General features: G+C 46.6%; 60 protein-coding genes, 2 pseudogenes and 1 other annotated feature (2 of these 63 only partly in view). Of the genes and pseudogenes, 36 read left to right on the forward strand and 26 right to left on the reverse strand.

Going from position 1 to position 57,671, the window contains the following annotated elements; genetic code table 11:
* The 12 genes from pheS to icd all read right to left on the reverse strand — a co-directional run.
* Window positions 1-399: the 5' portion of a phenylalanine--tRNA ligase subunit alpha gene (gene pheS / locus CWC46_RS14655; RefSeq protein WP_021015814.1), read on the reverse strand. Its footprint begins 585 nt before the window's first position; the window shows 399 of its 984 coding nt (coding positions 1-399); its start codon is at window positions 397-399; its stop codon lies off the left edge, out of view.
* Window positions 400-509: 110 nt separating this feature from the next.
* Window positions 510-633, reverse strand: a sequence feature (Phe leader region).
* Window positions 584-628, reverse strand: a complete 45-nt coding sequence (gene pheM, locus CWC46_RS23680; protein ID WP_157831396.1) for a pheST operon leader peptide PheM — start codon at window positions 626-628, stop codon at window positions 584-586. (Overlaps the previous feature by 45 nt.)
* A 141-nt stretch (window positions 634-774) precedes the next feature.
* Window positions 775-1,131 carry a 50S ribosomal protein L20 gene (gene rplT, locus CWC46_RS14660; RefSeq protein WP_021015813.1) on the reverse strand — a complete coding sequence of 119 codons (357 nt, stop codon included), beginning with the start codon at window positions 1,129-1,131 and terminating at the stop codon, window positions 775-777.
* Window positions 1,132-1,173: 42 nt separating this feature from the next.
* The gene (gene rpmI, locus CWC46_RS14665; RefSeq protein WP_021015812.1) at window positions 1,174-1,371 is read right to left on the reverse strand and encodes a 50S ribosomal protein L35; all 198 of its coding nucleotides are present in this window, start codon (window positions 1,369-1,371) and stop codon (window positions 1,174-1,176) included.
* A 96-nt stretch (window positions 1,372-1,467) separates the two neighbouring features.
* Entirely contained in the window at window positions 1,468-2,010 is a 543-nt protein-coding gene (gene infC / locus CWC46_RS14670; protein WP_071790861.1) for a translation initiation factor IF-3, read from the reverse strand.
* A gap of 3 nt (window positions 2,011-2,013) precedes the next feature.
* Entirely contained in the window at window positions 2,014-3,942 is a 1,929-nt protein-coding gene (thrS, locus tag CWC46_RS14675) for a threonine--tRNA ligase (RefSeq protein ID WP_021015810.1), read from the reverse strand.
* A gap of 486 nt (window positions 3,943-4,428) precedes the next feature.
* On the reverse strand, window positions 4,429-4,704 hold the full coding sequence (locus CWC46_RS14680; RefSeq protein WP_021015809.1) for a YebO family protein: 276 nt from the start codon (window positions 4,702-4,704) through the stop codon (window positions 4,429-4,431).
* Window positions 4,705-4,885: 181 nt separating this feature from the next.
* Window positions 4,886-5,677, reverse strand: coding sequence for a DNA-binding transcriptional regulator KdgR (kdgR, locus tag CWC46_RS14685; protein WP_021015808.1), 792 nt, complete (start codon window positions 5,675-5,677; stop codon window positions 4,886-4,888).
* Between the two features lie 209 nt (window positions 5,678-5,886).
* Complete coding sequence (gene ogl / locus CWC46_RS14690) at window positions 5,887-7,053, reverse strand: oligogalacturonate lyase (protein ID WP_021015807.1); 1,167 nt, start codon at window positions 7,051-7,053, stop codon at window positions 5,887-5,889.
* 287 nt (window positions 7,054-7,340) lie between these two features.
* Complete coding sequence (gene htpX / locus CWC46_RS14695; protein ID WP_021015806.1) at window positions 7,341-8,225, reverse strand: protease HtpX; 885 nt, start codon at window positions 8,223-8,225, stop codon at window positions 7,341-7,343.
* 450 nt (window positions 8,226-8,675) lie between these two features.
* Window positions 8,676-10,847 (reverse strand): sensor domain-containing phosphodiesterase, encoded by a 2,172-nt coding sequence (locus CWC46_RS14700; RefSeq protein ID WP_021015805.1) that lies wholly within the window; start codon window positions 10,845-10,847, stop codon window positions 8,676-8,678.
* Window positions 10,848-11,583: 736 nt separating this feature from the next.
* The gene (gene icd, locus CWC46_RS14705) at window positions 11,584-12,837 is read right to left on the reverse strand and encodes an NADP-dependent isocitrate dehydrogenase (protein ID WP_021015803.1); all 1,254 of its coding nucleotides are present in this window, start codon (window positions 12,835-12,837) and stop codon (window positions 11,584-11,586) included.
* A gap of 101 nt (window positions 12,838-12,938) precedes the next feature.
* Between icd and rluE the strand changes: the two genes are divergently transcribed.
* The 3 genes from rluE (at window position 12,939) to mnmA (ending at window position 15,249) form a co-directional block, all read left to right on the forward strand.
* The gene (gene rluE / locus CWC46_RS14710; RefSeq protein WP_021015802.1) at window positions 12,939-13,595 is read left to right on the forward strand and encodes a 23S rRNA pseudouridine(2457) synthase RluE; all 657 of its coding nucleotides are present in this window, start codon (window positions 12,939-12,941) and stop codon (window positions 13,593-13,595) included.
* The gene (locus CWC46_RS14715) at window positions 13,588-14,034 is read left to right on the forward strand and encodes an NUDIX domain-containing protein (RefSeq protein ID WP_021015801.1); all 447 of its coding nucleotides are present in this window, start codon (window positions 13,588-13,590) and stop codon (window positions 14,032-14,034) included. Before rluE ends, CWC46_RS14715 begins: the two co-directional genes overlap by 8 nt.
* Before the next feature lie 102 nt (window positions 14,035-14,136).
* A complete protein-coding gene (gene mnmA / locus CWC46_RS14720; protein ID WP_021015800.1) occupies window positions 14,137-15,249 on the forward strand; it encodes a tRNA 2-thiouridine(34) synthase MnmA in 1,113 nt (370 codons plus the stop codon).
* A gap of 262 nt (window positions 15,250-15,511) precedes the next feature.
* Here mnmA and CWC46_RS14725 read toward each other — a convergent pair whose 3' ends face one another.
* Window positions 15,512-17,179 carry a methyl-accepting chemotaxis protein gene (locus CWC46_RS14725; RefSeq protein ID WP_021015799.1) on the reverse strand — a complete coding sequence of 556 codons (1,668 nt, stop codon included), beginning with the start codon at window positions 17,177-17,179 and terminating at the stop codon, window positions 15,512-15,514.
* Window positions 17,180-17,950: 771 nt separating this feature from the next.
* On the opposite strand from CWC46_RS14725, the gene hflD reads away from it, so the two are divergent.
* The 5 genes from hflD to CWC46_RS14750 all read left to right on the forward strand — a co-directional run bounded on the left by hflD (window position 17,951) and on the right by CWC46_RS14750 (window position 23,582).
* The gene (gene hflD, locus CWC46_RS14730) at window positions 17,951-18,583 is read left to right on the forward strand and encodes a high frequency lysogenization protein HflD (RefSeq protein ID WP_021015798.1); all 633 of its coding nucleotides are present in this window, start codon (window positions 17,951-17,953) and stop codon (window positions 18,581-18,583) included.
* A gap of 133 nt (window positions 18,584-18,716) precedes the next feature.
* Window positions 18,717-20,087 carry an adenylosuccinate lyase gene (gene purB / locus CWC46_RS14735; protein ID WP_021015797.1) on the forward strand — a complete coding sequence of 457 codons (1,371 nt, stop codon included), beginning with the start codon at window positions 18,717-18,719 and terminating at the stop codon, window positions 20,085-20,087.
* 176 nt (window positions 20,088-20,263) lie between these two features.
* Window positions 20,264-20,947, forward strand: a complete 684-nt coding sequence (phoP, locus tag CWC46_RS14740) for a two-component system response regulator PhoP (protein ID WP_021015796.1) — start codon at window positions 20,264-20,266, stop codon at window positions 20,945-20,947.
* A gap of 1 nt (window position 20,948) precedes the next feature.
* On the forward strand, window positions 20,949-22,400 hold the full coding sequence (gene phoQ, locus CWC46_RS14745) for a two-component system sensor histidine kinase PhoQ (protein WP_021015795.1): 1,452 nt from the start codon (window positions 20,949-20,951) through the stop codon (window positions 22,398-22,400).
* A gap of 60 nt (window positions 22,401-22,460) precedes the next feature.
* Window positions 22,461-23,582 carry a ribosomal protein uL16 3-hydroxylase gene (locus tag CWC46_RS14750; protein WP_021015794.1) on the forward strand — a complete coding sequence of 374 codons (1,122 nt, stop codon included), beginning with the start codon at window positions 22,461-22,463 and terminating at the stop codon, window positions 23,580-23,582.
* Between the two features lie 159 nt (window positions 23,583-23,741).
* Here CWC46_RS14750 and pepT read toward each other — a convergent pair whose 3' ends face one another.
* The 8 genes from pepT to CWC46_RS14790 all read right to left on the reverse strand — a co-directional run bounded on the left by pepT (window position 23,742) and on the right by CWC46_RS14790 (window position 32,096).
* Window positions 23,742-25,010, reverse strand: a complete 1,269-nt coding sequence (pepT, locus tag CWC46_RS14755; RefSeq protein WP_021015793.1) for a peptidase T — start codon at window positions 25,008-25,010, stop codon at window positions 23,742-23,744.
* A 274-nt stretch (window positions 25,011-25,284) separates the two neighbouring features.
* The gene (locus tag CWC46_RS14760; RefSeq protein ID WP_021015792.1) at window positions 25,285-25,515 is read right to left on the reverse strand and encodes a FeoC-like transcriptional regulator; all 231 of its coding nucleotides are present in this window, start codon (window positions 25,513-25,515) and stop codon (window positions 25,285-25,287) included.
* Window positions 25,516-25,570: 55 nt separating this feature from the next.
* Window positions 25,571-27,895 (reverse strand): Fe(2+) transporter permease subunit FeoB, encoded by a 2,325-nt coding sequence (gene feoB / locus CWC46_RS14765; protein WP_021015791.1) that lies wholly within the window; start codon window positions 27,893-27,895, stop codon window positions 25,571-25,573.
* A 27-nt stretch (window positions 27,896-27,922) separates the two neighbouring features.
* Window positions 27,923-28,150, reverse strand: a complete 228-nt coding sequence (locus CWC46_RS14770; RefSeq protein ID WP_021015790.1) for a FeoA family protein — start codon at window positions 28,148-28,150, stop codon at window positions 27,923-27,925.
* A gap of 11 nt (window positions 28,151-28,161) precedes the next feature.
* Complete coding sequence (locus tag CWC46_RS14775) at window positions 28,162-28,410, reverse strand: FeoA family protein (protein ID WP_021015789.1); 249 nt, start codon at window positions 28,408-28,410, stop codon at window positions 28,162-28,164.
* 331 nt (window positions 28,411-28,741) lie between these two features.
* Window positions 28,742-30,757 carry a carboxy terminal-processing peptidase gene (gene prc, locus CWC46_RS14780; RefSeq protein ID WP_021015788.1) on the reverse strand — a complete coding sequence of 672 codons (2,016 nt, stop codon included), beginning with the start codon at window positions 30,755-30,757 and terminating at the stop codon, window positions 28,742-28,744.
* A gap of 19 nt (window positions 30,758-30,776) precedes the next feature.
* The gene (proQ, locus tag CWC46_RS14785) at window positions 30,777-31,505 is read right to left on the reverse strand and encodes an RNA chaperone ProQ (RefSeq protein ID WP_021015787.1); all 729 of its coding nucleotides are present in this window, start codon (window positions 31,503-31,505) and stop codon (window positions 30,777-30,779) included.
* Between the two features lie 84 nt (window positions 31,506-31,589).
* Entirely contained in the window at window positions 31,590-32,096 is a 507-nt protein-coding gene (locus CWC46_RS14790; RefSeq protein ID WP_037381569.1) for a GAF domain-containing protein, read from the reverse strand.
* 964 nt (window positions 32,097-33,060) lie between these two features.
* On the opposite strand from CWC46_RS14790, the gene CWC46_RS14795 reads away from it, so the two are divergent.
* Entirely contained in the window at window positions 33,061-33,252 is a 192-nt protein-coding gene (locus tag CWC46_RS14795) for a YdfD/YebW family protein (RefSeq protein ID WP_021015785.1), read from the forward strand.
* A 411-nt stretch (window positions 33,253-33,663) separates the two neighbouring features.
* Here CWC46_RS14795 and CWC46_RS14800 read toward each other — a convergent pair whose 3' ends face one another.
* A complete protein-coding gene (locus tag CWC46_RS14800) occupies window positions 33,664-34,476 on the reverse strand; it encodes a phage repressor protein CI (RefSeq protein ID WP_037380923.1) in 813 nt (270 codons plus the stop codon).
* Window positions 34,477-35,114: 638 nt separating this feature from the next.
* Here CWC46_RS14800 and CWC46_RS14805 point away from each other — a divergent pair.
* The 17 genes from CWC46_RS14805 (at window position 35,115) to CWC46_RS14880 (ending at window position 46,115) form a co-directional block, all read left to right on the forward strand.
* Window positions 35,115-35,624 (forward strand): hypothetical protein, encoded by a 510-nt coding sequence (locus CWC46_RS14805; protein WP_021015783.1) that lies wholly within the window; start codon window positions 35,115-35,117, stop codon window positions 35,622-35,624.
* A gap of 79 nt (window positions 35,625-35,703) precedes the next feature.
* Window positions 35,704-35,931 (forward strand): DUF2732 family protein, encoded by a 228-nt coding sequence (locus CWC46_RS14810; RefSeq protein WP_021015782.1) that lies wholly within the window; start codon window positions 35,704-35,706, stop codon window positions 35,929-35,931.
* Window positions 35,931-36,155, forward strand: coding sequence for a TraR/DksA family transcriptional regulator (locus tag CWC46_RS14815; RefSeq protein ID WP_021015781.1), 225 nt, complete (start codon window positions 35,931-35,933; stop codon window positions 36,153-36,155). Before CWC46_RS14810 ends, CWC46_RS14815 begins: the two co-directional genes overlap by 1 nt.
* 96 nt (window positions 36,156-36,251) lie before the next feature.
* Window positions 36,252-38,516 (forward strand): replication endonuclease, encoded by a 2,265-nt coding sequence (locus CWC46_RS14820; protein WP_021015780.1) that lies wholly within the window; start codon window positions 36,252-36,254, stop codon window positions 38,514-38,516.
* 105 nt (window positions 38,517-38,621) lie between these two features.
* Window positions 38,622-38,843 carry a hypothetical protein gene (locus CWC46_RS14825; protein ID WP_021015779.1) on the forward strand — a complete coding sequence of 74 codons (222 nt, stop codon included), beginning with the start codon at window positions 38,622-38,624 and terminating at the stop codon, window positions 38,841-38,843.
* A gap of 738 nt (window positions 38,844-39,581) precedes the next feature.
* Window positions 39,582-39,785 carry a tail protein X gene (locus CWC46_RS14830; RefSeq protein ID WP_021015776.1) on the forward strand — a complete coding sequence of 68 codons (204 nt, stop codon included), beginning with the start codon at window positions 39,582-39,584 and terminating at the stop codon, window positions 39,783-39,785.
* 2 nt (window positions 39,786-39,787) lie between these two features.
* Window positions 39,788-39,997, forward strand: a complete 210-nt coding sequence (locus CWC46_RS14835; protein WP_021015775.1) for an HP1 family phage holin — start codon at window positions 39,788-39,790, stop codon at window positions 39,995-39,997.
* Window positions 39,981-40,490, forward strand: a complete 510-nt coding sequence (locus CWC46_RS14840; RefSeq protein ID WP_021015774.1) for a lysozyme — start codon at window positions 39,981-39,983, stop codon at window positions 40,488-40,490. Before CWC46_RS14835 ends, CWC46_RS14840 begins: the two co-directional genes overlap by 17 nt.
* A complete protein-coding gene (gene lysB, locus CWC46_RS14845; protein WP_021015773.1) occupies window positions 40,487-40,918 on the forward strand; it encodes an Rz-like lysis system protein LysB in 432 nt (143 codons plus the stop codon). The genes CWC46_RS14840 and lysB overlap by 4 nt, the downstream gene beginning before the upstream one ends.
* Window positions 40,806-41,042, forward strand: a complete 237-nt coding sequence (lysC, locus tag CWC46_RS23305; protein WP_237160186.1) for an Rz1-like lysis system protein LysC — start codon at window positions 40,806-40,808, stop codon at window positions 41,040-41,042. The genes lysB and lysC overlap by 113 nt, the downstream gene beginning before the upstream one ends.
* Window positions 41,008-41,475 (forward strand): phage tail protein, encoded by a 468-nt coding sequence (locus tag CWC46_RS14850; RefSeq protein WP_021015772.1) that lies wholly within the window; start codon window positions 41,008-41,010, stop codon window positions 41,473-41,475. The genes lysC and CWC46_RS14850 overlap by 35 nt, the downstream gene beginning before the upstream one ends.
* 277 nt (window positions 41,476-41,752) lie before the next feature.
* Entirely contained in the window at window positions 41,753-42,394 is a 642-nt protein-coding gene (locus CWC46_RS14855; protein WP_021015771.1) for a phage baseplate assembly protein V, read from the forward strand.
* Window positions 42,391-42,738 (forward strand): GPW/gp25 family protein, encoded by a 348-nt coding sequence (locus tag CWC46_RS14860; RefSeq protein WP_021015770.1) that lies wholly within the window; start codon window positions 42,391-42,393, stop codon window positions 42,736-42,738. The genes CWC46_RS14855 and CWC46_RS14860 overlap by 4 nt, the downstream gene beginning before the upstream one ends.
* Before the next feature lie 4 nt (window positions 42,739-42,742).
* A complete protein-coding gene (locus CWC46_RS14865) occupies window positions 42,743-43,651 on the forward strand; it encodes a baseplate assembly protein (protein ID WP_021015769.1) in 909 nt (302 codons plus the stop codon).
* Complete coding sequence (locus CWC46_RS14870) at window positions 43,644-44,255, forward strand: phage tail protein I (RefSeq protein ID WP_021015768.1); 612 nt, start codon at window positions 43,644-43,646, stop codon at window positions 44,253-44,255. The genes CWC46_RS14865 and CWC46_RS14870 overlap by 8 nt, the downstream gene beginning before the upstream one ends.
* A gap of 226 nt (window positions 44,256-44,481) precedes the next feature.
* Window positions 44,482-45,501: a phage tail-collar fiber domain-containing protein gene (locus tag CWC46_RS14875; protein ID WP_021015767.1), complete on the forward strand. Its 1,020-nt coding sequence runs from the start codon at window positions 44,482-44,484 to the stop codon at window positions 45,499-45,501.
* Entirely contained in the window at window positions 45,501-46,115 is a 615-nt protein-coding gene (locus tag CWC46_RS14880) for a tail fiber assembly protein (RefSeq protein WP_021015766.1), read from the forward strand. Before CWC46_RS14875 ends, CWC46_RS14880 begins: the two co-directional genes overlap by 1 nt.
* A 137-nt stretch (window positions 46,116-46,252) precedes the next feature.
* On the opposite strand, the gene CWC46_RS14885 is transcribed toward CWC46_RS14880, so the two are convergent.
* The 3 genes and pseudogenes from CWC46_RS14885 to CWC46_RS14900 form a co-directional block, all read right to left on the reverse strand.
* Window positions 46,253-46,684: an FkbM family methyltransferase gene (locus CWC46_RS14885; protein ID WP_021015765.1), complete on the reverse strand. Its 432-nt coding sequence runs from the start codon at window positions 46,682-46,684 to the stop codon at window positions 46,253-46,255.
* 8 nt (window positions 46,685-46,692) lie between these two features.
* A complete protein-coding gene (locus tag CWC46_RS14890; RefSeq protein WP_021015764.1) occupies window positions 46,693-47,772 on the reverse strand; it encodes an acyltransferase family protein in 1,080 nt (359 codons plus the stop codon).
* 438 nt (window positions 47,773-48,210) lie between these two features.
* Window positions 48,211-48,450 (reverse strand): annotated as a pseudogene (locus tag CWC46_RS14900) (IS5 family transposase); the annotation flags it as partial.
* 29 nt (window positions 48,451-48,479) lie between these two features.
* Here CWC46_RS14900 and CWC46_RS23555 point away from each other — a divergent pair.
* The 7 genes and pseudogenes from CWC46_RS23555 (at window position 48,480) to CWC46_RS14930 (ending at window position 54,767) form a co-directional block, all read left to right on the forward strand.
* Window positions 48,480-48,797 carry a hypothetical protein gene (locus tag CWC46_RS23555; RefSeq protein ID WP_021015762.1) on the forward strand — a complete coding sequence of 106 codons (318 nt, stop codon included), beginning with the start codon at window positions 48,480-48,482 and terminating at the stop codon, window positions 48,795-48,797.
* Window positions 48,707-49,047, forward strand: a pseudogene (locus tag CWC46_RS23560) (tail fiber assembly protein). Before CWC46_RS23555 ends, CWC46_RS23560 begins: the two are co-directional and overlap by 91 nt.
* A 258-nt stretch (window positions 49,048-49,305) precedes the next feature.
* On the forward strand, window positions 49,306-50,463 hold the full coding sequence (locus tag CWC46_RS14910; RefSeq protein ID WP_021015760.1) for a phage tail-collar fiber domain-containing protein: 1,158 nt from the start codon (window positions 49,306-49,308) through the stop codon (window positions 50,461-50,463).
* The gene (locus tag CWC46_RS14915) at window positions 50,463-51,077 is read left to right on the forward strand and encodes a tail fiber assembly protein (protein ID WP_021015759.1); all 615 of its coding nucleotides are present in this window, start codon (window positions 50,463-50,465) and stop codon (window positions 51,075-51,077) included. Before CWC46_RS14910 ends, CWC46_RS14915 begins: the two co-directional genes overlap by 1 nt.
* Window positions 51,078-51,406: 329 nt before the next feature.
* Window positions 51,407-52,675 (forward strand): phage tail protein, encoded by a 1,269-nt coding sequence (locus CWC46_RS14920; RefSeq protein ID WP_021015758.1) that lies wholly within the window; start codon window positions 51,407-51,409, stop codon window positions 52,673-52,675.
* Window positions 52,675-53,256: a tail fiber assembly protein gene (locus tag CWC46_RS14925; RefSeq protein WP_021015757.1), complete on the forward strand. Its 582-nt coding sequence runs from the start codon at window positions 52,675-52,677 to the stop codon at window positions 53,254-53,256. Before CWC46_RS14920 ends, CWC46_RS14925 begins: the two co-directional genes overlap by 1 nt.
* 158 nt (window positions 53,257-53,414) lie before the next feature.
* The gene (locus CWC46_RS14930) at window positions 53,415-54,767 is read left to right on the forward strand and encodes an esterase-like activity of phytase family protein (protein ID WP_021015756.1); all 1,353 of its coding nucleotides are present in this window, start codon (window positions 53,415-53,417) and stop codon (window positions 54,765-54,767) included.
* A 168-nt stretch (window positions 54,768-54,935) separates the two neighbouring features.
* On the opposite strand, the gene smrA is transcribed toward CWC46_RS14930, so the two are convergent.
* Window positions 54,936-55,499, reverse strand: coding sequence for a DNA endonuclease SmrA (gene smrA / locus CWC46_RS14935; protein WP_021015755.1), 564 nt, complete (start codon window positions 55,497-55,499; stop codon window positions 54,936-54,938).
* A 364-nt stretch (window positions 55,500-55,863) separates the two neighbouring features.
* On the opposite strand from smrA, the gene CWC46_RS14940 reads away from it, so the two are divergent.
* The 3 genes from CWC46_RS14940 to CWC46_RS14950 form a co-directional block, all read left to right on the forward strand.
* Window positions 55,864-57,033 (forward strand): phage tail sheath protein, encoded by a 1,170-nt coding sequence (locus CWC46_RS14940; RefSeq protein WP_021015754.1) that lies wholly within the window; start codon window positions 55,864-55,866, stop codon window positions 57,031-57,033.
* Window positions 57,034-57,047: 14 nt separating this feature from the next.
* Window positions 57,048-57,569, forward strand: coding sequence for a phage major tail tube protein (locus CWC46_RS14945; protein ID WP_021015753.1), 522 nt, complete (start codon window positions 57,048-57,050; stop codon window positions 57,567-57,569).
* A gap of 64 nt (window positions 57,570-57,633) precedes the next feature.
* Window positions 57,634-57,671 carry the start of a phage tail assembly protein gene (locus CWC46_RS14950; RefSeq protein WP_021015752.1) on the forward strand. The gene runs 253 nt beyond the window's last position, so 38 of the gene's 291 nt are visible here — the first part of the coding sequence; its start codon is at window positions 57,634-57,636; its stop codon lies off the right edge, out of view.

The raw sequence follows: 57,671 nt of genomic DNA on the forward strand, positions 1-57,671 counted from the left end.
AATTTCCGGACCTGATGCCACTGAAAATCCCAGTTCGCCGAAAAAAGTTTCAATCCGGTCAATGGTACGGGTTATCGGATGTAGCCCCCCGTTTTCCATGGTTCTCCCTGGCAGAGAAACATCTATTGTTTCTGCGGCCAGGCGAGCATTCATTTCTGCTGATTCCAGTGCTTGTTTGCGGGTATTCAGCGCTTCCTGAACATCCTGCTTTGCCTGATTGATTACCGCACCCGCGGCGGGACGTTCTTCAGCAGGCAGCTCGCGCAGCGAGGTCATCTGAAGGGTTAAGTGACCTTTTTTACCCAGATATTCAACACGCACATTTTCCAGTGTAGTGATATCTTGAGTCTCTTCTATGGCTGTTCTGGCTTTGGCAACCAGCTCTGCGAGATGTGGCATTGCATTCCTCTTCTTCTACCTGTATGTCCAATGATCATAATTGGAAAAGTATGGTTATCAGTGCGCATGTAACAACGATGATCCTGCCATTAAATACATTTCCGGGATCAAATAAAAAAGCCTCCACAGAGGAGGCTTAAGCGCTACTTTTTGTTTCTTTTCTTACGCGCAAAGCCCCTGGGATTCAGGCGCTAAAGAAAAAAAAGAAACGGAAAATAGCAGTTTGCATACTTGCGTTACCTTGTCATCGTCTAACTTGTTGAGAATATAAACACATTTTCTTCGTTTTCGAAAGACGGAAAATATAAATTCATTCATCAATACGATTTATCATAAAACGGAAAAGAGGGAGACAAGCTCCCTCTTTTAGCTGGCTTACACCAGTGCTAATTTCGCTTTTTCGACCAATGCACTAAAGGCAATTTTGTCGAATACGGCGATATCAGCCAAAATCTTACGGTCAATTTCAACAGAGGCTTTTTTCAAACCATTGATGAACTTACTGTAAGACAAACCATTCTGACGGGCTGCTGCATTGATACGTGCAATCCACAGCTGACGGAACTGACGTTTACGCTGACGACGGTCACGGTAAGCATACTGACCAGCTTTGATTACTGCCTGGAAGGCAACACGATAAACACGCGAACGGGCACCATAGTAACCTTTCGCTTGTTTCAATACTTTCTTGTGACGTGCACGGGCAACTACACCACGTTTTACGCGAGCCATATGCTCTCTCCTAATGTCTTATTCTGAATTAAAAAAAGTTACTTATGCGTAAGGTAGGCACGCAACGACCAAGCCCAAATCTCCTTTGGAGACCAGACCTTTCGGACGCAGATGACGTTTACGTTTAGTCGCCTTTTTGGTCAGAATATGACGCAGGTTAGCATGCTTACGCTTAAAACCACCATTAGCGGTTTTTTTGAAGCGTTTCGCGGCGCCACGTACTGTTTTAATCTTTGGCATTATTGTTTCCACTTCGCATTGTTAATTAACAACGAACCAGATAAGGCGAACAGAACGCGCCACATAAAAGTAGCGCGGATATGTTACTTGAATGCCTTACTGTTTCTTCTTCGGTGCAAGCACCATAATCATCTGGCGGCCCTCGATCTTCGTCGGGAAGGACTCAACAACTGCCAGTTCACTCAGATCGTCACGAACGCGATTAAGCATTTCGATACCAATCTGTTGGTGTGCCATTTCACGTCCACGAAAACGTAGTGTTATTTTGGCTTTATCACCATCTTCCAGAAAGCGAATCAGGTTGCGTAGTTTGACCTGATAGTCGCCATCATCAGTACCAGGTCGGAATTTGATTTCCTTGACCTGAATAACTTTTTGCTTCTTCTTCTGCTCTTTAGTGGCCTTACTCTTCTCATAGAGGAACTTGCCGTAATCCATGATTCGGCAAACCGGCGGCTCGGCGTTCGGACTGATTTCTACTAAATCGACACCTGCTTCCTCGGCTTTTTCTAACGCTTCATTCAGGCTGACAATACCAAGCTGTTCGCCATCAATACCCGTTAGACGTACCTCGTGTGCGCGAATTTCTCTGTTGATGCGATTAGGACGCGCCGGTTGAACTCGTTTTCCGCCTTTAATACTTTATTCCTCCAATTGATGAAGACTACGGCTGCGAATCTCTTCCTGCAGCTTACTGATCACTTCACGGACATCCAGGCTCCCCAAATCCTTACCACGACGAGTACGGACTGCAACTTTACCTGCTTCAACTTCTTTGTCGCCGCAGACAAGCATATAAGGAACACGCCGCAAAGTGTGCTCGCGGATTTTAAAGCCTATCTTCTCATTTCTCAAGTCTGCTTTGACGCGAATTCCTGCTTCCTGCAGTTTTCTGGTTAATTCGCTGACATAATCAGACTGATTGTCGGTGATATTCATAATCACCACCTGTACCGGAGCTAACCATGTTGGGAAAAAGCCTGCGTATTCTTCTGTAAGAATACCAATAAATCGCTCCATAGATCCCAGTATAGCCCGGTGAATCATTACTGGTACCTGACGTTCATTACTTTCTCCGACATAAGAAGCATTCAAACGTCCAGGTAATGAAAAGTCGAGCTGCACCGTACCACACTGCCAGGCACGATCCAAACAATCATGCAGAGTGAATTCGATCTTTGGACCGTAAAACGCCCCCTCTCCCGGCTGGAACTCAAACGGAATGCTATTTTCCGCCAACGCTGCGGCTAAATCATCTTCAGCACGGGTCCACATCTCATCAGTACCAATACGTTTCTCAGGACGAGTAGAAAGTTTCACTACAATCTTTTCAAAACCAAAAGTGCTGTACATGTCATAAACCATTTTTATACAGCTATTTACTTCACTACGAACCTGATCTTCAGTACAGAAAATATGCGCGTCATCCTGCGTGAAACCGCGAACCCGCATTAAACCATGCAGCGAACCTGATGGTTCATTACGGTGACAACTACCAAATTCGGCCATACGCAACGGCAAATCACGATAAGATTTGAGACCCTGATTAAAAATTTGCACATGTCCTGGGCAGTTCATCGGTTTAATGCAATATTCACGGTTCTCAGAAGACGTCGTAAACATGTGTTCTGCATAATTTTCCCAATGCCCCGTTTTTTCCCACAGGACACGATCCATCATAAATGGGCCTTTTACTTCCTGATACTGGTACTCTTTGAGCTTCATACGAACAAAGGCTTCAAGCTCACGGAAAATTGTCCAGCCATCGTTATGCCAGAATACCATGCCTGGCGCTTCTTCCTGCATGTGGTACAAATCAAGCTGTTTACCGATTTTACGGTGATCACGCTTGGCGGCTTCTTCCATACGTTGCAAATAAGCACTTAACTGCTTTTTATCCGCCCATGCGGTGCCATAAATGCGTTGCAACATTTTATTTTTGCTGTCACCCCGCCAGTAAGCACCTGACGTTTTCTGTAATTTGAAATGGTGACAAAACCGCATATTCGGTACATGCGGACCACGGCACATATCGATATATTCTTCATGATGATACAGACCAGGATGGTCGTCATGGCTGATATTTTCATCAAGGATAGCGACCTTATAGACTTCTCCGCGGGTCATAAATGTATCGCGCGCTTCCTGCCAGCTCACTTTTTTCTTGATGACATCGTAATCTTTGCTGGCCAGCTCGTGCATACGCTTTTCAAGCAGGTCAATATCTTCCTGAGTCAGCATGTGATCCAAATCGATATCATAGTAAAAACCATGATCAATCACCGGACCGATCGCCATTTTGGTGTCTGACCATAATTGTTTAATAGCATGGCCTAACAAATGCGCACAGGAGTGACGGATAATCTCTAGACCGGCGTCATCTTTAGCGGTGATGATCGCCAGTTCGACATCCGATTCAATCGGATCGGTTGCATCGATCAATTCGCCATTTACTCGGCCAGCAATACAAGCTTTCGCCAGACCTGGACCAATATCCATGGCAACATCAAGAGGAGAAACTGTGCGGTCGTAATGGCGTTGACTACCATCAGGAAGTGTAATAACAGGCATGATAATTCCCTTATTTGCAGTGGTGACCCACACGTAAGATCACATACAAAAGATAATTGTGTTTTATTTCAGTGAGTGAGAACTTTATTTAACCCACAATTGTTAAATATGTCCCAAACGGTTAATCCAAGAGATTACTATGGCTCGTCTAATTGGTTTGAAACAACCAGTAAACTTACCCCGTAACTCGACGGCGTAGAGTAGCATCATGCAGAGACGCATTCCACCTACTATGGGCAAATATACTGCCATAACAGGCAATTATTCATGCTTATCTCTAACAGACTCCATTTCATTCATCATCAGATACAAGAGCACCCCATAAGATACATTCTCTAATCAATCAGGTCAGAATGCCAGTTCTCGGGATTCTACTTAAGAAAGCGCCTGTATGTTTTAACTGACATGTCATCGTTCTACTTTGCGCTGGGTTTGTATGAAAATTAGGGATAGTAATGCTCTATAACCCACCCTCAGCGTCCCATATCAACGTTCCGGGATCACATCTTTGAAATAAATATCTTCATCAGCGTTATATTCTGAATCCGACGGAGTATTACCTTGATCTCTGCCCACAGCCGTCACCAATGTCTGCAACAGATCAGATTGCAGCTTCTGTTGTTCCACGATTTCCTGTAGCAGTCTGATTTGTTCATTAGCTCGAACACTGATCCGATTAATAAAAAACCAGATGAACATAATCAACAACATGACCAAAACAACAAAAATACCCCCTAACGAGCTTGAAGCTACTTCACTCATGTCGAACCCTATTAACATTGGCTGATTAAAGCGAATACTGTAGCACCGAGTCTCGGGTAAATTCGACCCCGAATTATGCTGTCCATACAATTACAGATAGATATGCTGCGATATATGATCGTTTTTTAATGGCAGTAAAAAGCCTGTCACCAAGACAGGCTAATCTAAGTCAAACCCAGATTCAGAATGGGTAATCGTGATATCCCATCTGTTCAGAAATATTGCGAGCGGCGGTATGCAGCATCGCTACATACTCCTGCTTATTGTCTTCAGAAAAGCGGATAGTGGGAAACGATACGCTCAAACCCGCGATAACCACGCCAAAACGGTCAAAGACAGGAACAGCAATACAACGCAACCCTTCTTCCTGCTCTTCATTATCCTCGCCATACCCTTGGCTGTGGACCAGGTCAAGCTGAGGTAACAGCTCCTCAGCACTGCAAAGTGTACGCGGTGTACTGCGTTTGAACTCTACCAGTTTCAGGATTTCTTTTACTTCCTCACGGTCACGCCAAGCCAGTAAAACCTTACCAATTGCAGTACTGTGTAATGGATTACGGCGGCCAATACGCGAATACATCCGCAAGTTATACATAGAGTCGATTTTATGGATATAGACGATACTGTCTTCATCCAACGCCCCCAAATGAATAGTTTCCCGCGTGAGTGCAGAAAGTTCCCTCATCTGAATATCAGCGCTGCGGATCAAATCGACGTTTTGTAGTGCCTTCGCTCCTAGTTCAAACAATTTTAGCGTAAGCGAGTATTTTTCCGACTCACCTTCCTGAGCAACATAGCCTAAAGACTTCATCGTTTGTAGGAAACGATAAACTGTACTTTTAGACATCATGACACGCTGTGAAAGCTCAGTGATACCAATTTCACGTTCTTCGCCTAACGCCTGCAAGATACCAAAAACCTTCAAGACAGACGACACGGAATCGGGTTGTTTATCTAAATCTGCAATAGCCATTTTGGTGGTTACCCTACTCAGTTTTTTTGTTTTAAAAAAAATAGAACAATGGTTTTAGTATAAAGGGAACACTTTGAGTATGGCAATGGAACAATCATCTATAATCGACACTCTCAATAAGTTGTTGGTTATAAGCGTTGCCTCCCTGATATTTACCTAACATCAAAAAGCTAGAAACCACGCCTGATTGCACGTGGTTTCTTGAAGCATTATTGCCAGACAGAGTCCGGCACTTTCGCCAGATATAATGCTGGCATACCATCCATATCAGATGTAAACAAAATTTGTTTATTATCCGGTGTAAAAGATGGGTGCGGATGGGTTACTTGGCGGTCTCCCTCCAGAACGTCCCAAGAGGTGTTATGTTGAGCGACCCGATGTTGTTTACCCGTTTTCATATTAAATACATACAAGAAAGGATCATTTTCAATCTTATAACCACCATCGTCCTTCACATCTACTGGCGCATTGGAACCATCACCCACCATTAACGTACCGTCATAGTTACTCATCAAATGTGAGCAGGCTGGCATTTCCATCAATTGCCGGTTTTCTAATGTTACGGGGTCAATACTACAGATAAAACGATTCGTACTGCCTTTCATATAAGAGACATAAACAAGGGCGGAACCATCTGGAACCCAGAATTCATGAGTACAACTTTCACCCGGCGCATGCTCTTTCACCTTCCGCATGTTGCTGCCGTCCTCATTAATGAACCACATACGGGCATCGACCAGATCATGCGGTCCCTCATGGCAGAAGGCAACAGTATTATCATCGCCAGGGCGATAGATTGGATGTCCAAGCCATTGGTTTTCTTTAAGAATAGTTTTTGCCTTACCCGTCTGTAGGTCTACACAAATCAAGCGGCAACATGGATTAGTGAAATAGAACTCCTGAAACTTTTTCCAATCAGTAAGCGGTTTCCAGTCCTCTTTTTTAATTTCAATCCCCACCATCTTGCTACAATCAGAATTAGCCACCCAAGTACCGTATCCAACCCAATCATCCGGAACCTGATAAATGGTCGATTCTTCCAGTGTTTCCAGATCCACGCGCATCAAGTTACGTGTCTTTTTTACGTAATAGAGTGCATCATCTTTCGGTGATAGAAATCCTCCAAACGTATTATCACCCGTCCCTTCTGTTAGCTGTGTTGCCTGTTGTTTTTTAAGATCCAGTAAATAATAGTTCCACGAACCGTCAAAAGCGCCACCAAATAACAAGTTACTTCCATCATTACTGAAACATTTCTGATAAAAATAATTGCGGTGACAGATGACATCGGGAGGAGTGAGACGTACAACGTCAGTACCAGTTACTGGATCCTGGTAGGTATGAAACGTGAAAGGAAGCTTATTACCTTTAGCCATCTGTAAATCCTTAGAGCTTATCATGAAGAATCTGATGTCGTCTGAGAACTATGTTGCAACGTAGCTCAAACAGTTCACCTGTAATATTGATATTTTAGAAACATCGTTTCACTTTTCCGTGATCGTGGTTTTATTTTATGAAATATTTCAGATGTTTTCACTCACTGTTTGATTTGAGGCAAGATTATTTTATCCAGTACTGGAAAATAGATAGTGTTGTCATTATCCCTGTTTTCCAAAAAAAAAGGCCCCATTCGGAGCCTTTATCGACAAACTAGAGACGCTAGTTATTTCAGGTATGAGCCATTACGAAGTGCTTCGATGCGCTTATCCAGTGGCGGATGAGACATAAACAGTTCACTAAATGATTTAGACTTACCATTAATACAAAACGCCATCATACTGCTATCTTCTTGTGGCTCGTAACTGGTTTTCAGACGCTGTAAAGCAGCAATCATTTTTTCCCGACCTACTAACGTGGCTGAACCGGCATCGGCATGAAATTCACGATAACGGGAAAACCACATCGTGATAATACTGGCCAAAATGCCAAATAGCAGTTCCAAGACCGTCGCGACCGCAAAATAAACCAGTGGATTTCCACCACTGCCTTCCTCACCATCATCTCTGTTACCTGAAAGGAAACCAGAAACCACTTGGGCAAGAAGCCGTGAGATAAAGATAACAAAGGTGTTAACTACTCCCTGAATCAACGTCATGGTAACCATATCCCCATTGGCAACATGACTGATTTCATGGGCGATAACTGCTTGAGCCTCATCACGGTTCATATTCTGCAACAGGCCACTGCTGACAGCGACCAAAGAAGCATCACGGCGAGCACCCGTTGCAAAAGCATTGATATCAGGAGAATGGTAAACAGCAACCTGCGGCATAGTAATGCCTACTTGCTGTGATAGTTCTCTAACGGTGGTAAGCAGCCAGCGTTCTGTTTCATTACGTGGTTGTTCAATCAATTCACCGCCGACTGAACGCAATGCCATCCATTTCGACATCAACAGTGAAACAAAAGCGCCGCCAAAACCAAACAGTCCGGACATGATCACTAATCCTTGTACACTGCTGGACTGAATTCCTGTCAGGCTGAGCACTAACCCGAATACCAACATCACCGCCAGGTTGGTGATAAGGAAAAGCGCAATACGCATCATATGGATCTGATTCCCTCACTCAATGAAAACAACACCAGAATGGTGTCTGAAACATTGATATCGTATGGTCTGCCGTAATGTTTTCAAGCATTCTTAACGTTTCAGTTACTAAATACACATAACTTTACATTCTCCTCTGCCACATCAGGCAAAAAGGAGGAATTTTTTAGGCACAAATACATTTATCTTTCCCATGCAATACACTTACTGCCACTTTGTACAAAACCATATGGAAGCCAAAAAAGAATCAATAAATGCCGGGATAGTAGTAAGGAGCGATATGATTTTTAATGCGGATATAAACATTATTTGCAAGTACGTTCTGGTTATTTTTTAATTGGGTTGCTCAAAAAACGCCCCTTCATTAAGCAAAAAGGCAACTGATTAAAAATCATCACTCTACCAAAAATGGTTGATTTTAAGACAGTGCCTTTCCGCTGTGGTCATCAATTACACTGTGTTAGATTCCTTACCTAATCCAAGTAATTTCTCAAACTCAACAGCAGGTACAGGACGCCCAAACAGATATCCCTGAGCCTGTTCACACCCTTTATTTCTTAATCGCTCATACTGTTCCTGCGTTTCAACGCCTTCAGCAATAACATTCAGACCAAAACTTTTGCCAAGGTAAAGAATAGCGCGAACGATTGCCGCATCAGGGGGAGAATCACACATGGCAAAAACAAAAGTCTGGTCAATTTTGAGCCGAGTTACCGGATAATTTTTCAACATACTTAACGAGGCATATCCGGTACCATAATCATCAAATGCGATACCAACGCCTTCGTCACGAAGCTCGTTTAAAAGCTGCAACATATTTTCATCATGTCGAAGAATGATATTTTCGGTGATTTCAAGCTCCAAAGCGTCCGGGGGCAATCCAGTGAGGGATAGTACCGACTTTATATTTTGTGCCAGCATTCCAGAACGGAACTGAGCAGCAAACAGATTAACACTGATACGAAAATCTTTGGCACCGGCATTGCGCCAATCCGCAGCCTGCCAGCAAGCTGTTTGTAAAACCCAGTCACCAACACGCTCGGCCCATGGACCTCGTTCCAATGCTGCAATGAAAGCAGCAGGACTCAGTAATCCTTTATAAGGATGTCGCCAGCGTAGCAGCGCCTCAGCGCCAACAATCCGATTATCAATCAGGCTGACCTGCGGTTGATAAAATACCTCAAATTCACTCTGTTCATACGCACGAATAAATTCCAGTTGGAAAGCATGCTTGGCTTGAAAAACTTCCCTTAACTCACGAGTGAAGAAACGGTAACAGTTACGCCCCTCTGCCTTAGCCTGGTATAATGCCAAATCAGCACTGGTTAACAGATCCTGCACCGATACTCCGTTGGACGGGTGCATGACCAAGCCAATGCTGGCACTGGTATTGATCTGCTTATCCTCGATAATAATAGCCTGAGAAATATCATAGATAATCCGTTCAGCAATATTTGCTGCCAGTCGGGGATCATCAAGTCGAGGCAGCAGCAAAGCAAATTCATCTCCGCCCATACGCGCCACAAGATCATCGCTACGGACACTGGCCTGCAACTTTTTTGCTACACTGATAAGAATTTCATCCCCGCTGGGGTGGCCCAAACTATCGTTAATATATTTAAAACCATCCAGATCGATTATCATCACGCACACGGAGGAACCGACCTTCACTACTTGCTCTAAAGTCGATGTCAGTAACGTCCGGTTGGCAAGCCCTGTGAGCGGATCACGATGAGCTTGAAGAAATAACCGTTCTTCATAACGCCGACGCTCCATCGCATCTCGCAAAATGGCGCAGTAACTGGCAGTATTATTCTCTTTCCACATAGACACGGAAATTTCGATCGGAAGTAGCGCACCACTCATGGTCCGGGCTTCACGTTTAATGCTACCGCCTTTGAGCTGCGCCGTGCTGTCCATAGAAAGATGATGAAGCTGAACCACAAACATATCAGGTACCACTGTGCTGATGTGCTGGCCAACTATCTGTTCTCTGGTATATTCCAGCATTTTTTCAGCCGATTCATTCCAGAAGGTGATAATCCCTTTCTCATCAACACATAAAACGGTGTCTGGTGATGTTTTTGCGATATGTTCAAAACGTATCTGACTATCCATCCTAGCCAATTGAAGCCGCCGCATTTCCAACTTATCCATAACTAATGCAGCCAAATCCTGCAAGTTATGAGCATCTCTTGCACTGAACGATGTTCGCGGTTTCTGGTCGATAATGCTAAGCGCACCAATAGCATAACCAGTGGACGTTCGCAGCGGAATCCCAGCATAGAACCTGATGTGGGGTTTTCCGATCACTAGAGGACTATTTTTAAAACGGGAATCTTTGCGAGCATCAGAAATAACCATAATCCTTTTTCTGAGGATCGTATGGGTACAAAATGAAATTTCACGTGGCGTCTCACAAGTTGAAACCCCTGTGCCGACCGCAATGAGCTGACGCTCTCCTTCCAGAAGAGAAACTAATACGATAGGAACATTAAAAACATTTGCCGCCAGGTTAGTCAGATTATTAAAACCAGAATCAGACAATGGGCAATTGATACCATACTCACTCAACGCCGCAAGCCGGTTTTGTTCATCTTTATTTACTGGGGCTCGACTCATGGGGTTCCCCTTACATTATCCATTGTTTTAGCTGTCAAAATTTGTAGCTGGTTGCCATAGAACTCAGTGCCGTTTCTTTTTGATCACACAAAAACAGGTTATCGATGGAGAAAACCACCGACCTGTTGATTAGTGATAATACGATAACTGTCTACTATCCTTTTTTGCCTGTTTACCTTGTTGAAATGGTTACATCACTCAATACAATTGCCAAGCAGTGTTTGACACAATAGCAAAATGCAGGCATTGAGAAAGCATTATGATAAAAAATTTTGCGCTGTTCTTACACCCTTGAGATCAGTAATCAAGGAATAAATACATTAAGTTACCTAAGTAAATTACTTTATGTTACAACGGAAAATGCCAAGATTTGCAAAAAATAAAGGATTAAAAATTATCATCTCTGTGCATAGATAATAGTACATCTAATACTCATCAGCGAAATAGCAGACTCACCACGACAGCTAAATTAAGAACATTGTGGTGAAAAAACCACTCTTTGTCATTAATCTTCACGCTACTGGTGAAAGTGGGCACTATTCAATATTAATTGGGGAAAAACACGGCGTTACATACTCAGAGAGAGCACTTCCTCACATGAGAAACATGGACTCGATCAGCACAAATAAGAGGGAAAAATCCCATTAGATGGACGTAAATGCTGATTCAAAACTTACAAGTTGTAATAACGAACCCCACGAAACTCAAGTGTCGTGAGGTTCAAAATTATAATATCTTACATATTGTCAATAATATCTTGCGCAAACTCACTGCATTTACGCAATGTCGCACCATCCATCAGACGTTCAAAATCGTAAGTTACAGTCTTATTTTTAATCGCCCCTTCCATGCCTTGAACAATCAGGTCAGCGGCTTCAAACCATTCCATATGGCGTAACATCATCTCTGCAGACAAGATAATAGAACCAGGGTTGACCTTATCCTGACCCGCATATTTTGGTGCAGTGCCATGAGTAGCTTCAAATAGCGCACACTCGTCACCAATGTTGGCTCCCGGGGCAATACCGATACCACCGACCTGCGCGGCCAAAGCATCTGAAATGTAGTCACCATTCAGGTTCATGCAAGCGATCACATCATATTCAGCCGGACGCAGTAAAATTTGTTGCAGGAACGCATCGGCAATAACATCTTTAACAACAATATCTTTACCCGTTTTCGGATTCTTGATTTTTACCCATGGTCCGCCATCAATCAGTTCACCGCCAAACTCTTCGCGAGCAAGCTGATATCCCCAATCTTTAAAGGCCCCTTCAGTAAACTTCATGATATTGCCTTTATGCACCAGCGTGAGGGAATCACGGTCATTCGTGATGGCATATTCAATCGCTGCGCGTACCAGGCGTTTGGTCCCTTCTTCAGAGCACGGCTTCACACCAATACCACACTGCTGTGGGAAGCGGATTTTAGTAACGCCCATCTCTTCACGCAGGAATGCAATCACTTTATCTGCTTCAGCAGTACCTGCTTTCCACTCAATGCCTGCATAGATGTCTTCTGCGTTTTCACGAAAGATCACCATGTCAGTCAGTTCCGGATGTTTTACCGGGCTTGGCGTCCCTTCATAATAACGAACCGGACGCAGACAAATATAAAGATCCAGTTGCTGGCGTAGCGCTACGTTTAAAGAGCGAATACCGCCACCGACTGGTGTTGTCAGAGGGCCTTTAATCGCCACACGATATTCACGAATCAAATCCAGCGTCTCTTCTGGCAACCAGACATCTTTACCGTAAACTTGTGTTGATTTTTCACCGGTATAGATTTCCATCCAGGAAATAGCACGTTTTCCCTGATAAGCTTTTTTTACTGCAGCATTAACAACATGAATCATGGCAGGAGTAACATCGACACCAATACCGTCCCCTTCAATGAACGGAATAACCGGGTTATCAGGAACCACCAATTTACCCTGACTATCAACTGTGATTTTCTGACCTTCCGCCGGTACAACTACTTTGCTTTCCATTAACCTCTCCTTCGAGCGCAATTTTGTTAATGAGTTGTAAGATGTATGCCGATACTACTTGAATATTCAGCTCACGCCAATCGCAAACCATTTCGAGTATAATGTTTTTGTCATTCGCAACCAGTAAGAAGATGAATAAATTCTCTGTTAGAAATCACAAGCTTAAACGTTTCAGCTCACGGTCGTTCAAAAAAAGCACACCTGCTTCTCAGCTGCGTCGTATTGTGCTGTTTAATAAGCCTTTCGATGTACTATCACAGTTCACAGATGAGGCCGGACGAACAACACTGAAGGACTATATACCATTCAGTGACATCTATGCGGCAGGGCGTTTGGACCGCGATAGCGAAGGGCTGATGATCCTGACCAACGATGGTGTTCTTCAGGCCCGTCTGACACAGCCCGGCAAACGAACACCTAAAATCTATTATGCGCAGGTTGAAGGTATCCCTGATAACACGGCACTCGCGCAGTTTAAAGCTGGTCTGGCATTAAAAGACGGACGCACGCTGCCAGCAGACGTCGAGATAGTTCCTGAACCAGAATGGTTATGGCCCAGAATCCCCCCTATTCGCGATCGGAAATCTATCCCGGTGTGTTGGCTAAAAGTTACTCTGTATGAAGGCCGTAATAGACAAGTACGCCGGATGACGGCTCACATAGGTTTTCCTACACTGCGGCTGATACGTTACAGTATGTCGAATCATACCCTGGAGGGATTACTCCCTGGGGCATGGAAAGAGGTAGATAATGTTTAGACCCCACGTCACTGTCGCCTGCGTTGTCCAGGCGGAGAGTCATTTTTTGATAGTGGAAGAAATTATTAACCATAAACGGCTCTGGAATCAGCCAGCCGGGCACCTTGAAGCCGATGAGACATTGATTCAGGCAGCCAGTCGTGAGTTGTGTGAAGAAACAGGCATACGAGCCATGCCACAGGCTTTTCTGCAACTGCACCAATGGATCGCCCCAGACCATACATCTTTTTTGCGGTTCTGCTTTACTATCGATCTGCCTGAACGTGTTGCGACCATGCCACAAGATAGTGATATTGACTGTTGCCACTGGCTGACCGCAGAAGAAATCATTCATTCAGATCAGTTACGCTCCCCGCTAGTCGCCGAAAGCATCCGTTGTTATCAACGTGGTCTGCGTTATCCACTCGCATTGCTGGAAGCCTTTAACTGGCCATACTAAAGCAGCAGCAGAAGGCGGTGCAGCCCAATAGTCAACATGCTAAAATGCACCACCCGTTTTTTGCCTTAACGCATTATATATTTTTCAGTTTGTGAGACTCTCATGTCAGATAACAGCCAGAAAAAAGTAATTGTCGGTATGTCCGGCGGTGTCGATTCTTCCGTTTCCGCTTACCTGCTTCAACAACAGGGATATCAGGTCGAGGGCCTGTTCATGAAGAACTGGGAGGAGGATGACGACACAGAATACTGTTCTGCCGCTACTGATCTGGCCGATGCACAAGCCGTTTGCGACAAGCTGGGTGTCGAGTTGCACACAGTAAATTTCGCCGCAGAATACTGGGATAACGTTTTTGAACACTTCTTGGCGGAATATAAAGCGGGACGCACGCCGAACCCCGATATTCTGTGCAACAAGGAGATCAAGTTTAAAGCCTTCCTTGAATTTGCCGCCGAAGATCTGGGTGCCGATTTTATTGCCACTGGGCACTATGTCCGGCGTCAGGATATTAATGGAAAAAGCCACCTGTTGCGTGGTCTGGATGGCAATAAAGACCAAAGCTATTTTCTTTATACACTCAGTCATCAACAATTGTCACAAAGCCTGTTTCCGGTCGGTGAACTGGAAAAACCGCAGGTCAGAAAAATTGCCGAACAATTGGATTTAGCGACGGCTAAAAAGAAAGATTCCACTGGCATCTGTTTTATTGGCGAGCGTAAATTCCGCGAATTTCTGGCTCGCTATCTACCGGCTCAACCAGGCGCCATTATCTCGGTTGATGATGGGAAAACGAGGGGTGAACATCAAGGGTTGATGTATCACACATTGGGACAGCGCAAAGGCTTGGGTATTGGTGGCGTGAAAGAAGGCGGTGACGATCCGTGGTATGTCGTAGATAAAGACGTCGTGAATAATATTCTGTACGTCGCTCAGGGTCATGAACATCCAAGATTGATGTCTGATGGTCTTATCGCCCAACAATTGCATTGGGTTGACCGCAATCCACTCACCCATGAACTGCATTGTGTGGTCAAAACCCGTTATCGACAGGCTGATATTCCATGCACGGTTATCCCCATCGACGGTGACCGGATTCAGGTTCGCTTTGGCAAGCCAGTCGCTGCCGTCACACCAGGACAATCTGCCGTTTTCTATCAGGATGAAATCTGTCTTGGTGGAGGCATTATCGAAGAGCGTCAGCCCGCTTACAATTAACCGTGTTACTCTTTTCGCATGGTAAAGGATGCCAGGTGGTGTCCTTGAGCTTGATAACAAAGTGCACATCGCGGCGATAATCGGAAGATTGTAAAGACACTGCAAGTACCTATATGTAAGCTCAAGCCGCGCCATCCTTGACGCGGATGCTTTACTCTTCTCTCCCATTATCACTGTTCTGACACCGCACATAAGTTTGCCAATGATCTGCAGGTGCCAGATGGCGCCTTTTTACTTATTGCATTAACGTATTCGGCAACAATCAGAATTTTTCCCAGTTGTTATCATTAGATACCATTTTTTTCGCTGACGTTGCGCCAGGGAGCGCTATTGGTTGTGATCTGCTGCTTTCTCTCTCTGGTGAACGTTCATCTGACTCCGACATCTGAAAAATAGAAACGATTTCCGTCAAACGTCGTGCCTGTTCTTCAAGCGATGCTGAAGCAGCCGTTGACTGTTCAACCAATGAGGCGTTCTGCTGAGTGACACTATCCATCTCTACAATCGCCTGGCCTACCTGGGAAATACCCTTACTTTGCTCATTGGAGGCGGATGCAATCTCACCCATAATATCGGTCACGCTGGTTACAGCTTTAACAATGTTATCCATTGCATCACCCGCACGAGTGACTTGCGTTGACCCCATGTTCACATTATTGACAGATTCCCCGATAAGTCCTTCTATCTCTTTGGCCGCCTGCGCACTACGCTGTGCCAGACTCCGCACCTCACTGGCAACTACAGCAAATCCCCGCCCCTGCTCTCCGGCTCGCGCAGCCTCCACTGCTGCATTCAACGCCAGAATATTGGTCTGGAAAGCGATACTGTTGATAACGTTAATGATATCGGCAATTTTCTGAGAACTGCTACTAATTGCCCCCATAGTTTTAATCACTTCGCCAACGATATCACCCCCTTCGTGTGCCGTTTTCGACGCATTCTGTGCCAGCACGCTTGCCTGGCTGGCATTGTCAGCGTTTTGTTTCACCGCAGCACTAAGCTGCTCCATGCTGCTCGCAGTTTCTTCAAGCGCAGAAGCCTGTTCCTCGGTGCGTGAAGACAAGTCGGTATTACCGGAAGAAATTTCACTGGTTCCACGATAAATAGCTTCAGAGCTGCCACGGATTTCCGAAACAGTTTTTACCCAGTTATCCTGCATTTGCTGCACATAAGGAACGAGCTGACCTACACAGTTTCTTCCGGTATTTACCATTCTGGTATACAAATTACCGACAGCCAGAACTTGCAGATGCTTTTTGATTAGCTCAAGTGGTTTGATAACATAGGTTGCCAGATAACGGTCGGTGAGCAGTACAATGATAAAACCGACGATCAGCGCAGCAATCAACATTTGCTGGCATCGGTTCACCCATACAGAAATGCGGTCCTGAGCTTCAGCTTTTAACTGGAATATAGCCTTGTTGTATTGCTCGATGGCTACCGTAAAATTGTTACGCAGCGAAGGGAAAATTTGAGTCAGTTTTTTGGCATCATCAATCCGATTCGCTTTGATGGCATCCGCTAACGGCGTGACACCTTCGGTGAAAAGTTTATAGGAGCTGTTGTAGATTAAACCAATAATCTTAGGATCAATGTTGACATGATCAATAGATTTAAATTGATCAAGTCCTTCTTTTAATTTATCCATCTCTTTCCCAGCCATCATAAGCTGGATATCCGCTAGTGAAGAATTGTCCTTGATTCTTGCGTCTAACGCACTGTAAAGCTGGTTTTGAACACGATAATAATGTGCATTAGCATCATTTATAATATCGCCATTTCCTTGCTGAACATTCGTCAACTGTAACTCTTCAGTCAATTGATCCAGTGAGTAAAGCGCAAATGCTGACACCCCTCCCCATAAAATACAAAATAGGATAAGAATCAAAACCATCATAGTTCTTATTTTTATATCTCGAAGAAATCTCATAATTCTACCCCTGATAAAACGCGTTACGTATTGACCTCAATGAAATGAGGTAATTATTGGCTTTTCCGCTGGAACTCGTCCTATGGAGAGTCTTGCCTCCGGCTAAGAAATAAAGTTCTATTCTATTATCGGCACGCTGAGGAAAATCTTTGATCATTAATTTGAATCTGCTCAAACTTTTGATATTGATTTCACATGCATCATAACGTCTATTTAAATAACCACTCATATGGAAAAAATGAATAACAACGGTTAAAAATCAAGAACGCAAATAAAAAAACAAAATACAGTTTTACTTATAATTATTACTGATAGATACCAACAATAATCATTTACTCCATATAACACTTCATGCAGAAAATGAATCTTCATTAAATGACAACCCATCATACTTTCTGCATAAAAAGAGATAATAACGTAGAAAACCAATCCCATTCAGACTGTCTATAGACAGTTAATCGATTACAAAGTAGTCAAACGAAACAAAGATATGCACATTATCTTCTCGTATTGCCATACGTAACCAACGATTGGAGAAACTGCATCTGTATATTTCTCTCTATCTGGCCCTACCAGAGGCTGTGTTCAACCAGCGTTTTATGGCATGATCTACTGAATTCAGCATTGCACTCCAGTACAAATGTGGAAGTCCAGCATCAATTCAACTATCACTACTGATAAAAGGATTGCTCAACACTTTCTCCAGGTGCCATCCAGCAAGGCACTCATGCAGGCTATTATCTATTATAAAGAACAATGACAGGAGCAACTGTGGCTAAAAATTATCACGACATTACGCTGGCATTAGGCGGTATCTGCCAATCTGCCTGTCTGGTTCAACAACTGGCACATCAGGGCAACTGTAGTAGCGACGCTCTGAGAATCTCGCTTAACAGCATATTGATCGTGAACCCTGCCACTACACTGGACGTTTTCGGCAATGAAGAAAGTAACCTGACAACAGGGTTGAAAACCTTGCTAAGTATACTGAATAGCACCCGTGGAGCTCTTAATACTGAGCTATCCCGCTATACATTCAGCCTCATAGCACTTGAACGACGCCTCGATAAAAATCGTTCAGCATTCAATGAACTGGGTAGTCGTATCAATCAGTTGGGCCGACAGACAGAACACTATGATTTGCTTTCCGATACTATCATCAATGTCCTGGCTGGTATTTATGTGGACGTTATCAGCAAATTAGGTCCGCGTATTCAGGTTACAGGTTCAGTTGATATATTAAAAAACAATCAGATTCAAGCTAAAGTCAGAGCCATCTTGCTGGCTGGTATCCGCTCAGCAGTCCTGTGGCAGCAGGTCGGTGGTGGGCGTCTACAATTAATGTTTGCTCGCAACGCACTGGTAAAACACGCCCAACAGATACTGTCACACTCTTATGCCTGATGATCTCCTCGGAATGATGGAGATTACACCATAAGAGTGGTGGTCGCTTATTCCGGTTCGGCCACCAGCATGCGATACTATTACAACAATACATTTTATTTTTTGTTAAACCCAATCTCAGGAGTTGCTTGCAATGGAATTATCCTCACTGACCGCCGTTTCCCCTATTGACGGACGCTACGGCGATAAAGTCAGCATGTTGCGCACTATTTTCAGTGAATATGGTTTACTGAAGTTTCGTGTGCAGGTTGAAGTACGTTGGCTGCAAAAACTGGCGGCCTGTGCAGAAATCCAGGAAGTTCCTGCATTTGACGCTGACGCAAACGCTTTCCTTGATAGAATTATCAGCGAATTCAGTGAAGAAGATGCTGCTCGTATCAAAACCATTGAGCGTACCACCAATCACGATGTCAAAGCTGTAGAGTATTTTCTAAAAGAAAAAGTGGCTACCGTACCTGCTCTGCATGCGGTCAGCGAATTTGTTCATTTCGCTTGCACCTCGGAAGACATCAACAATCTTTCCCACGCACTGATGCTGGGTACCGCACGCCGCGAGATCATCCTGCCTTTCTGGCGCAATATCACTGATGCCATCAAACAGTTAGCCCATCAGTATCGTGATATTCCGCTGTTGTCCCGTACCCATGGACAGCCTGCAACACCGTCTACCATTGGGAAGGAATTTGCCAACACAGCCTATCGAATGGAACGCCAGTTGCAGCAATTACAACAGGTTGAAATAATGGGGAAAATTAATGGTGCCGTCGGCAATTATAATGCACATATGGTCGCCTATCCTGATATTGACTGGCATCAATTCAGCGAAAGTTTTGTGACGTCACTGGGTATCACCTGGAACCCGTATACCACACAAATCGAACCGCATGATTACATTGCCGAACTGTTCGATTGCATGGCACGCTTCAATACCATTCTGCTTGATTTTGACCGTGATGTTTGGGGTTACATTGCCCTTAATCACTTCAAGCAGAAAACCATTGTGGGTGAAATTGGCTCCTCCACAATGCCACATAAAGTGAATCCTATCGACTTTGAAAATTCCGAAGGCAATCTGGGACTATCTAACGCCGTATTAGGACATCTGTCCAGCAAACTACCGGTTTCACGCTGGCAGCGTGACCTAACAGATTCAACTGTACTTCGTAATCTCGGCGTCGGTGTGGGCTATGCCGTAATCGCTTATCAGGCTACGCTTAAAGGCATCAGTAAACTGGAAGTAAACCGTGCTCATCTGGCCGATGAATTGGATCATAACTGGGAAGTGCTGGCTGAGCCGATTCAAACGGTAATGCGTCGTTATGGTATTGAGAAACCCTACGAAAAGCTGAAAGAGCTTACGCGCGGTAAACGTGTCGACGCTGAGGGAATAAAGCGCTTTATTGATGGGCTGGCGCTACCTGAAGCAGAAAAAGTCCGCCTGAAAACATTAACACCCGCTAATTACATTGGTCGCGCGTTGAAAATGGTTGATGAACTGAAATAAGTTATTCCCTACTTGGCAGGCGAAACTCTGTCTGCCATCATTTCTACTTCCGTTTGTTTACCTGCCGTTTATGGCAGTTATGGATAATCTTATCCGTCATTATTGCCAACCGTGTGATATTGGCTCACCGCTATAGTCAAAACACCTTCCTTCAGGATCCACTCAGAGAAAAAACCATGCGTATTCTTATTGTTGAAGATAATGTTCTGTTACGCCATCACCTGAGTGTTCAGATGAATGAGATGGGACATCAGGTGGATGCGGCCTCTGATGCCAAAGAAGCCGATTATTTTCTCCATGAGCACGCACCAGACATTGCCGTTATCGATCTAGGGTTACCGGTTGAAGATGGCACCAGTTTGATCCGACGTTGGCGGGCACAGCAGATCAAACTGCCAATTCTGGTATTAACCGCCCGAGAAAGCTGGCAGGAGAAGGTCGCCGTTCTGGAAGCCGGGGCCGACGATTATGTCACCAAGCCATTTCACATGGAGGAAGTAGTCGCTCGCATGCAGGCGTTAATGCGTCGTAACTGTGGCCTGGCATCACAAATTATCAGCATTCCCCCGTTTGAGATCGATCTGTCTCGCCGGGAATTACTGGTCCGTGGCATCAACGTAAAATTAACAGCTTTTGAATACACCATTATCGAAACGTTAATTCGTAACTGTGGAAAAGTCGTCAGCAAAGAATCACTAATGTTACAACTCTATCCCGACGCCGAACTGCGTGAAAGCCACACCATTGATGTACTCATGGGTCGACTGCGCAAAAAATTACAGGCCATAGACTCCCATGAAGTCATCACGACGGTCAGAAGTCAGGGCTATCGCTTCGATATCAGTATGCACCAGGACTGATATGAGCAAAAAAAAACCACTCTCACTACGCTTTCGCTTCTTGATCGCCACTGCAGCGGTCGTACTGGCGCTCACCCTTTCTTACGGCGGTGTCGCTATCGTGGGGTACAGCATCAGCTTTGATCAAACGTCTTTTCGCCTATTGCGTGGTGAAAGCAACCTGTTTTATAGCCTGGCGCAATGGCGGGATCACCAACTTACTATCACTATCCCCGCAGAACTGGATATTAACTATCCAACATTGGTATTTATCTACGATAAACAAGGAAAATTATTGTGGCGAGAACATGCTGTACCAGCGCTGGAGGCGCTGATTAAACCCGAGTGGTTACAACGGACCGGCTATCATGAGTTAGATACAGACCCCCGTACCAGCAGCGCCGTACTGTCCGGCAACGCACAGATCATGAACAAGTTACAGGCGTACAATTCCGAGGATGATGCGCCACTGACACACTCTGTCGCCGTTAACATTTACCCGGCATCTGAACGCCTACCGTCACTCACCATTGTCGTTGTTGACAAAATTCCACAAGAGTTGCAACAGACTGATGTCGTATGGGAATGGTTCCGCTACGTTCTTATCGCCCACCTCTTGCTAGTGCTACCGTTGTTATGGCTAGCCGCACACTGGAGTCTGCGCCCCATCAAACATCTGGTTCACCAAATTGGCGAGTTAGAAAACGGCACCCGAGATCAGTTAGATGAGAGCTCACCTCGAGAACTGCATAGTCTGGTACGTAACCTCAATACATTGCTGAATAATGAGCGTCGGCGCTATCACAAATACCGCACCACGTTAACCGATTTGACTCACAGTCTGAAAACCCCGCTGGCGGTATTACAGACCACATTAAGGACATTACGCACCGGCAAGGATATTACTATTGAGCAGGCAGAACCGATTATGCTGGCGCAAATCAGCCGCATCTCACAACAGATTGGCTATTATCTGCACCGCGCCAGTATGCGTACTGAGCATCTGGTGATGGGCCGGGAAGTTCATTCCGTCCCCGCCCTGCTGGATAGCTTGTGCTCCGCGCTCAATAAAGTTTATCAACGTAAAGGTGTTGTACTCACGCTGGATATTTCCCCGGAACTGACGTTTATCGGAGAAAAAAATGATTTCATGGAAATAATGGGCAATATTCTGGATAACGCCTGTAAATACTGCCTGGAATTTGTGGAGATCAGCGCACAATATTCCGAACAGAAATTACATCTGATTGTTGAAGATGATGGCCCCGGTGTTCTTCATAGCAAACGGGAATTGATTTTCCAACGCGGACAACGAGCCGATACACTTCGTCCTGGTCAAGGTATCGGTTTGGCGGTGGCAATAGAGATTATTGAGCAATATCAGGGTGAGATTCTCATCAGCGACAGCACGTTGGGTGGAGCACGCATAGAAGCCATTTTTGGCCACCAGCACCTTAATCAGAATGAGGGATAAAAGACAGTACATCCGGCTTCCGCTATAATTGTTGCCAGCTCCCATTACTGGAAATATGTCATGGACTATCAACTTAATCTCGACTGGCAAGATTTTTTAGCACGCTACTGGCAAAAGTGTCCAGTCATTATCAAAGGCGGATTCTCTCCTTTCCTGGATCCGATTACCCCCGACGAACTGGCTGGTTTGGCACTCGAAAATGAAATAGACAGTCGCCTGGTCAGTCATCAAGACGGCCGTTGGGATGTGAACCACGGCCCGTTTGAAAGCTATGACCATCTGGGGGAAACCAATTGGTCTTTGCTGGTTCAGGCCGTCGATCACTGGCATGAACCGTCCTCTGCGTTAATGTCCCCATTCCGTAAACTGCCTGACTGGCGTATTGACGATTTAATGATATCTTTTGCCGTGCCCGGCGGCGGTGTTGGTCCGCATATCGATCAATATGATGTGTTTATCATTCAAGGCACTGGTCGTCGCCGCTGGCGGGTCGGAGACAAAATGCCAATGAAACAGCATTGTCCTCATCCTGATCTGCTTCAGGTTGGACCGTTTGACGCCATTATTGATGAAGAAACCTTGCCAGGCGACATTCTGTACATTCCACCCGGCTTCCCACATGAGGGCTATTCACTCGAAAACTCGCTAAACTATTCGGTGGGTTTTCGCGCACCCAATGCTCGCGAGCTGATGAGCGGTTTTGCCGATTACGTATTGGCTCATGAATTAGGCAACTATCGTTATAGCGACCCTGACATCCAAACGCGTGAACACCCTGCAACTATCCTGCCACAGGAATTGGATGTTCTGCAGCAGATGATGCTGGATCTGGTGCAACAAAAAGACTCGTTTCAGCAATGGTTTGGTGAATTCATTTCCCAATCCCGTCATGAACTGGATCTGGCACCACCTGAGCCGCCTTATCAGGCCGGAGAGATTTATGATCTCATGCAGCAAGGAGATTCACTGCGTCGTTTGGGAGGGTTACGGGTCTTGTGGCTGGGAGAAAGCTGCTTTGTGAACGGAGAAGAGTTTCGAAGTCCATATCAGGATGCGCTTTCAGCCCTTGCCCAGCATTCTGTCATCGACATGACTATGCTCAACGGTGCATTAGACGATCCGTCATTTCTCGCTCAGCTTACCGTACTGATAAACAATGGTTATTGGTACTTTGCTGATTAACACGAAAAATGGGCAGAGAAATACTGCCCTCTTATTGACACAGAGTACGGTCAGTTCGTTCGATATCTACAGCCGAAGAGATCCTTGCGCTTTCCAGGGATAACAGGATTAACGCCGCACACTTATCAACCGGGGATGATGTTTCGACAACATTCCCTTTTATACTTTTGCAGAAACTGGATTACCGGCAGTGTGTAAGGTACGAGCCTGCAACGCGGTTAATTCTGCAATACGCATAATGACAGATACTGCGCTTTCCATCCCTTCTAATGTGATGAATTCATGCTTACCGTGATAGTTATATCCGCCAGTAAATAGATTCGGACAAGGCACCCCTTGAAATGACAACTGAGCCCCATCGGTACCACCACGGATTGGATTCAATATCGGCTCAATATTACAATCCCGCATAGCTTGTTGTGCCAGCGCAACGACATGTGGATGTTGTTCAATTTGCTCACGCATGTTGTAGTAACTATCAGTAATAGTCACTTCAATATAACACTCTGGATGTAGACCTTTTCCGACCTTTTCTGCAATCTCGATCATTGTCTTTTTGCGTTTTTCAAAACCGTCACGCTCAAAATCGCGAATGATGTAATGCAGTTCTGCACGCTCAACCGTTCCTTTAGCACTATGAAGATGATAGAACCCCTGATAACCGTCAGTATGCTCTGGAACCTCCGTTGCAGGGACTTCCTGATGATAGCGTGTCGCCAACGTTAGCGCGTTAACCATGACACCTTTGGCACTACCAGGATGAACATTGTTACCAACAATTTTTACCATCACGGATGCGCCATTGAAGTTTTCGCACTCTAGCTCACCGACACCACCACCATCTACGGTATAGGCCCACTGGGCATTGAACGCATCGACATCAAAAAAATGCGGGCCTTTCCCTACTTCCTCATCTGGCGTGAATGCAATACGAATTTCACCATGAGGTACCTGCCGCTTCTGAAGCCGAACCATTGATGTCACAATTTCTGCAATCCCGGCTTTATCATCTGCCCCCAACAGGGTTTTACCATCGGTGGTGATCAGCGTATGTCCAAGCAAATGGTGCAGAACCGGAAACATCACCGGTGATAACACCTCATCACCGATACCCAGTGCGATATCACCCCCACGATAGCTTTCGACAATCTGCGGATTGACGTTTTTCCCGCTGTAATCCGGCGATGTATCCATGTGGGCAATAAAGCCGATGTTCGGCACGTCCCAGGCCACATTGGTAGGTAGTGTCGCCATGACACACCCATGCTTACTTAATGAGACCTGTTCAAATCCCAGTTCAAGCAGTTCCTGCCGTAGTGCGTGAGCAAGCTTAAGCTGGCCTTCAGTACTCGGAACCTGCCGGACACCGGCTTTGGATTGCGTGTCGAAAGAAACGTAATTTAGAAAACGATCGAGTAATTTATCCATCTTTGCCCCCCGGAGCCTGAATTTCATTATGAAGAGGGCAATAGGAGCAGATATTGCGTCAGGTCAGTTTTTGTTTTGTTTCACGACTTAACTATCACTAACCGAGTCGCGCCAGTATGCTGGCATGCCATGACGAAGACATAAAGCACATAAAAAACTTCGCTCGGAAACGCAACGCTTCGGCAACAAACTGGAAAAATATGAAAGGTGTGTATTCAGATAAAAAAAGGCAGGCGTTGCCTGCCCATAATAATAGTCAAAGGTGGGAATGGATCTATACAGATCCCAGCCATTCATAATATTGGCTAATACCTTTATCACAAGAACAGCAACTACCACATTTACCGTTATCCACTGTGCGATGACAACGTATTTTGCCCTTCTGAACCCATACATCCAGCATCCCTTCGACAACACCCGGTTCGGCGTGAAATGTCATGCTGATGTCACGTAGAGAAACCTTTTGTTTTTCACGCACAAAGTCACGCAATTCAATTAAGGTCATTCTTTTCTCCTTGACGTTCCCGGCGGGAACAATATTTCCCGCGGTCACAAAACTTTTATTTCAATTCGTCTACCATTACACGCTGTCTCGGAACACCTTTACGACGTAGCAGCATAATTGTGGTAGTAAATACCACCAGCACTCCCGCTATGGCCAACATGGAATATTGCGGATGCTGGGCAAACCGGCCAATTTGGTAAACAATGACAGCCGTGCCATACCCCAGTTGAATCGTCCAGGCTATGCAAAATAACGTCCATGCGGTGCCGACTTCACGCCAGACGGCAGAAACGGCGGCAACACAAGGCACATACAACAACACCATCAATAGGTAACTGAATGCGCCCAATTTGCCATCAAACAGTTGCGAAATTACGGTCAGTGAAGTAACCGAAAATTCATTCTTCGCCGCCACTGTCGCGGTATCACTTAAATCCCCGATCTCAATACCCAAAGGATTAAGCAGCGCATTGCCAAGCTTGCTGAAGTTCTCGGGAATAGTCGCCAGCGCTTCTGATACACCATCCACTAAACTGAATGGTTTTTTTTCTTCTTGCGTTCCGCCTTCCTGATGAGCCGCCATAGCACCATAAAGCGAGTCCAGTGTCCCTACCACCGCCTCTTTAGCAAAGATGCCCGTAAATACGCCGACAGCAGCCGGCCAGTTATCATCTTTGATACCCATGGGTTTAAACACCGGTACAATCTTCTGCCCAATGGCCGAGAGCACAGATTTTTGTGTATTCTGATTGCCAAATGATCCATCAACCCCCATAGAATTGAAGAAGCTCAGGATCATGACAACCATTACAATTAGCTTCCCGGCTCGCAATATAAACCCTTTAAGCCGCTCCCAGGTCCGAATCAACACACTGTGCAATCCCGGTAAATGATAAGGAGGAATCTCCATCACAAATGCGGCTGCATCCCCTTTTAACGCCGTATTTTTTAGTATGAACCCCGTTGCTATAGCGGCGACAATACCAATCAGGTACAAGCCAAACACCAGATTTTGACCACCACGGGTAAATAAGGCCGTCGCAAATAACACATAAACCGGCAATCTCGCGCCACAGGACATAAAAGGCGACATCATTACCGTAACCAAACGGTCACTGTGTCTCTCCATCGTTCTGGTTGCCATTATCGCCGGCACATTGCACCCGAATCCCACAATCAGCGGGACAAATGCCTTACCTGGCAACCCCATGCTGCGCATGAAGCGATCCATCACAAACGCTGCACGCGCCATGTAACCAGAATCTTCCAGATAAGAAAGGAACAGATACAGACAACCAATAACCGGGATAAAAGTGGAAACCGTTTGAATACCACCGCCAATGCCATCAGCCAACAATGTTTTCAGCCACTCAGGCACATGCATATTCAGCAACAGCTCACCAAACCCATCGACAAAAATCGTACCAAACAGCTTATCGAAGAAATCAATGAATGCGCTGCCAACATTGATGGTGAAGACAAACATCAGATACATCACAGCCAGAAAGATCGGGATCCCGAAAAAACGGTGGAGAACAATGCGATCAATTTTATCCGTCATCGTTGCTGAAACTTCACCACCCCGAGTAATAGCAGCATTCGCTATAGTGGCGACAAACCGATAACGTGCGTCGGCCAAGAAAATGTCCAGTTCATCCTCATAATCCGCAACCAATGCAGCAATCGTCTCATCAGCCTTAGTCAACAACGGTTCAGGTACGCGACTGCGTACTGTCACGTCTCCCTCCATCAACTGGATAGCCAACCAATAGGCATTAGGAATATCAGCAACACCACGCAGCGTTAGTGCAATTTCCTGCGCAGCTAGTCGTAACGGTTCATCATACGGGATGGTTATCTGCGGTGTGGCGGGGTTTTCCAATGCAGTTTGACACATCAATCGTAGGTCATTAATTCCCTTCTTCTGACTGGCAGTCACAGGAATGACCGGACATCCTAATTGCCGTTGCAATTCTGCGATATCAATGTCCAACTTGCGGGAAGCTGCGATATCCATCATGTTCACCGCCACCACCATGGGAACATTCATGTCCAGTAATTGAGCGGTCAGATAAAGATTACGTTCCAGATTAGACGCATCAATGATATTAAGTACCAGATTCGCTTCACCGGAGAGGATGTAGTCACGTGCCACACGCTCGTCTTCTGAACTTTCGGATGACGGATTCAGAGAGTAAACGCCAGGGAGATCCACCAGCGTCGTCAGTTTATTTTGATAACGGTAATAGCCGACTTTCTTTTCTACCGTCACACCCGGCCAGTTACCTACTGTCTGCTTACCGCCGGTAAGGACATTAAATAAAGTTGTCTTGCCACAGTTGGGGTTGCCTACTACGCAAATAACAGGTTGCACATCCATAAAAAATTCCTTACCTACCGCGCACTTTTAACATTTTTCCAGAATCAGAATCTGGACTTCGTCTTTGCGAACACTGATTGCTGCACCGCGCAGGCGTAATTCAATAGGGTCACCCAGCGGCGCTACCCGAGAAACTGTAAATTCCACCCCCGGCGTAACCCCCAATGCCAACAGACGTTTACGATAATCAGCCGATCCCTTTTGAAACCCGACCACCCGCCATTTAGTCGCGACGGACAATACTTCCTGTGCCATGGTTTTCCCCTTTATAAGCCTGAACCCTGTGGAGAAACCCAAACCTGTTTCCCCATATCCCAATTGATTGCCACACGGCCATCACCGGCAGCCAACATCAATGGTTGATTAGCTTCACGTTGAATCACTCGAACATTGCCACCCACACGTATGCCCAGTTCAGTCAGGCGTTGCTGACTTTCTCCCGTCAAGCGGATTCGGGCAACAATGGCATTGGCATTAAGGGGAATATCGAGCAGAGTTTGAAGACTTAAGGCCATACATCATTCCTTCACTAAAACATCAATAAGTTCGCATTTACTGAAAGGGATTTTATCTCTCAATCACTTTGTGAAAATGATAAGTGATAACTATTATCAATAATATTCCTATCAATAGCTATTCTTTTGACGCACATCAAACTAAGAAGAAATAATCCTGGCCACAACTTTTCATTCGTGGCGATACATAGTCGATAGTGCTTTCACAAGCGGAGCTGAAAGGAAATTGCTAATCATCCCGGTAAGGCAGGAAGCGTGGGTATTCAGTAAGAAGTAAAAAAAAAAGCCCCGTCCAGATTACTGGTCGGGGCTTGATAGCCATCAGAAAAAACTATTTCTTCTGCTGCTGAGCCAAATCCTCAGCAATCTGTACAGTTTCATCCAGATACGGATCAGGGCCTTGATAATCCTTCGGTAGCGCATCCAGCGATTTCAACAATGGTTTGCCTTGACGTTTAAAACGCTCATTAATGCGCTGTAAACGCAACGCTTCATCTTCATTATTCTCTTTTTCGCGTTGTGCCAAATTGAGAGAAACATGATTAAGCTTATCTTTCATTTCATTATAACGGGCGACATCCTGCTCGATAAACTGGAATTCAGGATCCTTCGCAATCCGTTCCTGGTGCCGTTTAATCAGCTCTGGCAGTATTGATGAGAAATCACCGACTTTGCTGTAATTAGCCGCTTTAATGCTATCCCATGGCAAAGCGTTATCCTCAAACTTCTCTCCGGTGTCCACGGTCTCCGTACCGGTTGGCATCATGATATCTGGCGTGACACCCTTTCGCTGAGTGCTGCCACCATTAATACGGTAGAACTTCTGAATCGTGTATTGCACCGACCCCAACGCTGGCCATTCCGGACGCAACATCTGGTCATAGATCCGGTTCAGAGAGCGATACTGCTGTACAGTCCCTTTCCCGAATGTCGGCTCACCGACGATTAATGCACGTCCGTAATCCTGCATCGCCGCAGCAAAAATTTCCGACGCCGATGCACTGAAACGGTCGACCAAAACAACTAGCGGTCCCTTATAATAAACGATGCCGTCAGTATCGCTATCCTCACGTATCTTACCGTTATTATCACGTACCTGAACCACTGGCCCACTTGGAATAAACAGACCGGAAAGGCTTACAGCTTCAGTCAACGCGCCACCACCATTGGCACGCAGGTCGATGACGATACTGCTGACATGATCTTTTTCCAGCTTCTGTAACTGAACCTTCACATCATCCGTCAAACCAACGTAAAAACCGGGAATATCCAGTACGCCGACTTTATCTTTCCCTACCTTTTTCAACGTCATTTTGACAGCACGGTCCTCCAGGCGGATACGCTCACGCGTCAGTGTCACCACCCGTGTCTTGGCACCTTTACCTGCTGGCAGAATTTCCAGACGAACCTTACTGCCTTTCGGGCCCTTAATCAGCGCAACGACATCATCCAGACGCCAACCGATAACATCCACCGTCGCTTTGCCAGCCTGTCCAACCCCTACGATGCGATCGCCGACATTAATATGTTTACTTTTTGCTGCCGGGCCACCAGGTACCATAGAGTTGATGACCGTGTAATCATCATCCATCTGTAATACGGCGCCGATGCCCTCCAGAGACAGACTCATTTCCGTATTAAACTGTTCAGTATTGCGGGGGGACAAATAGCTGGTATGCGGATCTATTTCCCGAGCAAAAGCATTCATGATCAATTGAAAAACATCTTCACTATTACTCTGCACCAAACGTCGAATTGCGTACTGATAACGTTTGGTCAATGTGTTTTTAATTTCCTGATCACTTTTGCCAGTCAGTTTCAGATTCAGCCAATCATATTTAACCTTGGCATCCCACAAGTGGTTCAGCTCGTCGACACTCTTAGGCCACGGAGCCTTGCTACGATCAAGATCGATAGTGTCATTACCATTGAGGTTTATCGGCTTGTTCAATAACGACAACGCATATTGATAACGTTCGAAACGTCGCTTCTGCGTCAAGTTATACAATGCGTAGGGCAAATCCAGTTTACCCGCTTCCAGATCCTCACCCAGTTCACCTTTTTTACTGGAGAATTGAGCTATGTCAGACGCCAGTAACACGTTATGACTGTAATCCAGCATATTGAGATAGCGGGCAAAAATTTTACCGGAGAATTGTGCATCCAGCGTAAATCGTCGGTAATGAGAACGCAGGAAACGCAAAGTAACACGATTACTCACTGTTGCATGCTGGGGTTCCGGATGCAGTTGAGGGATCTGATCGACGCGTGTAATGGTTTCACTGGCGAAACTGCCGCCCGCCAGCAGAAAGCAGGCTAATACGGTTGCTTTTACTAATTTGTTCATGCCCAGGTTGGCCTCCGTATCAGAACTGCAAATGTTCTGCGCGTACGATCATTGCCAAACCTGAAGTGAGTTGAACCCTGACTTCACCTTTAGCAATCTCAAGCACAGTGGCATCCATGGCATTTTTGCCAGCTCTGACTTTAATTTCCTGACCGATTTGCAGTTTAGATATATCTGTAACCACATCTCGCTGAGTCTGTTTTTCCTCACGGACAGGTTTGGACTGGCGTGATTGAGATTTGTCTGTCGACGAAGACGGAGGGGGAATCTGCGTTGGGCGAGAAACAGTCTGACGCGGTCGGCGAGCAGCAGCACCGGAGTCATCCCGATCACGACGAGGAGCAGAACGCTTGCGGACGGGTTCAGTCACTTCTCCCGCTTCACGTTTCTTCGCTTGTTGTTCCGCTCGCTGGGCCTGAACACGGGCTTTTGCCTCTTCCAGTTGTTTACGTGCATGTTCCACATGTTGCTGTTCAAGCTCTCCGCAAGGATTACCATCTAAATCAACACGCTGAGCACCTAGTTTGATGCCATACAAATAACGCCAACTGGAAGTGTAAAGCCTCAGAGCAGACCGCAATTGTGTTTTGCTGACATGATCTGATTCAGGCACATGTGCGACCAGATCCTGAAAGATTCCGATCTTCAACGGACGGGCTTCACCTTCACTGGTGAAGCAAAGCGGGAACCGCTCCGCCAAATAAGCAATAACTTCTTTACTACTGTTCAACTTAGGTTGATTTTCCATGAAATTTCCTGATTACAACGGGTTTGCCAACCAGCGCGGGCATGAACAGGCGCCATTATAATGACGCCATCGGCAATTGCTACGTTATCCGTGTCCCAACATGAGAGAATTAATAAAATTCGATATATCACTCTGTTCAAGCTGAGTGCAAAGTACCGCAACCAACGCCTTAAGCCCTTCTTCATCAGCGGCGTCAAACCGTTGATAAATAATGCTATCAATATCCAGTACACCAACAAGCTGCCCACCAACCTGCAACGGCAGCACAATTTCAGCATTGCTTGCCGCATCACAAGCAATATGGCCGGGAAATGCATGAACGTCCCCTACACGCTGTACCCGATTTTCCGACACAGCGTGGCCACAAACGCCTTTACCCGCAGGAATACGAACACAGGCGACATGGCCCTGGAACGGCCCAAGAAACAAGGTATCTCCTTCTAACAAATAAAACCCTGCCCAGTTCACGCCTTCAAGCCGCTCGAACAGCAAAGCGCTGCTGTTTGATAATATAGTGATAAACCGATTTTCACCTGCAATTAATGAGGATAAGTCACGCACTAACTCATCATAGAATTGTTGTTTTTTCATAAAAATACGTTTTTCTTTGTAGATCATTCAGCTACTGGTATCAAATTTATATTAAATAAGTATTCAGGTCAGGATGCTACAAGATTTATCTGTCTGCACAAAATATCTCTGTTGAATATCGACATAATACAGGAATGCCATTGTGCGCTCAGGTACTGATTATTGCGCGACAATAATCACATGATATAAATCATTCAAGTTACAATCATTAATACTAATAATACCCATTATGAACAATAAGATAACGTTAAAGTATCAACCCTTCTCATTATGTGGCTGCTATCCTGAGGAACACACAAGTGAGTAGTTTAACCGCATTTTTCGCCAGCCATCATTCAGTTAAGCTATGATAATCGCGGACCAGTTAACCCGTTGGCAAGAAATGTAAAAAATTCGCAGGATAATACATCCTGTTCTGTTAAGTTATTTTTACAGATCCGTCATGGCCGCGCCTCAGTAAGAACACGTTCCACATTACAGCTATCATACTAATCCACAGATGAAGACCCACGCTCTCTTATCCTGGTGGCCGGTCTCGCTACTATAGGCCATTTATCTGCAATAGCAGCGATAATTCCCGCTCCGACATTCAGCACCCATCGCAATCCTGACTTAGGATAAAATCCGTGGTTTCCTAAAGGTTACCGTTGGCAACATGAGGCCATCGTGGCGTAGCCGATCCATTTGCCGAACCGACATTCTCTCCCAATCGTGAACAAATGTGTGACTGGTTCAAAGATAAAGATGCCCTCTCCAGATGATTCGCCGGCTCCCACACGAATCAGTCCGCGATGGTGCCTGCGTGGGCGCCAAACATCGTTGATGGATTATTCAACGCTGATGACGGTTATCTCGTTCAGCACCGATATCACCACATTATGTATTTTCATCTACAATCTTTTTATGAACCAAGAAATAAAAAACAGTTATACCTATACCGGTCGATAAAAATATTGAGGAAAACATGTTCGTACTGGTGATTTTTGTTTGTTATCTGGGTAACGGCTGTGACGAACTTGTGATCGATGCTTATTTCACCGAATCGCAATGTCTCAGAGCCATGAGCGAACAACGTATTCGTAATGGAGGTTGTTTGCCTATTGAAGACATCATTGATGGTTTCTGGATCCCCGCACAAACGTACGGCAATTTATGAATCTGATTGCCAAAGCTCACGGTTCTCAGAGTTATAGTTTTGAAATACGCACATCTCAGTAAAAATACACAAAAAGTGGCAGCGACGCAGATATACATTCACGACGCTGCCAAACGGGATGGTTACTACTCTATTTTTATTATAATTTTTTATATTCATTAGAATTCATACGATTGCCGCCGTTCTGTATTTCAAAATCTATCGGGATTAGACAACCATCATGTTGGTAATGATATTCACTTTATTTTCATATCGATACTGAACGCAATAATCGAAAGTAGAATGTTAAATATCATTAGCTAAAGCGCACTCCCATTAAAGTAGTGACAAGAAACAGGTTCACCACTCTATTTATATACAGTATTACACAATTTTAATATTGGGCAACAAAGTGCAGTTTGCAATAAACGATCAGATATTCATGGTAAGCGTCAATATTACAAAACCCAGTGGAGTCACCTCATCCACACCACATTGGAAGTGAGAAGAACTCCCCACCACATTAATCTTGCGACCCGGTAACAGCGCAACGTCATAAATATCGCTTTTACCATCAATATCCAGCAACCAACGCCCATTACTGACGCTCGTCACCCCAGTATCCACCAACCATGATGCGGAACTACTTTCGATCCGCAAAGGATTAAGCAATCCTTTGGGTAAAAACTGTGGGTCAGCCTTCCAGTGTGCAGCATCGTACAATTTGCCGACCTTGAGCATTTTGCAAGGGATCGGAATAATATCCGTTTCCTTATCCTCATCGCTGCGACTTTCCGCCTGAACAGCCCGTCCCTTACCAATAGCTAACCATTCCAGCGAAACCCCAGTATCAAGTGCGCAAGCTATCACAACATCACCAGGGAAAAAGTCTCGACGAATCCAGGTACTGATAGTACCAGGCGCGATTCCCAGTAAGTCACCTAACTCTTTTTGCGTACTAAAACCGTAGGCATCCAACATTCGACGGAGTACCGCTTTACCACCGGAAGATAAAATCTGTTCATAAAGCACCTTACCTTTCAACGGTGTTCTGCCAAGCACATTATTTGAATTTGCAAAATTCCCCGTAACTAACCACCCAGCATCTGCGCCAGTATCAAGTGCGCACTTAAGGATGATATTACCAGGAACATTTTCACGCTGAATCCAGTTACTGATTGTGTTTGTAGGAATTTCAGTAACTTCGCTCAATTCCTTTTGAGTTTTTACCCCATAGCTCGACATGATACGTTCAAGTACAGAGGCTGCTACTGCGGTACTACTATTTATATTCAAAAACACCTCGAGAGTATTTACATATACACGTAATGTGTTCTATAGTGTCTCCACGCCACATGTATCACCATACAACACCATAACCTGCAGGAGATATTGCTTTATGTCTGATGACATTGCAATCCAATCACACCTTTCTAAGGGAAATCTTACTGTCGAATACCCAACGCCAGTGATACGAATACCCAAGCCATCCCATCGCCACGGTGGCGTAATCAAGTGCACCATCACTCATCACGTTTCATTTACTAAATGAGGTAAATAGAGTGGTCCGGTGAACAGTTCAGATGTCTTTACATCCCAAAAATGGGGTATCAACAAGACTATATTACTGCTCAACTTCCTAACCAAAACTTTTATATTCATTCGCAAATGCAAAAGTATGGAAAAGAAACACGTTTTAGTGACAAGAAATCACAACAGATACTTGATAAACAGAAACTATTTGTGTCGAGAGGCCATCATAGAACAACTGGCTGTCACTATGCAAAACCATAATTCGACAAATCGAATTCCATGATAATAGCATCAATCGTTTCATCAAAATTGTTTCGTTCATCATGCAATTTATGACGGAGACATCTGTTATGACATCACATTATGCGGTTACAGCCACACATCTACAGGAAATGCCGGCAAAATTGCGAGCACTGATCGGAAAATATTTTGCAGAACCACGCTGGCGGCACACTTGCTATTTTTACAACCGGATGTCAGAGCGCTATCGGCGAACAATCTGCTTCCATGCTGGATTGAGCAATAGCAATACGGTGTATCAACTGGAAGAGATGGATGAAACCACCCGCGAACGGGTAATTAGCGCACTCGATGAACTACGCCAGGCCTTCAATCATTCACCGCGGCTGTCAACACCGGTTCTTGGTTTTATTCATCGGCTTTCTATCAGTGAACGCCGAACACTGTTTTTCCATGCCGGATTATCAGCCACTGAATTTAACCAACCGATCCAAAGAATAGAGGACCAAAGTTGTACCTGGAGTACGTCATTGCTGGTGGCACTGGATGAGCTGAAAACACTGTTTGATGACACCCCGGCCATTCTCACCAGTGTAAAACCTGAAAATTATACCCGGTAACTCAAGCTAGATCAGATTAAAGCATTAAGCACGGTCGCAATAGCGACAGGCTTCCTACCGTCTGAAAAGGATAAATATCTTGAAAAATCAATCATTATCACACCATTACCAGCCACAGGCTGCTTTCGACCGAGCGCTCATAACACGACGCGAAGAGCTGCTGTCAGAAGCGGCCCGTTTTTACGCAGGTTATCTAAAACAACTGGCCGCTCACGCCCAACATGAACACCTTTCCGCACCTGACATCGTCGAACTACTTTGTCTGGAAGCAGAAAAAATTCAGCATCAGGTAGGGGAACGGTGCTAATGGCAGACAGTATGGATATCTCCCAAGAACAACAAGCGTTAATACTATCAGCCCAGATTGCCAGTGCCCGCAAATTGCCGACGCAGATATCAGCACATACCTGTGAAGACTGTGATGCAATAATCCCGGAAGCACGCCGGCTGGCCATTCCTGGTGTCACTTGCTGTGTGTCATGTCAGGAAATTCGGGAACAGAAAAAACGCCGCGTTCAGGGGTCATCATGACAATTTCCCGACCCGTTGCTGTCCTGATTGACTGGTCGTCCGTCAGGACCATCTTTTTCTTTTGTATCAATTAATTGTCTTTCAGAGTGACTGCACATGACACGATCAGTCCGGGGGCGGTTCCCCCCGACACTGCCACCTCCGTTCCCCGGTAGACACGACACTACGTTTGTTGGGCCTTATCCATGGAATGCACCGCGTCCGGCAATTGGTCAAGAAATATCGTCGCTGTCTTGTGAAGAGATGCATCAAGGACAGGCTGTGCTATTACGCCTGAATATATTGCCACGTTTTCTTGCCACTCATTTCCAACGGCGTTTTGAGTTTCTCAAACAAAATCAAGGATTACAGACTGCATTTCGTTATCTACGGATGGTTGATGAACGGCTTTGGTCACGTATTGAAGCTATTAACGCGCGACATCAGATGAATATCAGCATATCGCCCCGTTTTCTCAACAACGAGGATAATTATCAATGCTTACCGGATATGTCTGATAAAACCTTACGCACATTTGCCAGTCATATCGCCAGACAAATGCATGACGCTTATAACGATCTCAGTGATGAATATCTTGTTATGCACCAGGGTGACAGACAGCAACTATTCACTGATGCGGCACAACAATGGCTATACGGAAAAGTTGCCGGAATGGCTCGGGCCTTTAACATTGCGCCCCTGCATTGGCATAAATATCAAAAAAAACGCCTCACGCAACGTAACGCCTTCGCAGCACTCATCCGTCTGGTTACAGAACGTTGGTGGGAGCGCCAGTTAAAAAGCCAACGTGCACGTTGGCGTGAAGCGTTATTAATCGCCATTGGCCAGGTTACCAGAGCGACCTCACCCTATGCCAGCCAGCAGGCGATACAGGACATCCATGCACGCCGGATATCTAACCTCGATTTTTTGAAAAGTTGTGAATTGGAAAATATCCACACTGGAGAACGCATTGAGCTCATTGACAAAGTTATGTCCAGTATTGCCAATCCAGAAATCCGACGAATGGAACTGATGAGCACCATTGCCGGTATTGAGCGCTATGCCTGCGAGCGGGGTGACATCGGTATGTTTATTACGCTGACGACCCCATCCAAGTATCACGCTACCCGTGTCGTGGGCCAGGAAAAACGAGTTCTGCTTAATCGGCATTGGAATCATTCATGCTATACCCCAAAAGACGCTCAGCATTACCTGGTCAGAATATGGGGTAACATTCGCACTGCACTGAAAGATCGCAAATTGCCGGTTTATGGACTGAGAGTCGTAGAGCCTCATCATGATGGCACCCCACACTGGCACATGATGCTGTATTGCACCCGAGAACAACGGCAAGCCATCGTTGATATCCTACGCCACTACGCGCTGAAAGAAGATGGAAACGAAGCGGGTGCCCAACAAAACCGTGTCGATTGCAAACATTTGAATAAAGGCGGAGCAGCGGGATACCTTGCCAAGTACATCGCCAAAAATATTGATGGCTATGCTCTGGATGACGAGCTGGACAACGAAACCAACAGACCATTAAAAGAAACCGCAGCCGCAGTCACTGCCTGGGCTTCAACCTGGCGCATTCCACAATTCCATTTTATCGGATTACCCACTATCGGCGCCTATCGAGAGTGCCGGCGTATCCGCACTATGTCACTGGAAAAGCACTTTGATAAACAAATCGAAGCCGTAAGGCAAGCAGCCGATATCGGCGACTTCGCCGCTTACATCCAAGCTCAGGGCGGAGCCAACACTCCCCGGATCCGACAATCTGTGCGCGTCGCCCGAACACTGAGTGATTCTCTTAATGTTTATGATGAAAAAATCGCAAAAGTCACCGGCATTTTTTCTCCCCGCTATGGTACGGAGCACATCTTCACAACGCGTCCAAATGAGTGGCGTATCGTTAGCAAATCTACTGAATCAGAGACATCCCATTTAACCCGCGATGTTGCAACGCCTTGGAGTTCTGTCAATAACTGTGGGTCGAATGCGAGACGTCCTCTTCTGCGGCAAGCGAATGTACAGTATCAACCTTACAATGATTGGAACTCATCCACACAATCAGCTTCTATTGACTGGCAGGATGAGAACGTAATGCGGACGCTGGCCATTTCAGTTCTCCGACAAACCCCTCCGCGTCGTTTCCTGCAACAACCAGTGGATCCCACAAAGGATCTCCCACGAACGCCATCATCTCGGTTGACTCAAACGCAACGCCAACAGTTGGTTTATCTGAAAACAGCACTCCGGCAACAAGGTGTCGCAACATCACGTTGGGAACGGGAGGCACTGGCCCGTGGCGCTACCATAATTGTAGAAGGCCAGAGAATTCATAATCTTCAGAACGGGAATTCGATTAAAAAATGATTAAAGACACATTATATAGTCACATCTTATGAACTTATGTATTGACGAACATTTCAATATATAAAATACTGTATATAAATACAGTCTACCAATGGAAAAGGTATCGTGGAACAAACTGAGAACACAGGGTTATCCCTATCACGGATTAGATTAATTGCTGATATGTCACTGATATCACAATGTAATCCTGAAGAAATGAAAATCGCCATGTCATTGATTGCGGATCTGTCTCACAACGCCATATCCACCGATGATTATCAAAAAATTATTAAGAGTTATGGCAATTTTCAACTACTGGATACGTGGTTAGCACAGCATGGACAGTAAGACATTATGATCGATAATATTCAGCAGGAGTTCCACTGGCTAGAATTAAAAACGTCATATCTCCTTTTCCCTTTATGTCCGCCAGATATAAAATTTTCTCCTCATTTCAGCTTTTTTGCTGAAGCCATGACCATGGGGCTGCCTTAACGCGTAGGCCGGTTTGATTATTACGTATCATCGCCCATGACTTTTTTTAGGTGTCATTTGGTAAACCACCGACCACACGTTTCTGCCTTTGCCGATGACACCTCCGGTGTGTGAATATCTCTCTGTAACAGTGAGTATATCCAACACAAAGATTGTATTGATCTTCCCCGTCTCTGAACTATCAACTCGTCGTTGAAGATAGTGTCTTTACACGCCGAACCCCGCTGATGTCAAAGGTATTTCGGTTTGACTTTCCATTTACATCGTCTTCATCGGTTAACCACTGAGCATCACGACACATAGGTGGTTGTATGTAATAAGGAACAACCCCCCTTCGTTGCGATATGTCCCCTGGCCCAGGAGGATAGCAGGCCTGACATCCACTGTTTTTATTCATTCTGAGGTTTCATGTCCACACGATTACCTAACGCTCAATCAGAGCGTGATCCGTTGATAAAAAGCCTATTTTTCTGGCTTGGCGTTCAACCAAAAATCATGTTCGTCAGACAAAGCATTAAAACGCCATGTCGTCATGCCGCAAACATCGAACAACTGTGCAATACCCGTTCTTCTCTGAGTGGAGATTGTTAAATGAAAATTTATGCCCACCAAGACGATACCCTTGATGCCCTATGCTATCGCTACTACGGCCGCACACAAGGCGTTGTGGAAACCGTACTGCAATCGAATCCTGGCCTTGCCGATTTGGGCCCAATCCTTCCCCACGGTACGGCAGTTGAGCTTCCTATTATCCAGTCCTCATCGACACGTGAAACTATCAATATCTGGGAATAACCATGGAAAAAGCCACCTCTACTATATCTTATGCTGTCGCCGTTTTTCTGGCCTGGTTTGGTGGATTGTCATCACAAGATATTGCTTTTTTCGTCGGTGCCGCTGTCGGCGTAGGAACCTTTCTGGTGAATTGGTATTACCGGCGAAAAAGTTATCAATTACTGCGGCGCACGAACTTGCGTCCCGAGGTATTCGATGAACTCAACCGCTAAGCGCTGTATTGCCGCTACGGTATTGATGCTAGCGGCCCTGCTACCCGACTATTCCCGGCTACATACCTCCAGAAATGGATTGGCACTCATTGCCAATCTGGAAGGTTGCCAACTGTCACCTTATAAATGCAGTGCACATGTATGGACTAACGGTATTGGCCACACGGCCGGTGTATCCCCCCATCACACGATTACGGAACAGGAAGCGGCGGCCAATCTCGTGTCAGATGTGATTAATGTAGAACATGCGTTGTCCCGCTGCATGCCGGTAAAGATGCCGCAGCCGATCTATGACGCAGTTGTAAGCTTTACCTTTAATGTCGGCTCCCGCGCTGCATGTCAATCCACGTTAGCCTTTTTCATTAACAAACAACGCTGGCTCGACGCCTGTAATCAATTACCACGCTGGATTTACATCAACGGAGTAATTTCTCCCGGCCTGGAACAACGTCGCAAACGGGAACGGACGCTCTGCCTAACGGGGGTGATGTGAAAACATTACTGATACTACTGGTGTTATCTGCTGGTCTCATCGCCGGATTGATATGGCAAACCCACCATCTGAGTCAGGAACTGGCTTCTGCTAACCAGACGCTGGGACAGCAAAAAAACACACTGATAGCCCAGGAGGTCACTATCAATACGCTACAGGAAACATCGCAACACAATACTCAGGCACAGGCAGAACTTCAGGCTAAGACAGAGCAGGCCGGGCAGTTAGCTACTACCCGTAGCCGAGAAATAACGAGGTTGCTCAATGAAAACAAAAATCTGCGGCGTTGGTATCAGTCTGTTTTACCTGACGATATTGTCAGGCTGCACACACGCCCAGCCTTCAACCAGCCCAACGATTATTTACGCTGGCTGTCCGACCGTGCACAGTTGCCCGATTCCGGGAAGCCAGCCCAAAAGCAACGGTGACTTAAGTGCCGATATCCGTCAGTTGGAAAGTGCGCTGATCAATTGCGCACTACAGGTGGAAACCATTAAACAATGTCAGGAAAACTATAATGCAAAAACCACAAAGTCTGCGCCTCGCGCTTAATGCCATGTTCCCCAGTTTGCAGGCGAACCCTGAGCTACTGCAATCTACAATAAAAAAAGGCGTTATTGCTTCAACATTGGCTACATCACTATCATTTGAATATCAGTACAAACTGGTATTATCACTGAATAACTTCAGCGACAATCTGGATACATTATTTGTGACGATTCTTTCCTGGTTGCGTACCCATCAGCCGGATTTGATGACACGGGAAGCAATGCGTAACCGCGGATTCAGGTTCAATATCAGCCAGAATACGGATGGCACAACAGCAGTACGCATTACGTTAAAGCTCACTGAACGTAACTGGGTTCGGGAAGAAAATGAATCGCTCTACCTCACCTATGAACCTGAGCCCACACCACCAGAACCCGTCACGCGTCCAATGTCGTTATACATTAATGGTAATTTGATAAGCCAGTGGAGTAAGTAATTTACCTGTCATAGCGGGTCACTGAATTAAAGTGGCCCGTTGATTACCCCAACGCCTTCCTATTTCATCTCAATTACGCTTGTCCGTTTCCATCCACTTTATTCCCACCCTCCTCCTTAATGCCTGTTGGAAGCCAATTCCGGTGCGGAGTGTACGTCTATCAACAATGCCAGTACCGGTATCATGACCGACCGCGTTTATCAGTAGTCATTGTGTCAGGCACCGGCGGACCACCTCGCATTGCGCCAAGACATTGGAAACTTCATGCTTTCCTCCCATGAATACATATGAATATCTCTCCGAAATCCAGCGCGCATTACGCAACCTGATCCGTGTCGGCGTTGTTACTGAAGTCGATACTCAACAGGCCCTCTGTCGCGTGCAAACCGGTGACATGGTTACCGGATGGCTCCACTGGTTGTCTCGCCGCGCCGGACGTTCCCGCGCATGGTGGGCACCCTCAGTGGGTGAACAGGTTGTACTGCTCTCAATGGGAGGTGAGCTCAATACTGCATTTGTTCTACCTGGCATATTCAGTGATAACCATCCGGCACCTTCGGTATCCGCTGATGCCTGCCACATCCGCTTTCCCGATGGGGCCGTCATGGAATATGAACCGGCAAACGGCGCACTCTCCGTTACGGGAATAAAAACCGCCAACATCGTAGCGACAGAATCTGTGGTCGTTACCACTAAAAACGTCACCATTAACGCCAGCGAAAAAATCACGCTGGATACACCCGAAGTCGTTTGTACCCACAAGTTGACCACCCAGACAATCGACATTCAGCAAGGCGGCACTATAACCGGTGATGTAACCCACTCGGGTGGTAGCCTGACGTCAAACGGCGTGGTGGTACACACCCATCAACATAGCGGCGTACAAAGCGGTGGCGCCACCACGGGAGGACCATTATGACCACCAGTTATACCGGTATGAATCGAAACAACGGAGAGAGTCTGAGTGATATCAGCCATCTACGTCAGAGCGTACGTGACATTCTGATCACGCCTCAGGGCAGCCGGGTGATGCGTCGCCAATACGGTTCACTGTTGTCAACATTGATTGACCAGCCACAAAGCCCGGCGGTCAAACTCCAGGTGCAGGCTGCTTGCTATATGGCATTATTGCAGTGGGAGCCTCGCTTAAAACTCACTGCCATTACGCTAGAAAGCTATTACGACGGCCAGTTAGTTGTCGATATTACTGGCGCCTACACCGATACCGGCGACACCCTTTCGTTAACCGTTCCTGTGAGTTGATACCATGCCCATCATTGATCTGAGCCAGTTACCTGCCCCCAGCGTGGTCGAAACGCTGGATTTTGAAACACTATATGAAGAACGCAAAGCAACACTGCTCTCGCTTTACCCATCGGACCAGCTTGATGCCATCTCTCGCACACTGGCGTTGGAATCAGAGCCGCTGGTGAAGTTGTTGCAGGAAAATACCTATCGGGAAATACTGCTGCGCCAACGCATCAACGAAGCCGCACTGGCAGGCATGCTGGCCTTTGCTCAAGGAAATGATCTCGACCAGTTGGGTGCCAATGTCAACGTTTCCCGCCTGGTAGTCACCCCGGCGGATGATACAGCCATTCCTCCGACATCAGCTGTCATGGAATCAGACTCCGATTTCCGGGTTCGTATTCAGCAGGCCTATGAGGGGCTGAGTGTCGCTGGCTCTGTCGGTGCCTATCAGTTCCATGGACGCAGTGCCGATGGTCGTATCGCTGATGTTTCTGTTATTAGCCCCAGTCCGGCGAGCGTTATCGTTTCAGTCCTATCCCAGGAGAATAATGGCAGCGCCAGCGATGAACTGATAGCTATTGTTAACACCGCACTGAATGCCGAAGACGTTCGACCGGTGGCCGACCGAGTAACGGTACAATCGGCGGTGATCGTTCCTTATCAAATTGAAGCGACGCTCTATCTCTATCCCGGCCCCGAAGCAGAACCGGTTCGTGCAGCGGCCGAACAAAAACTGATCAGCTACATCAGTGCCCAACATCGGTTGGGTCGTGACATCCGTCGCTCAGCCATCTATGCCGCGTTACACGCAGAAGGGGTTCAGCGAGTAGAGTTGGCACAGCCCGCCGCCGACATCGTTCTCGACGAGACTCAGGCATCATTTTGTTCTCATTACCAGTTAACCCTGGGAGGTACTGATGAGTAACAACTGCTTGTTACCACCCGGTTCTTCCACCCTGGAACAAGCTGCCGCTCAAACGGGTGCCGAGTTGGAAAAAACGCCGATCCCGCTGCGTCAGCTCTGGAACCCTGATACCTGCCCGGTCAGCTTGCTTCCCTACCTGGCCTGGAGTTTATCTGTCGACCGCTGGGATGAAAACTGGCCAGAAGCCACCAAACGTAAAGTCATCAAAGACTCGTTTTTTATTCATAGACACAAGGGAACCATTGGCGCATTAAAGCGAGTCGTTGAGCCACAAGGTTATCTGATTCGCATCAAGGAATGGTGGCAGACCGGTGGTGAACCAGGTACCTTCCAACTGGATATCGGTGTGCAGGAGAACGGCATTACTGAAGAGACATTTCAGGAACTGGAGCGATTGATTGCCGATGCTAAACCGGTCAGCCGCCACCTGCTGGGATTAAACATCAATCTGGACAGTCGGGGCACGACCTATCTGGGGGCCAGCCTCTACAGTGGTGATGAGCTCACCATCTATCCGTATTTCCCGGAAACCATTTCCGTGTCGGGCAATGACGTGAACGGCGCAGCCGTTCATCTCATCGACAGCATGAGCATCAGCGTCTGACTTACCATTCCTGATTTCCAACCTTCTCCCACAGCCAGCTTCTGCTGGCTTTTTTTTCTATGGGCTGTTGTGCCATCGGCATGACTACGCTCACGGCGTGTCCTGGCAGCCGCCAACAGGCATTATTGATTTGTTCGATTAGCCAAACATAAACAACTTATTCAGATGTTTTTCATCGATGTCGCACCACACATCATGTTCAATTACGGCGATATGAGAGGACTACATGAGTACGAAATATTTTACCCTGCTGACCAATATCGGTGCAGCGAAACTGGCAAACGCCACCGCGCTGGGTGAGCGTCTTGCTCTCACTCAGATGGCGGTGGGCGACGGTGGCGGCACACTGCCCGCTCCCGACCCAACGCAAACCCAACTGGTTAATGAACAACACCGGGCCGCGATCAACACGTTGAGCATTGACCCGGAAAATACCAACCAGATCATCGCTGAGCAAATTATCCCGGAAAACGAAGGCGGTTTTTGGATCCGGGAAATCGGGCTGTATGACGCAGATGGCGACTTGATCGCTGTTGCCAACTGCCCGGAAACCTATAAGCCACAGTTGCAGGAGGGCTCCGGACGTATTCAAACTATCCGCATGATCCTGATAGTCAACAGCACCGATGCCATTACGTTGAAACTAGATCAATCGGTGGCATTAGCAACACGTTCATACGTGAATGACAAATTTTCCGATGCAACGCTAACTGGTACACCGACCGCGCCCACCGCCGTCAGCGGCAACAGTTCAGACCAGATTGCGACCACTGCGTTTGTCACGGCGGCGACCGACGAGGTGGATGCTGTTCTGGCGAAAAAGCTAGATATTGCCGAACTGGTTGGCATCCCGCTACCCTGGCCGCAGGCCACCGCGCCAACTGGCTGGCTAAAATGCAACGGTCAGACATTCAATACAGCGTTATATCCAATGCTGGCCATGACGTATCCGTCCGGCACCTTGCCCGACCTGCGCGGCGAGTTTATTCGCGGTTGGGATGATGGGCGCGGGGTAGATTCAGCGCGTGCGCTTCTATCTGCGCAGGCCGCAACGTGGATTCAGCCGAACATCGAAAACAACACCGCCGCGACAACAATCAAAATCGATAATGTGGATAGCACATTTAATACAGGTGAATATTCAGCGGTCAGCAATCTGACAGAATACGGGCACGACGGATCGCGGGCGCGTTCGTATATACGCCCCCGCAACGTGGCATTTAACTACATTGTGAGGGCTGCATAATGAGTGATTCAATTCAGGCACAAACACACCTTAATAATACCGGGCTGGCCGTAAACGCGGGCTGGATAACTGTTTACCATGTTGACCCACAGACCCGCGAATATTGCGGGGCCAGTGATGAATACCTGATGCAGGGCGTCGGTATTCCCGCCGACAGCTACGCCGATGAACCCACATCACCCGAAGCCGGTCAGGCGCTACGCCGCACGGCAGACGGTAGCGCATGGGAACAGGTGCCCGATTATCGTGGCCAGACGGTATACGGCACGCAAACTGGCCAGGAGCAAACAGTCACCGCCCTCGGTAATTTACCAGATGATGTGACACTGATGGCACCAGCAACGTCGTATGATAAATGGGATGGCAGCGCGTGGGTAACCGACACTGACGCCCAACACGCCGCCGCTGTCACTGTTGCACAGCAGCAACTGGCAACACGCCGCGCAACTGCTAACGCCCGTATCGCGGAGCTCACCTACGCGGTGGATCTCGCCATGGCAACCGACGAGGAAAAAACCGCATTACTGGCGTGGAAAAAATACGTGGTATTACTGAGTCGCATTGACACGTCTACAGCGCCGGATATTGACTGGCCGACGGTGCCAACGTTGTGAGACTGAATACCGCAACAACGTTCCTCCGCAGCTAGACCAACGTTCTTATTACAGAGGGACAACACCGCTCGTTGTTGTCCCCTTTCTCATCCAACGCCTGTAACGTGCTTCGGCAAAAAACGCTCCCCATAATACCGTCACCCAATCACAGCGAAACATATCTGCCAAATAACATCAGTTTTGTCAGACAGAGCCATTGGGAAATGGGAAACGTTACTTTCAAATCCATTCTCTGCCAAACTTAACAGTATCATTCGACAGTTTTCAGAATTAGGTTCAAATGCAAGCACTCTGCCATTTTCACCAACGAGTGATGCAGCCGGCATCGTATGGGCACCGATATTCACGCCAATATCAAGTACTGTCATTCCAGGACGAATCTTCTCTCGCATGAAATTAGTAAGGTGCGGCTTGTGTTGATCTTCAGCAATCATGCCGGAAAAAACAGCAAAGTCGAGGTGACCCAGCCATAACTGAAAGCCATCAAATTGCTTGAGTAGTAATTCTCCTTTGTCAAATCGCAGGCTCATTCGTGTCGGGTGAGTCTGCCGATCAAAAGCACCGATCATAGTTCTTATTATTTAGGGGTAATTTCAGTAGCGTACTCTCCCCCCTTGGGAAACATCGCGCTACGTGATTTTAAAAAATAACGCTCAACATAAACCCATGAAAACGATGCCAGCATAGTTGTAATTAGCATGGATGCTATCAAACTCCACCAAAAATTAAAATTAAGCTCATTTACAACTATCTGTTGTATGGGGTATGCGTATATATAAATCCCATAAGATATATCAAATCTACCTTTAATGATGCAATCGCTGAATGAAAGACATATTGGTAATATTATCACAGGGACAGACAAGTAAAAAATCACATCATTTTCATTTTTTTTGCTTAGAATTATTATTGCAAGTGCACCAAGGAACACCATCAACGCCTTGTATTTTCTTGTGTCCCAATACTTTTGTGTACAGGCAAGAAACGCCCCAACGGCAAACGGAGTCAGGAAAAGGCTACCCCTAACCAAGGATTGATGAAAAGATATGTGGTTTACGACAAACTCTTTTATGATTCCTGGCATTGGATTGTCTTGAGTAAAGTAAGCTAAAGAGAAACAAAAAAACAATGCCATTGAGGATTTTATAATCAAATGCCTTTTCGTAAAAATAACAATCATTACCAAAATATAAGCGGTAAACTCATACCCAAGAGACCAAAGACTTCCATTTAATCTATTTTCATGGATATACCCTGATGCAAACCCATTAATATCAATAGGCACCCAGTTCAGAGTAATATAACCAACAAATGTCGCAAAGGCGGTTTTTGATGTCATATACTCTACTGCATCCCCATTTCCAAATAATGGACAAATTATATATGTCATTATTGCCGAGCAAATTATTAATGCCGGAAATATTCTCTTGCACCGATTTTCAATATATACAATGGGGCTTTTTGTTTTTATGTAACTTTTTGTTATTAGAAATCCTGATATTGAGAAAAATACAATAACAGAAAATGTTCCTAGTTTTGTAATTTCAAAAACTTTAGGCTCAGCAAGTCCATTAAACGCATAATGATGGCTGAACATTACAGCAAAGGCTGCAATCAGCCGCACGATATCAAAGAGGTTGGAACGGGTTGTTTGCAACTTGAAAGGCCTGTTCGTAAAATTATTAGTAATTATATCATTATTTTATAACCAGGAACCATTCGATCACAACCCATTGAAGTAATAAAATCCTAACTAATCCATAAAAATTATATGGATAATGGTGTCTGCACAACTGGCCATTTGTTTATCGACACAAAAATGTCCATGCGTTCTTCCAACTTTATTTCCAGCCAGATCAGTCCGTTGGCCCTCCCTCCTCAAGACTTCCTTGATCTGCGACAATGTCAAATAATGCTGTATATATAAGGGTCTTCCCCTGTTGTGGTGGCTAAGGGCATTATAATGGCAGTTTTGATTTTCTGAGGAGCCTGCCATGGACGAAAAGTCCCTCTATGCCCATATCCTTAACCTGTCAGCCCCGTGGCAGGAGAAATCCCTTTTTCTTGATGAAAAATCTGGTTTAAGCTGTGACCCTTAACTTAACAACCGCTTCAAAAATAACCTGATCGCCCCCAGTTTTAGCATACTCAGGTAGTTTCTGGCTGTTTTTTCCGAGCGTGTAGCGATACGACGATTTTCTTTGAGTATCGCAAAGCAGCGCTCCACGACATTGCGTTTTTTGTACAGGCGCGTGTCGAGGGGCCGACGTCCGTCCTGACTGGCCTTCTCGTTCGATTTAAACGGAATAACCGCTTTTATTCCTTTTATTCTCAAATGAATGCAAAGGTTGTGAGGGCTGCATAATGAGCGATTCAATTCAGGCACAAACACACCTCAATAATACCGGGCTGGCCGTAAACGCGGGCTGGATAACGGTCTATCATGTCGACCCTCAAACCCGTGAATACCGCGGGTCCAGTGATGAATACCTGATGCAGGGCGTCGGTATTCCCGCCAACAGCTACGCCGATGAACCCACGCCACCCGAAGCTGGTCAGGCGCTACGGCAGACGGTAGTGCGTGGGAACAGGTGCCCGATTATCGCGGCCAGACGGTATACCGTACCCAGACCGGCCAGGCGCAAACCGTCACCGACCTCGGTGATTTACCGGAGGATGTGACACTGATGGTACCCGTTACGCCATTCGATAAGTGGGACGGTGCGGCCTGGGTAACCGACACCGACGCCCAACACGCCGCCGCACCGCCAATGACCGTATCAATGAACTCACCTATGCGGTGGATCTGGCTCTGGCAACCGACGAGGAAAAAAACGCATTACTGGCGTGGAAAAAATATGTAGTGCTGCTGAGTCGCATCAATACCGCTACCGCGCCGGATATTGACTGGCCGACGGTGCCAACGTTGTGAGACTGAATACCGCAACAACGTTCCTCCGCTGCTAAATCAGCGTTCTTATTACAGAGGGACAACACCGCTCGGTGTTGTCTCCCTTCTTATCCAACGCCGGTAACGTGCTTCGGCAAAAAACGCTCCCCATAATACCGTCACCCAATCACAGCGAAACATATCTGCCAAATAACATCCTTTTTCTTCTGCGATGTGCTTCGAAACTTCGTTGATGTCGCACTGCGGCATCATTCCATTCCAACCGTATGAGTAACCTGCATGAGTACAAAATACTTTGCTCTATTGACAACTATCGGTGCGGCAAAACTGGCAAACGCCACCGCGCTGGGTAAGCGTCTTGCTATCACCCAGATGGCGGTGGGTGACGGTGGTGGCACACTACCCACTCCCGATCCAGCACAAACCAAACTGATTAATGAACAGCGAAGGGCCGCTCTCAACACTTTGAATGTTGACTCGCAAAACCCCAACCAGATTATTGCCGAACAGGTGATACCAGAAAATGAAGGCGGTTGGTGGATACGTGAAATAGGTCTGTATGATACTGACGGTGATCTGGTCGCTATTGCCAACTGCCCGGAAACCTACAAGCCGCAGTTACAGGAAGGTTCTGGGCGTATCCAGACCGTGCGCATGATTTTGATTGTCAGCAACACGGAGGCGGTGACGCTGAAAATTGACCCGGCTGTGGTGTTGGCCACACGTCAATATGTTGATAACGCGATTATTGAAGTCAAGGCCTATGCCGACAGCCAACTTGCCGCGCATGTTGCCGCTGATAATCCGCATTCTCAATACGCCCCGATTAACAGCCCGGCATTGACCGGCACACCGACCGCGCCGACCCCGGTACAAGCGACAAACAGCACACGGATTGCCACCACGGCCTTTGTTACCGCTGCAACAACCAGTCTATCGGCTAGCGTCACATCGGAACTGGCGTTAAAACTGGGTATCAGCGAACTGGTGGGCATCCCGCTCCCCTGGCCGCAGGCCACCGCACCAACCGGCTGGCTAAAATGCAACGGTCAGACATTCGATACAGCGTTATATCCAATACTGGCCACGGCGTATCCGTCCGGCACTTTGCCCGACCTGCGTGGTGAATTTATTCGTGGTTGGGATGACGGGCGTGGGGTTGATAGTGGTCGCACACTATTATCGCAGCAATCCCACGCGATGCAGCAAATGACAGGCAGTGTACCCGGGGTGCACGCACAAACATTGGGGGCCCAATTCGGGGGGTTAGGAGTATTAAAAATGTACCATACTGACAGCACAATAGCCCCAGCAGCTGGGGGGGGCGACTATGGTGGGTTTGTTTTGGAATTCGATAACAATGTCACCGGTATAAACGTATCGACAGAGAATAGGCCACGCAACCTGGCATTTAACTACATTGTAAGGGCCGCATAATGAGTGATTCAATTCAGGCACAAACACACCTCAATAAAAACGGGCTAGCCGAAAATGCCGGCTGGATAACGGTTTACCATGCTGACCCACAGACCCGTGAATACCACGGGGCCAGTGATGAATACCTGATGCAGGGCGTCGGTATTCCCGCCAACAGCTACGCCGATGAACCCACATCACCCGAAGTCGGTCAGGCGGTACGCCGCAATGATGACGGTAGCGCGTGGGAACAGGTGTCCGATTATCGCGGCCAGACGGTATACCATACCCAGACCGGCCAGGCGCAAACCGTTACCGCCCTCGGTAATTTACCGGATGATGTGACACTGATGGCACCAGCAACACCGTATGATAAATGGGATGGCAGCGCGTGGGTAACCAATACCGACGCCCAGCACGCCGCCGCTGTCACCATCGCACAACAGGAACTGACCACACGCCGCGCAACTGCTAACGCCCGTATCACGGAACTCACCTACGCGGTGGAACTCGCCATGGCAACCGACGAGGAAAAAAACGCATTACTGGCGTGGAAAAAATACGTGGTATTCCTAAGTCGCGTTGATACCGCTACCGCGCCGAATATCGACTGGCCGACGGTGCCGGAGAACTAACTTCGCCACAATCTTTTCCACTCGCTCCAACTTTACGTGGTGTGATATATCGCTCAGGCAAACGTGCGTTTATCACACCCGTATAAGCTGGTCTTTTGTTTTAAAAGCACTGACAACATTTCGTGTTTTTTATCGTCATCATCCACATAACAGTTTATCTGCTGAATATTCTTGTCGTGCCATGCAGCTATAAACGCGCATTACGTGTCCTCACTCCAACCAACAGGCATCATTATTTTGTTCGCTTAGTGACAACTCCCGATTCTGATTTCCGTCACCGGTGTTGTACACCAACATCATTTTCAACCACAGTTGTATAAGTAGGTTATATGAGTACAAAATACCTTGCTCTATTGACGAACGTCGGCACGACGAAACTGGCAAATGCCACCGTGCTGGGTAATCGTCTTGCCATCTCGCAGATGGCGGTGGGTGACGGTGGTGGCACACTACCCACTCCCGATCCAGCACAAACCAAACTGATTAATGAACAACGACGGGCCGCTCTCAACACTTTGAGTGTTGACCCTCAAAACGCCAACCAAATCATCGCTGAACAAGTTATTCCTGAAAAAGAAGGCGGTTGGTGGATCCGTGAAATTGGCCTGTACGATACTGACGGCGATCTGGTCGCTGTGGCTAATTGCGCCGAAACGTACAAACCGCAGTTACAGGAGGGTTCCGGGCGTATTCAGACTGTACGCGTAATTTTGGCTGTCAGCAGTACCGAGGCAGTGACGCTGAAGATTGATCCCGCCGTAGTGTTGGCGACACGTCAATATGTTGATAACGCAGTTATTGAAGTCAAGGCCTATGCGGATAATGTGTTGTCCGAGCATGTTGCCGCCGCTAATCCCCATAAACAATATGCCCCGATTAACAGCCCGGCTTTGACTGGCACACCGACGGCACCGACACCGGTTACTGGTACCAATAACACGGAACTGGCAACCACGGAGTTTGTTCAATCCGAACTCAATAACGCGTTAGTGGGCATTCCACTCCCCTGGCCTTCCGATACTCCCCCTTCTGGTTATGCGCTTATGCAGGGGCAATCTTTTGATAAAGCTGCCTATCCATTGCTTGCAACTGCATATCCTTCAGGTGTCATCCCGGATATGCGCGGCTGGATGATTAAAGGTAAATCAGTAAGCGGTCGTGCATTGCTATCACAAGAGCAGGATGGAATTAAGTCACACATCCATAGTGCCAGTGCATCCAATACGGATCTAGGTACGAAAAATGTTTCTTCCTTTGACTACGGCACCAAAACGGCCAGCACTTTTGACTATGGAACCAAATCAACCAATACGACGGGTGAACATACTCATACCATTTACAGAGGTAATTCCAACACCAACAGTCAAACAGATAAAACCGGTTTTGATAACCCGTCTTTTAACGGTACATCAGGTGCAGCGGGTAATCATGCCCACACGGTAACTATTGGCTCTCACAATCATACCGTAGGAATTGGTCCCCATTCTCATACAGTCACTATTGGTGCACACAGTCACACAATCACTGTTGCTGCATCGGGTAATTCAGAAAACACCGTTAAAAACGTCGCATTTAATTATATAGTAAGGCTTGCATAATGACTTTTAAAATGAGTGACGCAGAGCAAACCGTTACCGTTTACAGCCTGCGGTCAGATACCAATGAATTTATTGGTAAAGGTGGCATATTTATTCCCGCATTTACCGGGCTTCCTGCAAATTGCACGACGGTAAAACCACCGGAAACAAAAGACGGTTTCATCACCATTTTTGACACAGAAAATCAAAAGTGGCTTGTCAGTGAAGATCACCGCGGCGAGGTTGTGTTTGGTACTGAGGCTGGTAATGAAATTGTAATAACAGAGCCGGGACCCTATCCGGCAGGAACGACGCTCATCGCTCCTGCAAATTCCTGGCAAAAATGGGATGGTACTACCTGGGTGGATAATGTCGAAGCTGAACGTGATGCATTAACTGGAGAAGCCCATGCAAAAAAAAACACACTGCTTAAGCAAGCCAATGATGCAATTGCAACTTTGCAGGATGCTGTTAGTTTCGACATAGCAAGAGAAGAAGAAAAAACACTGCTTGTTGCATGGAAAAAATATCGGGTGTTACTCAGTCGCGTTCAGCCAGAAGATGCGCCGAGTATCGACTGGCCAGTGATACCGACGTTGTAATTAATTTCGCCCACACATCAATTGCGGTGGGATATCTCACCGCATCTTATCCAGCGTTGTTATCATTCATTACGCTACCGCTTTATCCCTCGTCATAAAACTGTCGCATTCCAGATTTAGTGTATTTCAGCCAATTCGATAATTATCGGGATACTACTATGCGCGTTTGCCTTTCTGCACTGGCTGTTGCCTTATTACTCCAAACCGCTCAAGCGGCGGATATTCATACTGAACATTACCAAATCACATTCCCTGCCAACGACCATGTTGCCTACAACGGTGCATGGAAGGCTAATTTCCCCGCTGGTTTCCCCATGGGGGTCGGTTCCGGGCTGGTATTTACCGGACGCAATGGCGATAAATTGACGTTTACAACCGTCACTGATCGTGGGCCGAACGCCGATGCGCCGAAATACCAGTGTCATGACGCTAAAATTTTCGCCACACCGGATTTCACCCCGTCATTAATGACGATTACCGTTGATGGCAAAACAGCGCAGGCAACGGCACTGCGTAAAATTCACGATGATCAGGGCCCCATCAGTGGCTTGCCGTTACCCAGTTCTCTAGTGGGAACTACCAATGAAATCGCCCTGAATGATGTTTTAAAACAACAACCTGATGATAGCCGTGGACTGGATACGGAAGGGATTACGCCTGATGGCAAAGGCGGCTTCTGGCTGGCGGATGAATATGGTCCATTTCTGATTCATATTGATGCCCAGGGAAAAATTCTGCAAAAATTCGGCCCGACGCCGGAGAAAAATGAACAGGGTATTGCGAGTGGATTACCCAATATCATCAAATGGCGCCAACCAAACCGCGGTTTTGAAGGGATAACCCGGATGCCAGATGGCCGCATTCTGGCCGCTGTGCAAAGTACGCTGAACATTGACGGGAAAACCAAAAATCGAGCGATATTTACCCGTCTGGTCAGTTTCGATCCGGCAACCGGTAAAACGGCGATGTATGGTTATCCGCTTGATGTTAATCACTGGAAAAAAATGGCAGATGCCAAGATCGGTGATATGGTCGCGCTGGATAACCATCAGGTGCTGGTTATTGAGCAAGGTGCGGATAAAGAGAAGGTAATGCACAATATTATCTATCGTGTTGACCTCGACAAAGCAACGGATCTGACACCTTTCGACCAGCAACCGGCCGAGTGGGATAATGCAGCAACACTCGCCAAACGCGGTATCAGCCTGGCGAAAAAACAGGAGATTGTCGATCTGCGCAAACTCGGCTGGCAGCCGGAGAAAGCCGAAGGACTGGCGCTTATTGATGCTAAAACGCTGGCCGTCACCAATGATAATGATTTTGGTGTGCAGGCCGTGCTGATTAATCCAGTAGATGGGGTGAAAAAAATCGGTAACTATCAGGCCGATGAAAGCGGAAAATTGTCGTTAGATGGCAAACCCACAGCAACGAGCATCGAATTAAAACCCTTACCTGCCAATGAATCGTCCAGCCAGATTTGGATCATCCATCTGCCAAAAGCGCTGAAATAATTACCGTATTAACCGCATTTTCCTGTCCATCCCGGAGACTATTCCAGGATGGATAGTCTCCCGATTTTTCTCGCTGAGTCGCATTGCGTTGCCAAATAAGCGATTAACGGGTTGCAACGGCTACGGCCGATCTTTCCAGGTACAGAACGTTATCATGGGGAATACCACTCACCGGCTGCGCTTGGCATGGCGTTCACGATTATCCAGACGGGACTGCTCAGATTTTCTCAGTGCCACATAACAGGCACCGGTCCCACCATGAAAAGGCTGTGCAACGCAAAAAGCCTGTACCGCATCAAACTGTGGCAACCAGCGCGACAGGTAGTTACGGATTACATTTGCATGTGATTTATCATGTCTGCTTTTACCATGAATAATCAATAAATTACGCAGATGATGTTTTTGCGATTGTTGCATGAAAGCAAATAAGTTCTGCCGGCAGGTTTCCACCGGCTGGCGTAGTAAATTCAGACTGGCATCCAGTTGATATTTTCCTTGATGCAATTTGTCCAGAACACCTTGCTGAATGCCATCACGCTTGAACTCAATCGGTTCGGAACACGGGAAAAGATCAATAAACCCGGTAATCAGAAAATTATCCGGCTCAGACGCTTCACACGGCCTGACAGTCGTGTTGAGAGGCGAAGGCTTCAGATAAACGATGGATGAAGGTTCCAGCGGTTTGACATCATCCATAGCATGTTGAAACAGCATTTTCTCGTCGGCGTTCATATTGATGCCCCCCACGCTTGCGCAGACAACCCCCCTACTATAACGGGAGTGATAGAAAATATCACACCCGTACTGCGCTGGGTTTTATACACCGATTTATTTACTGATGTCATAAGCAGTGATAAACAACCATCGTCTTCCGCTTTTGATTCCCATTCTTTAATAATTTAATAATTTAATAATTTAATAATTTAATAATTTAATAATTTCAAGTAGTTAAATAAATTCAGGAACAAATGACCTCACTATTTCGCACCAGATTAGCTCGGCATTGTTGTGTCATCCCGTGCTAAACCTGGTTTTGATGCTCCTGCTTCACAAACGCGGCACCATTAGCTGCACCCCACAACAGGAGACATTCTGGATGAGTGATTTTCATCACGGCACGCAGGTCGTCGAAATCAACGACGGAACCCGCGTAATTTCCACCGTATCAACCGCGATTGTCGGCATGGTCTGTACCGGACCAGATGCTGATGTCACAACCTTTCCACTCGACACTCCGGTATTAATTACCGATGTCATCACTGCCGCAGGCAAAGCAGGTAAAACCGGGACACTGGCCGCTGCACTACAGGCGATTGGTGACCAGACCAAACCAGTTACCATCGTTGTCCGTGTTGCTGAAGGCGCCGATGAAGCCGGAACGGTATCCAATATCATTGGCGGTTCCACTGCCGATGGAAAATATACCGGGATGAAAGCCTTGCTGGATGCGCAGGCTGTCACTGGCGTGAAACCACGCATTCTTGGCGTTCCTGGACTGGATTCTCTGCCGGTCGCCACAGCACTGGCGTCAATATGCCAGTCACTGCGTGCTTTCGGCTACATCAGCGCGTATGGCTGTAAAACGCTGTCAGAAGCGATCAAGTATCGCGACAACTTTAGTCAGCGTGAACTGATGTTGATTTGGCCGGATTTCATCGCCTGGGATACCACGGCGAATGCCAGCGCCAATGCCTATGCCACCGCTCGTGCTCTGGGTCTGCGCGCCAAAATTGACCAGGATACCGGCTGGCACAAAACACTGTCTAACGTTGGCGTTAACGGCGTCACTGGTATTTCCGCCAGTGTGTACTGGGATCTGCAAACCATTGGTACCGATGCCGATCTGCTCAACGACGCTGGCGTTACTACGTTGGTGCGTAAAGACGGGTTCCGCTTCTGGGGCAACCGTACCTGTGCAGATGATCCATTGTTCTTGTTTGAAAACTACACCCGCACGGCGCAGGTTCTGGCTGACACCATGGGTGATGCGCATATGTGGGCCGTTGACAAACCGGTAACCGCTACGCTTATCCGCGACATTATTGAAGGTATCAAAGCCAAGTTCCGCGAACTGAAATCCAACGGTTACATCATTGACGCCGACTGCTGGTTTGATGACAGCGCCAATGACGAAGCCACCCTGAAGGCGGGAAAACTGTACATCGACTACGAGTACACCCCGGTTCCGCCATTGGAAAACCTCACACTGCGCCAACGCATCACCGATAAATATCTGGTGAATCTGGCCGCATCCGTTAACAGCTAAGGAGCCACAGACACATGGCAATGCCACGTAAACTGAAATACCTCAACCTGTTTAATGACGGTTTGAGCTACATGGGACAGGTCAATTCCATCACCCTGCCGAAGCTGACTCGCAAACTGGAAAACTACCGCGGAGGCGGTATGCACGGCGCAGCATCAGTGGATTTTGGTCTGGATGATGACGCACTGGTACTGGAATGGTCTATGGGCGGTCTGCCCGACGAAACCTTCTGGAGCCAATATGCTCTGCCGGGCGCCGATGCGGTGCCGCTACGTTTCGCCGGCTCTTATCAGCGCGACGACACTGGCGACGTCACGGCTGTTGAAATCGTTATGCGCGGTCGTCATAAAGAGATCGATAGCGGCGCAAGTAAGCAAGGTGAAGAAACCGAGGTAAAAATCTCCACCCAGTGCACGTATTACAAACTGACCATCGACGGCAAAGAGATGATCGAAATTGACACCATCAACATGATTGAACGTGTCAATAGTGAGGATCGTCTGGAGCAACACCGTCGCGGTATCGGCCTGGCCTGATACGTCACCCTAATCTGACCAGCTTCGGCTGGTCATCCTTTTGACCTTTTTTGAGATACTTATCATGACGGCTGAAACAATAGTACAAGACAATGTAGTTAT

The organism is Prodigiosinella confusarubida (assembly GCF_002847015.1).
Taxonomy (GTDB): Bacteria; Pseudomonadota; Gammaproteobacteria; order Enterobacterales; family Enterobacteriaceae; genus Prodigiosinella; species Prodigiosinella aquatilis.

What these genes read in the sequence shown, in the direction of transcription:
- CWC46_RS14860 (WP_021015770.1), top strand. Translation starts at nt 42,391, where the DNA reads ATGACCACCAGTTATACCGGTATGAATCGAAACAACGGAGAGAGTCTG.
- CWC46_RS14820 (WP_021015780.1), top strand. Translation starts at nt 36,252, where the DNA reads ATGACACGATCAGTCCGGGGGCGGTTCCCCCCGACACTGCCACCTCCG.
- CWC46_RS14725 (WP_021015799.1), bottom strand. Translation starts at nt 17,179, where the DNA reads ATGAGATTTCTTCGAGATATAAAAATAAGAACTATGATGGTTTTGATT.
- rluE (WP_021015802.1), top strand. Translation starts at nt 12,939, where the DNA reads ATGTTTTTGTCATTCGCAACCAGTAAGAAGATGAATAAATTCTCTGTT.
- CWC46_RS14875 (WP_021015767.1), top strand. Translation starts at nt 44,482, where the DNA reads ATGAGTACGAAATATTTTACCCTGCTGACCAATATCGGTGCAGCGAAA.
- purB (WP_021015797.1), top strand. Translation starts at nt 18,717, where the DNA reads ATGGAATTATCCTCACTGACCGCCGTTTCCCCTATTGACGGACGCTAC.
- CWC46_RS14790 (WP_037381569.1), bottom strand. Translation starts at nt 32,096, where the DNA reads ATGAAAAAACAACAATTCTATGATGAGTTAGTGCGTGACTTATCCTCA.
- CWC46_RS14760 (WP_021015792.1), bottom strand. Translation starts at nt 25,515, where the DNA reads ATGACCTTAATTGAATTGCGTGACTTTGTGCGTGAAAAACAAAAGGTT.
- CWC46_RS14680 (WP_021015809.1), bottom strand. Translation starts at nt 4,704, where the DNA reads ATGAGTGAAGTAGCTTCAAGCTCGTTAGGGGGTATTTTTGTTGTTTTG.
- CWC46_RS14800 (WP_037380923.1), bottom strand. Translation starts at nt 34,476, where the DNA reads ATGTCGAGCTATGGGGTAAAAACTCAAAAGGAATTGAGCGAAGTTACT.
- rplT (WP_021015813.1), bottom strand. Translation starts at nt 1,131, where the DNA reads ATGGCTCGCGTAAAACGTGGTGTAGTTGCCCGTGCACGTCACAAGAAA.
- ogl (WP_021015807.1), bottom strand. Translation starts at nt 7,053, where the DNA reads ATGGCTAAAGGTAATAAGCTTCCTTTCACGTTTCATACCTACCAGGAT.
- rpmI (WP_021015812.1), bottom strand. Translation starts at nt 1,371, where the DNA reads ATGCCAAAGATTAAAACAGTACGTGGCGCCGCGAAACGCTTCAAAAAA.
- phoQ (WP_021015795.1), top strand. Translation starts at nt 20,949, where the DNA reads ATGAGCAAAAAAAAACCACTCTCACTACGCTTTCGCTTCTTGATCGCC.
- mnmA (WP_021015800.1), top strand. Translation starts at nt 14,137, where the DNA reads ATGTCAGATAACAGCCAGAAAAAAGTAATTGTCGGTATGTCCGGCGGT.
- CWC46_RS14910 (WP_021015760.1), top strand. Translation starts at nt 49,306, where the DNA reads ATGAGTACAAAATACTTTGCTCTATTGACAACTATCGGTGCGGCAAAA.
- CWC46_RS14805 (WP_021015783.1), top strand. Translation starts at nt 35,115, where the DNA reads ATGACATCACATTATGCGGTTACAGCCACACATCTACAGGAAATGCCG.
- CWC46_RS14840 (WP_021015774.1), top strand. Translation starts at nt 39,981, where the DNA reads ATGAACTCAACCGCTAAGCGCTGTATTGCCGCTACGGTATTGATGCTA.
- CWC46_RS14930 (WP_021015756.1), top strand. Translation starts at nt 53,415, where the DNA reads ATGCGCGTTTGCCTTTCTGCACTGGCTGTTGCCTTATTACTCCAAACC.
- proQ (WP_021015787.1), bottom strand. Translation starts at nt 31,505, where the DNA reads ATGGAAAATCAACCTAAGTTGAACAGTAGTAAAGAAGTTATTGCTTAT.
- htpX (WP_021015806.1), bottom strand. Translation starts at nt 8,225, where the DNA reads ATGATGCGTATTGCGCTTTTCCTTATCACCAACCTGGCGGTGATGTTG.
- CWC46_RS14850 (WP_021015772.1), top strand. Translation starts at nt 41,008, where the DNA reads ATGCAAAAACCACAAAGTCTGCGCCTCGCGCTTAATGCCATGTTCCCC.
- CWC46_RS14775 (WP_021015789.1), bottom strand. Translation starts at nt 28,410, where the DNA reads ATGGCCTTAAGTCTTCAAACTCTGCTCGATATTCCCCTTAATGCCAAT.
- CWC46_RS14855 (WP_021015771.1), top strand. Translation starts at nt 41,753, where the DNA reads ATGAATACATATGAATATCTCTCCGAAATCCAGCGCGCATTACGCAAC.
- CWC46_RS14915 (WP_021015759.1), top strand. Translation starts at nt 50,463, where the DNA reads ATGAGTGATTCAATTCAGGCACAAACACACCTCAATAAAAACGGGCTA.
- CWC46_RS23555 (WP_021015762.1), top strand. Translation starts at nt 48,480, where the DNA reads ATGAGCGATTCAATTCAGGCACAAACACACCTCAATAATACCGGGCTG.
- CWC46_RS14885 (WP_021015765.1), bottom strand. Translation starts at nt 46,684, where the DNA reads ATGATCGGTGCTTTTGATCGGCAGACTCACCCGACACGAATGAGCCTG.
- phoP (WP_021015796.1), top strand. Translation starts at nt 20,264, where the DNA reads ATGCGTATTCTTATTGTTGAAGATAATGTTCTGTTACGCCATCACCTG.
- CWC46_RS14940 (WP_021015754.1), top strand. Translation starts at nt 55,864, where the DNA reads ATGAGTGATTTTCATCACGGCACGCAGGTCGTCGAAATCAACGACGGA.
- icd (WP_021015803.1), bottom strand. Translation starts at nt 12,837, where the DNA reads ATGGAAAGCAAAGTAGTTGTACCGGCGGAAGGTCAGAAAATCACAGTT.
- CWC46_RS14830 (WP_021015776.1), top strand. Translation starts at nt 39,582, where the DNA reads ATGAAAATTTATGCCCACCAAGACGATACCCTTGATGCCCTATGCTAT.
- feoB (WP_021015791.1), bottom strand. Translation starts at nt 27,895, where the DNA reads ATGGATGTGCAACCTGTTATTTGCGTAGTAGGCAACCCCAACTGTGGC.
- kdgR (WP_021015808.1), bottom strand. Translation starts at nt 5,677, where the DNA reads ATGGCTATTGCAGATTTAGATAAACAACCCGATTCCGTGTCGTCTGTC.
- CWC46_RS14815 (WP_021015781.1), top strand. Translation starts at nt 35,931, where the DNA reads ATGGCAGACAGTATGGATATCTCCCAAGAACAACAAGCGTTAATACTA.
- CWC46_RS14880 (WP_021015766.1), top strand. Translation starts at nt 45,501, where the DNA reads ATGAGTGATTCAATTCAGGCACAAACACACCTTAATAATACCGGGCTG.
- CWC46_RS14925 (WP_021015757.1), top strand. Translation starts at nt 52,675, where the DNA reads ATGACTTTTAAAATGAGTGACGCAGAGCAAACCGTTACCGTTTACAGC.
- CWC46_RS14715 (WP_021015801.1), top strand. Translation starts at nt 13,588, where the DNA reads ATGTTTAGACCCCACGTCACTGTCGCCTGCGTTGTCCAGGCGGAGAGT.
- prc (WP_021015788.1), bottom strand. Translation starts at nt 30,757, where the DNA reads ATGAACAAATTAGTAAAAGCAACCGTATTAGCCTGCTTTCTGCTGGCG.
- CWC46_RS14865 (WP_021015769.1), top strand. Translation starts at nt 42,743, where the DNA reads ATGCCCATCATTGATCTGAGCCAGTTACCTGCCCCCAGCGTGGTCGAA.
- CWC46_RS14945 (WP_021015753.1), top strand. Translation starts at nt 57,048, where the DNA reads ATGGCAATGCCACGTAAACTGAAATACCTCAACCTGTTTAATGACGGT.
- CWC46_RS14920 (WP_021015758.1), top strand. Translation starts at nt 51,407, where the DNA reads ATGAGTACAAAATACCTTGCTCTATTGACGAACGTCGGCACGACGAAA.
- pepT (WP_021015793.1), bottom strand. Translation starts at nt 25,010, where the DNA reads ATGGATAAATTACTCGATCGTTTTCTAAATTACGTTTCTTTCGACACG.
- CWC46_RS14700 (WP_021015805.1), bottom strand. Translation starts at nt 10,847, where the DNA reads ATGAGTCGAGCCCCAGTAAATAAAGATGAACAAAACCGGCTTGCGGCG.
- CWC46_RS14750 (WP_021015794.1), top strand. Translation starts at nt 22,461, where the DNA reads ATGGACTATCAACTTAATCTCGACTGGCAAGATTTTTTAGCACGCTAC.
- CWC46_RS14835 (WP_021015775.1), top strand. Translation starts at nt 39,788, where the DNA reads ATGGAAAAAGCCACCTCTACTATATCTTATGCTGTCGCCGTTTTTCTG.
- CWC46_RS14870 (WP_021015768.1), top strand. Translation starts at nt 43,644, where the DNA reads ATGAGTAACAACTGCTTGTTACCACCCGGTTCTTCCACCCTGGAACAA.
- thrS (WP_021015810.1), bottom strand. Translation starts at nt 3,942, where the DNA reads ATGCCTGTTATTACACTTCCTGATGGTAGTCAACGCCATTACGACCGC.
- smrA (WP_021015755.1), bottom strand. Translation starts at nt 55,499, where the DNA reads ATGAACGCCGACGAGAAAATGCTGTTTCAACATGCTATGGATGATGTC.
- CWC46_RS14795 (WP_021015785.1), top strand. Translation starts at nt 33,061, where the DNA reads ATGTTCGTACTGGTGATTTTTGTTTGTTATCTGGGTAACGGCTGTGAC.
- CWC46_RS14770 (WP_021015790.1), bottom strand. Translation starts at nt 28,150, where the DNA reads ATGGCACAGGAAGTATTGTCCGTCGCGACTAAATGGCGGGTGGTCGGG.